This window comes from Alteromonas nitratireducens, assembly GCF_040812025.1.
In the GTDB taxonomy this organism is placed as follows: Bacteria; Pseudomonadota; Gammaproteobacteria; order Enterobacterales; family Alteromonadaceae; genus Alteromonas; species Alteromonas nitratireducens.
Map to the genome: position 1 here is coordinate 461374 of NZ_JBFNPK010000001.1, position 57671 is coordinate 519044.

At 50.1% G+C, this 57671-nt stretch carries 60 protein-coding genes and 5 tRNA genes (2 of these 65 only partly in view); 27 read left to right on the forward strand and 38 right to left on the reverse strand.

Translation table 11 applies throughout. The features are described 5' to 3' along the window. The 3 genes in view from AB1N33_RS02010 to AB1N33_RS02020 are tightly spaced (at most 38 nt apart) and all read left to right on the forward strand, a layout consistent with a single transcriptional unit that may run on beyond the window. Positions 1-764, forward strand: partial view of a circularly permuted type 2 ATP-grasp protein gene (locus AB1N33_RS02010; protein ID WP_411269853.1) — the 3' portion only. It extends 685 nt beyond the left edge of the window; 764 of the gene's 1449 nt are visible here — the last part of the coding sequence; its start codon lies off the left edge, out of view; the stop codon is at positions 762-764. 3 nt (positions 765-767) lie between these two features. Next, on the forward strand, positions 768-1688 hold the full coding sequence (locus tag AB1N33_RS02015) for an alpha-E domain-containing protein (RefSeq protein WP_411269854.1): 921 nt from the start codon (positions 768-770) through the stop codon (positions 1686-1688). 38 nt (positions 1689-1726) lie between these two features. Next, a complete protein-coding gene (locus tag AB1N33_RS02020; protein ID WP_411269855.1) occupies positions 1727-2404 on the forward strand; it encodes a hypothetical protein in 678 nt (225 codons plus the stop codon). On the opposite strand, the gene AB1N33_RS02025 is transcribed toward AB1N33_RS02020, so the two are convergent. The 4 genes from AB1N33_RS02025 to AB1N33_RS02040 form a co-directional block, all read right to left on the reverse strand. Next, positions 2379-3311 carry a transporter substrate-binding domain-containing protein gene (locus AB1N33_RS02025; RefSeq protein ID WP_411269856.1) on the reverse strand — a complete coding sequence of 311 codons (933 nt, stop codon included), beginning with the start codon at positions 3309-3311 and terminating at the stop codon, positions 2379-2381. The two genes, AB1N33_RS02020 and AB1N33_RS02025, sit on opposite strands and share 26 nt — an antisense overlap. Before the next feature lie 1104 nt (positions 3312-4415). After that, positions 4416-6098 carry a methyl-accepting chemotaxis protein gene (locus AB1N33_RS02030; RefSeq protein ID WP_411269857.1) on the reverse strand — a complete coding sequence of 561 codons (1683 nt, stop codon included), beginning with the start codon at positions 6096-6098 and terminating at the stop codon, positions 4416-4418. 362 nt (positions 6099-6460) lie between these two features. Then, positions 6461-6832 (reverse strand): diacylglycerol kinase, encoded by a 372-nt coding sequence (locus tag AB1N33_RS02035; protein ID WP_411269858.1) that lies wholly within the window; start codon positions 6830-6832, stop codon positions 6461-6463. Positions 6833-6943: 111 nt separating this feature from the next. Then, positions 6944-7366, reverse strand: a complete 423-nt coding sequence (locus AB1N33_RS02040; RefSeq protein WP_411269859.1) for a universal stress protein — start codon at positions 7364-7366, stop codon at positions 6944-6946. 135 nt (positions 7367-7501) lie between these two features. Between AB1N33_RS02040 and AB1N33_RS02045 the strand changes: the two genes are divergently transcribed. Continuing rightward, positions 7502-7987, forward strand: a complete 486-nt coding sequence (locus AB1N33_RS02045) for a cytochrome C (protein ID WP_411269860.1) — start codon at positions 7502-7504, stop codon at positions 7985-7987. A 3-nt stretch (positions 7988-7990) separates the two neighbouring features. Here the strand turns inward: AB1N33_RS02045 and AB1N33_RS02050 are convergent, their stop codons facing one another. After that, positions 7991-9622, reverse strand: a complete 1632-nt coding sequence (locus AB1N33_RS02050; protein WP_411269861.1) for an FMN-binding glutamate synthase family protein — start codon at positions 9620-9622, stop codon at positions 7991-7993. A gap of 245 nt (positions 9623-9867) precedes the next feature. On the opposite strand from AB1N33_RS02050, the gene AB1N33_RS02055 reads away from it, so the two are divergent. From AB1N33_RS02055 to bfr (AB1N33_RS02065), 3 genes are all read left to right on the forward strand, one after another. Continuing rightward, positions 9868-11445, forward strand: coding sequence for a cation:proton antiporter domain-containing protein (locus tag AB1N33_RS02055; RefSeq protein WP_411269862.1), 1578 nt, complete (start codon positions 9868-9870; stop codon positions 11443-11445). A 124-nt stretch (positions 11446-11569) separates the two neighbouring features. After that, entirely contained in the window at positions 11570-12046 is a 477-nt protein-coding gene (gene bfr / locus AB1N33_RS02060) for a bacterioferritin (protein WP_411269863.1), read from the forward strand. Further along, entirely contained in the window at positions 12046-12513 is a 468-nt protein-coding gene (gene bfr, locus AB1N33_RS02065; RefSeq protein ID WP_411269978.1) for a bacterioferritin, read from the forward strand. Before bfr (AB1N33_RS02060) ends, bfr (AB1N33_RS02065) begins: the two co-directional genes overlap by 1 nt. Positions 12514-12516: 3 nt before the next feature. Here the strand turns inward: bfr (AB1N33_RS02065) and AB1N33_RS02070 are convergent, their stop codons facing one another. Beyond that, a complete protein-coding gene (locus AB1N33_RS02070) occupies positions 12517-12975 on the reverse strand; it encodes a hypothetical protein (protein WP_411269864.1) in 459 nt (152 codons plus the stop codon). A gap of 239 nt (positions 12976-13214) precedes the next feature. Here AB1N33_RS02070 and ccoN point away from each other — a divergent pair, with 239 nt between their 5' ends. The 12 genes from ccoN to rssA all read left to right on the forward strand — a co-directional run bounded on the left by ccoN (position 13215) and on the right by rssA (position 23963). Beyond that, positions 13215-14648 carry a cytochrome-c oxidase, cbb3-type subunit I gene (gene ccoN, locus AB1N33_RS02075; protein WP_411269865.1) on the forward strand — a complete coding sequence of 478 codons (1434 nt, stop codon included), beginning with the start codon at positions 13215-13217 and terminating at the stop codon, positions 14646-14648. Between the two features lie 11 nt (positions 14649-14659). Beyond that, positions 14660-15265 carry a cytochrome-c oxidase, cbb3-type subunit II gene (gene ccoO / locus AB1N33_RS02080; protein ID WP_411269866.1) on the forward strand — a complete coding sequence of 202 codons (606 nt, stop codon included), beginning with the start codon at positions 14660-14662 and terminating at the stop codon, positions 15263-15265. 1 nt (position 15266) lies between these two features. Further along, positions 15267-15440 carry a cbb3-type cytochrome oxidase subunit 3 gene (locus tag AB1N33_RS02085; RefSeq protein WP_411269867.1) on the forward strand — a complete coding sequence of 58 codons (174 nt, stop codon included), beginning with the start codon at positions 15267-15269 and terminating at the stop codon, positions 15438-15440. Positions 15441-15444: 4 nt separating this feature from the next. After that, positions 15445-16401 carry a cytochrome-c oxidase, cbb3-type subunit III gene (gene ccoP, locus AB1N33_RS02090; RefSeq protein WP_411269868.1) on the forward strand — a complete coding sequence of 319 codons (957 nt, stop codon included), beginning with the start codon at positions 15445-15447 and terminating at the stop codon, positions 16399-16401. Positions 16402-16498: 97 nt separating this feature from the next. Beyond that, complete coding sequence (locus AB1N33_RS02095; RefSeq protein WP_411269869.1) at positions 16499-16978, forward strand: FixH family protein; 480 nt, start codon at positions 16499-16501, stop codon at positions 16976-16978. Next, complete coding sequence (locus AB1N33_RS02100; RefSeq protein WP_411269870.1) at positions 16978-19350, forward strand: heavy metal translocating P-type ATPase; 2373 nt, start codon at positions 16978-16980, stop codon at positions 19348-19350. The genes AB1N33_RS02095 and AB1N33_RS02100 overlap by 1 nt, the downstream gene beginning before the upstream one ends. Positions 19351-19359: 9 nt before the next feature. Further along, the gene (gene ccoS, locus AB1N33_RS02105; RefSeq protein WP_411269871.1) at positions 19360-19563 is read left to right on the forward strand and encodes a cbb3-type cytochrome oxidase assembly protein CcoS; all 204 of its coding nucleotides are present in this window, start codon (positions 19360-19362) and stop codon (positions 19561-19563) included. Further along, positions 19556-20230: a sulfite exporter TauE/SafE family protein gene (locus AB1N33_RS02110; RefSeq protein WP_411269872.1), complete on the forward strand. Its 675-nt coding sequence runs from the start codon at positions 19556-19558 to the stop codon at positions 20228-20230. Before ccoS ends, AB1N33_RS02110 begins: the two co-directional genes overlap by 8 nt. 32 nt (positions 20231-20262) lie before the next feature. Then, entirely contained in the window at positions 20263-20982 is a 720-nt protein-coding gene (fnr, locus tag AB1N33_RS02115) for a fumarate/nitrate reduction transcriptional regulator Fnr (RefSeq protein WP_411269873.1), read from the forward strand. Positions 20983-21070: 88 nt separating this feature from the next. After that, the gene (gene uspE, locus AB1N33_RS02120) at positions 21071-21991 is read left to right on the forward strand and encodes a universal stress protein UspE (RefSeq protein WP_411269874.1); all 921 of its coding nucleotides are present in this window, start codon (positions 21071-21073) and stop codon (positions 21989-21991) included. An 86-nt stretch (positions 21992-22077) separates the two neighbouring features. Next, entirely contained in the window at positions 22078-23025 is a 948-nt protein-coding gene (gene ttcA / locus AB1N33_RS02125; RefSeq protein ID WP_411269875.1) for a tRNA 2-thiocytidine(32) synthetase TtcA, read from the forward strand. After that, entirely contained in the window at positions 23022-23963 is a 942-nt protein-coding gene (rssA, locus tag AB1N33_RS02130) for a patatin-like phospholipase RssA (protein ID WP_411269876.1), read from the forward strand. The genes ttcA and rssA overlap by 4 nt, the downstream gene beginning before the upstream one ends. Here rssA and AB1N33_RS02135 read toward each other — a convergent pair. The 7 genes from AB1N33_RS02135 to AB1N33_RS02165 form a co-directional block, all read right to left on the reverse strand. Then, entirely contained in the window at positions 23952-24590 is a 639-nt protein-coding gene (locus tag AB1N33_RS02135; protein ID WP_411269877.1) for a DUF2987 domain-containing protein, read from the reverse strand. The genes rssA and AB1N33_RS02135 overlap by 12 nt on opposite strands. Then, complete coding sequence (locus AB1N33_RS02140) at positions 24587-25378, reverse strand: glucosaminidase domain-containing protein (protein WP_411269979.1); 792 nt, start codon at positions 25376-25378, stop codon at positions 24587-24589. The genes AB1N33_RS02135 and AB1N33_RS02140 overlap by 4 nt, the downstream gene beginning before the upstream one ends. Further along, the gene (locus AB1N33_RS02145) at positions 25371-26108 is read right to left on the reverse strand and encodes a stress protein (RefSeq protein WP_411269878.1); all 738 of its coding nucleotides are present in this window, start codon (positions 26106-26108) and stop codon (positions 25371-25373) included. The genes AB1N33_RS02140 and AB1N33_RS02145 overlap by 8 nt, the downstream gene beginning before the upstream one ends. 61 nt (positions 26109-26169) lie before the next feature. After that, positions 26170-26796, reverse strand: a complete 627-nt coding sequence (locus AB1N33_RS02150) for a LysE family translocator (RefSeq protein ID WP_411269879.1) — start codon at positions 26794-26796, stop codon at positions 26170-26172. Position 26797: 1 nt separating this feature from the next. Then, positions 26798-27529, reverse strand: coding sequence for a Sir2 family NAD+-dependent deacetylase (cobB, locus tag AB1N33_RS02155; protein ID WP_411269880.1), 732 nt, complete (start codon positions 27527-27529; stop codon positions 26798-26800). After that, positions 27522-28358, reverse strand: a complete 837-nt coding sequence (locus AB1N33_RS02160) for a sulfurtransferase (protein ID WP_411269881.1) — start codon at positions 28356-28358, stop codon at positions 27522-27524. The genes cobB and AB1N33_RS02160 overlap by 8 nt, the downstream gene beginning before the upstream one ends. A 63-nt stretch (positions 28359-28421) precedes the next feature. Further along, entirely contained in the window at positions 28422-29066 is a 645-nt protein-coding gene (locus tag AB1N33_RS02165) for a MarC family protein (RefSeq protein ID WP_411269882.1), read from the reverse strand. 163 nt (positions 29067-29229) lie between these two features. Between AB1N33_RS02165 and AB1N33_RS02170 the strand changes: the two genes are divergently transcribed. Beyond that, a complete protein-coding gene (locus tag AB1N33_RS02170; RefSeq protein ID WP_411269883.1) occupies positions 29230-29760 on the forward strand; it encodes a DsrE family protein in 531 nt (176 codons plus the stop codon). Positions 29761-29788: 28 nt separating this feature from the next. After that, positions 29789-30238, forward strand: a complete 450-nt coding sequence (locus tag AB1N33_RS02175; RefSeq protein ID WP_411269884.1) for an acyl-CoA thioesterase — start codon at positions 29789-29791, stop codon at positions 30236-30238. Between the two features lie 4 nt (positions 30239-30242). On the opposite strand, the gene AB1N33_RS02180 is transcribed toward AB1N33_RS02175, so the two are convergent. The 9 genes from AB1N33_RS02180 to AB1N33_RS02220 form a co-directional block, all read right to left on the reverse strand. After that, positions 30243-30329, reverse strand: a tRNA-Leu gene (locus tag AB1N33_RS02180). A 63-nt stretch (positions 30330-30392) separates the two neighbouring features. Further along, positions 30393-30466, reverse strand: a tRNA-Cys gene (locus AB1N33_RS02185). 73 nt (positions 30467-30539) lie between these two features. Beyond that, positions 30540-30615 (reverse strand) — tRNA-Gly (locus AB1N33_RS02190). A gap of 243 nt (positions 30616-30858) precedes the next feature. Beyond that, on the reverse strand, positions 30859-31437 hold the full coding sequence (pgsA, locus tag AB1N33_RS02195; protein WP_411269885.1) for a CDP-diacylglycerol--glycerol-3-phosphate 3-phosphatidyltransferase: 579 nt from the start codon (positions 31435-31437) through the stop codon (positions 30859-30861). A 72-nt stretch (positions 31438-31509) separates the two neighbouring features. Then, positions 31510-33327 carry an excinuclease ABC subunit UvrC gene (gene uvrC / locus AB1N33_RS02200; RefSeq protein WP_411269886.1) on the reverse strand — a complete coding sequence of 606 codons (1818 nt, stop codon included), beginning with the start codon at positions 33325-33327 and terminating at the stop codon, positions 31510-31512. Between the two features lie 9 nt (positions 33328-33336). Next, positions 33337-33981: a UvrY/SirA/GacA family response regulator transcription factor gene (uvrY, locus tag AB1N33_RS02205; RefSeq protein WP_411269887.1), complete on the reverse strand. Its 645-nt coding sequence runs from the start codon at positions 33979-33981 to the stop codon at positions 33337-33339. Between the two features lie 155 nt (positions 33982-34136). Continuing rightward, positions 34137-34844 carry a pirin family protein gene (locus tag AB1N33_RS02210; RefSeq protein ID WP_411269888.1) on the reverse strand — a complete coding sequence of 236 codons (708 nt, stop codon included), beginning with the start codon at positions 34842-34844 and terminating at the stop codon, positions 34137-34139. Positions 34845-35207: 363 nt separating this feature from the next. Continuing rightward, a tRNA-Ser gene (locus AB1N33_RS02215) sits at positions 35208-35299 on the reverse strand. A 359-nt stretch (positions 35300-35658) separates the two neighbouring features. Further along, positions 35659-35750, reverse strand: a tRNA-Ser gene (locus tag AB1N33_RS02220). Positions 35751-35988: 238 nt separating this feature from the next. Between AB1N33_RS02220 and AB1N33_RS02225 the strand changes: the two genes are divergently transcribed. Genes AB1N33_RS02225 through AB1N33_RS02245 form a run of 5 tightly spaced genes read left to right on the forward strand, consistent with a single transcriptional unit; the run spans position 35989 to position 38061 of the window. Next, complete coding sequence (locus tag AB1N33_RS02225) at positions 35989-36654, forward strand: Bax inhibitor-1/YccA family protein (RefSeq protein WP_411269889.1); 666 nt, start codon at positions 35989-35991, stop codon at positions 36652-36654. 57 nt (positions 36655-36711) lie between these two features. Further along, positions 36712-37101: a sulfurtransferase complex subunit TusD gene (gene tusD / locus AB1N33_RS02230; protein WP_411269890.1), complete on the forward strand. Its 390-nt coding sequence runs from the start codon at positions 36712-36714 to the stop codon at positions 37099-37101. Next, positions 37101-37451 (forward strand): DsrE family protein, encoded by a 351-nt coding sequence (locus AB1N33_RS02235; protein ID WP_411269891.1) that lies wholly within the window; start codon positions 37101-37103, stop codon positions 37449-37451. The genes tusD and AB1N33_RS02235 overlap by 1 nt, the downstream gene beginning before the upstream one ends. Continuing rightward, on the forward strand, positions 37451-37717 hold the full coding sequence (locus AB1N33_RS02240) for a hypothetical protein (protein WP_411269892.1): 267 nt from the start codon (positions 37451-37453) through the stop codon (positions 37715-37717). The genes AB1N33_RS02235 and AB1N33_RS02240 overlap by 1 nt, the downstream gene beginning before the upstream one ends. Next, positions 37714-38061: a TusE/DsrC/DsvC family sulfur relay protein gene (locus AB1N33_RS02245; protein ID WP_411269893.1), complete on the forward strand. Its 348-nt coding sequence runs from the start codon at positions 37714-37716 to the stop codon at positions 38059-38061. The genes AB1N33_RS02240 and AB1N33_RS02245 overlap by 4 nt, the downstream gene beginning before the upstream one ends. Before the next feature lie 4 nt (positions 38062-38065). On the opposite strand, the gene serS is transcribed toward AB1N33_RS02245, so the two are convergent. From serS to lrp, 6 genes are all read right to left on the reverse strand, one after another. Further along, positions 38066-39358 (reverse strand): serine--tRNA ligase, encoded by a 1293-nt coding sequence (serS, locus tag AB1N33_RS02250; RefSeq protein WP_411269894.1) that lies wholly within the window; start codon positions 39356-39358, stop codon positions 38066-38068. A gap of 10 nt (positions 39359-39368) precedes the next feature. Further along, positions 39369-39752 carry a fluoride efflux transporter CrcB gene (gene crcB / locus AB1N33_RS02255; RefSeq protein WP_411269895.1) on the reverse strand — a complete coding sequence of 128 codons (384 nt, stop codon included), beginning with the start codon at positions 39750-39752 and terminating at the stop codon, positions 39369-39371. Beyond that, complete coding sequence (locus AB1N33_RS02260; protein ID WP_411269896.1) at positions 39749-41080, reverse strand: replication-associated recombination protein A; 1332 nt, start codon at positions 41078-41080, stop codon at positions 39749-39751. The genes crcB and AB1N33_RS02260 overlap by 4 nt, the downstream gene beginning before the upstream one ends. Continuing rightward, the gene (gene lolA / locus AB1N33_RS02265; RefSeq protein WP_411269897.1) at positions 41067-41687 is read right to left on the reverse strand and encodes an outer membrane lipoprotein periplasmic chaperone LolA; all 621 of its coding nucleotides are present in this window, start codon (positions 41685-41687) and stop codon (positions 41067-41069) included. Before lolA ends, AB1N33_RS02260 begins: the two co-directional genes overlap by 14 nt. 2 nt (positions 41688-41689) lie before the next feature. Next, entirely contained in the window at positions 41690-44134 is a 2445-nt protein-coding gene (locus tag AB1N33_RS02270) for a DNA translocase FtsK (RefSeq protein WP_411269980.1), read from the reverse strand. A 186-nt stretch (positions 44135-44320) separates the two neighbouring features. Continuing rightward, positions 44321-44806, reverse strand: a complete 486-nt coding sequence (gene lrp / locus AB1N33_RS02275; protein ID WP_411269981.1) for a leucine-responsive transcriptional regulator Lrp — start codon at positions 44804-44806, stop codon at positions 44321-44323. Positions 44807-44941: 135 nt separating this feature from the next. Here lrp and ald point away from each other — a divergent pair, with 135 nt between their 5' ends. Then, the gene (ald, locus tag AB1N33_RS02280) at positions 44942-46072 is read left to right on the forward strand and encodes an alanine dehydrogenase (protein WP_411269898.1); all 1131 of its coding nucleotides are present in this window, start codon (positions 44942-44944) and stop codon (positions 46070-46072) included. 59 nt (positions 46073-46131) lie between these two features. On the opposite strand, the gene pyrF is transcribed toward ald, so the two are convergent. The 10 genes from pyrF to gyrA form a co-directional block, all read right to left on the reverse strand. Then, complete coding sequence (gene pyrF / locus AB1N33_RS02285) at positions 46132-46845, reverse strand: orotidine-5'-phosphate decarboxylase (RefSeq protein ID WP_411269899.1); 714 nt, start codon at positions 46843-46845, stop codon at positions 46132-46134. A 5-nt stretch (positions 46846-46850) separates the two neighbouring features. Continuing rightward, positions 46851-48020: a lipopolysaccharide assembly protein LapB gene (gene lapB, locus AB1N33_RS02290; protein WP_411269900.1), complete on the reverse strand. Its 1170-nt coding sequence runs from the start codon at positions 48018-48020 to the stop codon at positions 46851-46853. Position 48021: 1 nt separating this feature from the next. After that, positions 48022-48279 carry a LapA family protein gene (locus AB1N33_RS02295; protein WP_411269901.1) on the reverse strand — a complete coding sequence of 86 codons (258 nt, stop codon included), beginning with the start codon at positions 48277-48279 and terminating at the stop codon, positions 48022-48024. 77 nt (positions 48280-48356) lie between these two features. Next, entirely contained in the window at positions 48357-50687 is a 2331-nt protein-coding gene (locus AB1N33_RS02300; RefSeq protein ID WP_411269902.1) for a PilZ domain-containing protein, read from the reverse strand. Between the two features lie 220 nt (positions 50688-50907). Continuing rightward, positions 50908-51198, reverse strand: a complete 291-nt coding sequence (ihfB, locus tag AB1N33_RS02305; RefSeq protein ID WP_411269903.1) for an integration host factor subunit beta — start codon at positions 51196-51198, stop codon at positions 50908-50910. A 72-nt stretch (positions 51199-51270) separates the two neighbouring features. Beyond that, a complete protein-coding gene (gene rpsA, locus AB1N33_RS02310; protein WP_411269904.1) occupies positions 51271-52941 on the reverse strand; it encodes a 30S ribosomal protein S1 in 1671 nt (556 codons plus the stop codon). A gap of 115 nt (positions 52942-53056) precedes the next feature. After that, positions 53057-53731: a (d)CMP kinase gene (gene cmk / locus AB1N33_RS02315; RefSeq protein ID WP_411269905.1), complete on the reverse strand. Its 675-nt coding sequence runs from the start codon at positions 53729-53731 to the stop codon at positions 53057-53059. 120 nt (positions 53732-53851) lie between these two features. Then, entirely contained in the window at positions 53852-55141 is a 1290-nt protein-coding gene (aroA, locus tag AB1N33_RS02320; protein WP_411269906.1) for a 3-phosphoshikimate 1-carboxyvinyltransferase, read from the reverse strand. Next, on the reverse strand, positions 55141-56226 hold the full coding sequence (gene serC, locus AB1N33_RS02325) for a 3-phosphoserine/phosphohydroxythreonine transaminase (protein WP_411269907.1): 1086 nt from the start codon (positions 56224-56226) through the stop codon (positions 55141-55143). Before serC ends, aroA begins: the two co-directional genes overlap by 1 nt. A 96-nt stretch (positions 56227-56322) precedes the next feature. Next, positions 56323-57671, reverse strand: the 3' portion of a protein-coding gene (gene gyrA / locus AB1N33_RS02330) for a DNA topoisomerase (ATP-hydrolyzing) subunit A (RefSeq protein ID WP_411269908.1). The gene runs 1333 nt beyond the window's last position; 1349 of the gene's 2682 nt are visible here — the last part of the coding sequence; its start codon lies beyond the right edge, outside the window; it ends in the stop codon at positions 56323-56325.

The window sequence follows — 57671 nt, forward strand, 5'->3', positions numbered from 1 at the left end:
TGACGCCAGGTATTTTTAATTCAGCTTATTTTGAACACGCATACCTTGCGCAGCAAATGGGCGCAGAACTGGTGGTTGGCAGTGACCTTGTCGTAGAGGACGACATTGTTTATATGCGAACGGTAGAGGGCTTGTCCCGGGTCGATGTGATATATCGTCGCATTGATGATGCCTTCCTGGATCCGGAAGCCTTCCGCGAGGACTCCATGCTGGGAGTTCCCGGCATTATGCGCGCCTGGAAAGCCGGTAATGTCGGGCTGGCTAATGCACCGGGATCGGGGGTTGCTGATGACAAAGTGGTGTATGCCTATGTGCCTGACCTGATCCGCTATTATCTTAACGAAGAACCGCTGATTCAGAATGTCCCAACCTATAAATGTGTTAATAAAGACGAGCGTGACTATGTCATTGAACATATCGAAGACATGGTCGTAAAACCTGCAAATGAGTCCGGCGGGTATGGCATGCTTATCGGGCCGCATTCTACCAAGGCGGAACGTGAAAAGTTCATCCGCCTTATTCGCCGCGATCCACGTAATTATGTTGCCCAGCCAATGTTGCTGCTATCTACGGCGCCAACGCTGATCAACACCAGTGCGGAACCCCGTCACCTGGATCTTCGTCCATTTATCCTGTCAGGCAAGAGCACGTGTGTGACTACCGGTGGCCTGACCCGTGTCGCAATGCGAAAAGGGTCGACCGTGGTGAATTCGTCGCAGGGTGGGGGGAGTAAAGACACCTGGATCGTGGACATGGAGGGTTAGAGCATGCTGTCACGTGTAGCAAATCATATGTATTGGATGGCGCGTTATCTGGAGCGTGCAGAAAACACCGCCCGACTCATCCAGGTCAACACCCACCTGTTGCTGGATCTCCCAAAGAGCGTGACGCTGGGCTGGGAGCCTATCGTCGATATGCTGTCATTTCGGGAAACGTTTTATGACAAATATGACGTTGCCGATGAGAAAAGCGTTATCCGGTTTATGGTGACCGACACCACCAATCCCGGGTCGATTATCAATTCGCTGGCCGCCGCTCGCGAAAATGCCCGTATAGTCAGGGAAATTATTCCGTCTGAAGCATGGGAGCTGATTAATAACCTGCATCTTAACGCCAAAGCCGACGGCCAGAGCGTACTTACCCGACGCCACCGTTTTGACTGTCTGAACCGCGTTATAACGGGTAACCAGACCATTACAGGTTTATTAGACGGCACCATGAACCGGGATGAAGGCTATGCATTTTTGTGTCTTGGCAGGCATCTTGAACGTGCAGACATGACGACCCGTATCATTGATGTGCGCTCCGCGTCGCTGTTACCTGAATTGTCAGCTGAGCAGTCGCCGTTTGAAAATATTCAGTGGATGAGTGTGCTTAAATCACTGACGGCGTATCAGATGTACCGACAGGAAATGCGTTTGCGGATAAGACGCCCCGACATTTTGAATTTTCTAATGAAAAAAGACCTGTTCCCACGTTCAGTCAGTCATTGCATCGGGCAGCTCAGGCACTGGATCCATCAGTTACCACATGCCGACGCCGTCTCCAGACCGGTTGAAAAATTGCAGCAGGAACTGGAAAGCATGGATACCCAGCATCTTAAACAGGATACCCTGCACGATGTCATTGATGATATACAGCTTGGTTTACTGATGGTACATGATGTCATAGACAAACATTACTTCTGACGATACGCTCACGCTTTGCTGTAAGGATACGTTTGCCTGTGAAATGCACATACACAATTATTTTTGCCGGACTGCTGGTCACAGGCGTAGCAGGGTGCGATAACACCAATACGAAAACCGCATCGATGGTGCGCCGCGACAACGCGATTGCTGAAGCCTCTGCGCTACTTGAAAAAGCCACAACAATGACCACTCCGTCGGTATTGAGTGCGCCCGCTGAACACCTGGACGACTTGATTGTCATTCAGGACCTGCTGATGGCGTCCCGCGACGTCTTTATTGATGCACGAATACAAAACTGGGATACGACACGACAGGAACAACTTGAAGCAACCTTACGTCGGCTAAATCCCGCGCTTGCCTCAGCCAGTCTCGACGCATATGAAAAGGCCATAGAAAAGTCACTGGCGTTTAAGCTAAAGAAAGAAAAGGTCGAGTCACTGCCGGTTTATGATACCCGGATAGCCAGACAAGCTCTGTATGACGAACTGAATCAATTCAACAGTGAACTGACACTCTGCTGTGTTCATCCCATTCGGTTTATGCAACGCTTTCTTGCTAGCGAGCCAGATAAATATCAGGCCTACATGCTGCTGACCCGGGCTGTTCTTGACGACATGGGGCGATTAATCCGCAACGAAATCAGCGCGCGCGACCTGCATGACCAGGTGCGGGGATTACGCCGTGCGCTTAATGAGAAACCGGACAGTCAGTGAGCGAGTCAGCAGCAACCGGGTCGGCTTCAGCCGTAGCCGCCGACGAGATCTGTTGATAAAACGGCATATCCAGTAGTGCGCCCGTTTGTTCGCTTAACGACACGACCAGTTCAATACGTGTTTTGTGACGTATCAGTGAGGACAGGGTTTTAAAGAACGGTTGTCGGGTGAGTAGCGTAATCAGTTCACCTGACGCTGTCGCTTTTTGCAGTCCCGACTGAATACGCTGTGCTAACTCAGGCTTTTGTTTATTGACGAAAAACAGCATGATATTCGGGTACCACAACACGTGTTGCGGGTCGATAGCAAAACCGTCACGTGTCTGCATCTCACCGCAGATTTCAAACGCCGCACGCGGAAAATAATCAACAAAGCCACCTTTGAGCAGTTTAAACGCAATCTGGTAATCTGCCTGTTCAACGGTAAATCCGTTGTCTTTCATAATGGTATAATCTGGCCAGTCTTCGCCCTGAACTGCTGTCAGCGTGCGCAACGCATCTTTGGATATCGGCGAGCTGAAGCGTGTATCGCCATCCCTTATCAGTAGCAACCGATAACTGAACAAGCCCCCTAATAGCGGAAAATAGACGGGGTCGTAACGTGACTCCCGTTCCGGCGTGGTAATACTCCAGATAACATCAGCCTGATCAACACGTAATGAGGTTAACTGCCTGGCCTGAACCGACGGCAACGTGTCTATTTCAAGGACAAACGGGCCATACTCGGGCTCAGTCAATGTCAGTGAGAGTGCAAGCGCATCATACAAATACTGATAGAGCGGGGTGGTGCCTTCAACCGCTTTAGGAATACGAACACGCGTTGGATCATCAACAGACTCAGCCTTACTGGTTATTGAAACCAGAAAGAGCAGGGCGGACAGAGCGCTAACCATACGGACAATGGGCATCGGCTTTCTCGTTAAAAAAGGCGTCACGAGACAAATTGCATGTGTCTAATCGTAAGAGCCAAGACAGTAAAATTCCAGTAAAAACGGTAATTTGCGTGTAAATTCTAGCCTGTAAGGTAATTTTTGTTGTCGTTGTGTGGTCAGATATCAGACAGCAGGTCGGGTAACACAGCGTTTTCCTCATATAAGAATAAAGGAAACACGTGATGCAGACATTCGGGCGTGAGGCTTATAGCGTTTACTTTCGTCATTATGTTGCCTGATGATTTGTGCGATACCGCATCTCAAAAATTCAATCACTCATAAGACTATGCCAGGCAAGCAACGTACAGGACAACGACGACTGTATTCATGGCGCGCCGTGCTCGTAATTAATGAGTGCGATGGTTGCTGCTAACACAGAGATTGTCTGAAAGGCTCAGTTTTACGACGACATTACCTGCACGTATTCACTGGTCAATGTTTCTGTACTCACTATTTATTCGCATCCCGAATCGCCGATGTGTTTATCAATTTCCGTAAGGAGCCTGCGGCCGGTTTGCGATAACTGGCCTCTGATATAAACAAGCCGTTGGTGGTTAGCGGTCAGATCTAAACTTAAAAGCTGTTCTTGTCTCTTAATAATCTGTCTGTCTGGCCACTAACGCGACACAAACTCACCGTGCGTGTACGTGAATGAAAACCAAAAATCAGGGGCTGAGTACGTCAGATTTCACGTAGACGCACCGTCTTTAACTACACGTTTTCACAAATGTCAGTAAGTCGTAACGTACGACAAAGTAAGCTAAGAGTCTTGGCTCACCATCCATTCTGGCCTAAACTTAAATTGCGCATAATGTATATTATGTTAAATAAGGTGTTTTAATAGATAGTAGATAAGCACTGACACAGCCCTCTCATCAGACGGTCTTTACTCACCTGGTTTACCGGGTAAACAAAATAGGTTTTATGTACTTCCGGTCATGCAAGAAACAGCAGTCGGTAATGCAATAAAGAAATACAGCACGGAATACTGACTGCTAAAGAAAGCGGTCAGACGACATGTTATGCAGACAAGAAAAAAGCGACGCTACGGTCGCTTTTTAAAAATGAACAATCTCAGACTCAGACCTGGTATCTGGCAATCTGTTTGTCCAGGGCGGCTGTCATAGTAAGCAATCCGTTTGCAGCCTGTTTAACTTCTTTTGTACCTTTTGCGGTTTCTTCACTGATATCCACAATATCGTGAATACTGGTGTTAATTGCCTCAGAGACTGATGTTTGCTCTTCAGCGGCGCTGGCAATCTGAATATTCATTTCGGTAATGGTCGCAACGGCACTGGCGGTCTTGCCCAGTGTAACGCCGACATCTTTTGCCTTCTCAGTAACCGCATTATTCTGATCACTCACACCCTGAATCACACTGACCGCACGATTAACGCCCAGTTGCACCTGCTCAATCATTGACTGGATTTCTTCTGTGCTGGTCTGCGTTTTACTGGCTAGCGTACGTACCTCATCAGCAACAACAGAAAATCCGCGACCTGCTTCCCCTGCCCTTGCTGCCTCAATTGCCGCGTTAAGGGCGAGGAGATTGGTTTGCTCGGCAATGCCACGAATCACATCAAGTACACTGCCGATTTTTTCTGACCCTTCGCCAAGTGTGACCATAACGGTCACACCTTCCTGTACTTTGCCTGACAGGTCTTCGATTGAGCGAATGGTTTGCTGGACACCGCGGTTTGCCGATGACACAAGATCATCGGCGGAACGAGCAGAATCAGATGCACTGCTGGCATTATTCGCGACTTCCTGCGCTGCGGCTGCCATCTCATTCATGGCGGTTGCAACGGAGTCAGTTTCTGTCAGTTGTCGGCCAACACCGGCTTCGATATTTGTGACAACCCGGCTCAGGTCATCATTGGCTTGTTTAAGCGTTGCGACTGATTCTTTGACTTTTAACACAATGTCGCGGGCCTGATCGGCAAACGCATTAAATGCAGCGGCCAGTTTGTCGGTTTCAGTGTTACCTTTTACCGGCAGACGTTTAGTCAGGTCGCCGTCACCATTGGCTATATCATCCATTGCCTCGATAATGGTATTAACCGGCGCATTGATTGATTTTACTACCATCAGGCCAATCGCTAGTACCACAAGGGCTGCAATAGTGGCACCGATGGCCTGCGTACCAATCATTTCGCTGAAGGACGAGGATATTTCATCCTCAACCGCTGACACCGTTTTTTCTATCCCATCAATCCAGAAACCAGATCCGATCATCATTTTTCCGCCCGGCATCATTTCGGCATAGCCGAGTTTTGGTGCTGTATCACTGTCATCGGCGTTCTTCCAGCGATAGGTTACAAAATCTCCGCCTTTTTTTGCGGCGCTGACCAGTTCCTGTATTAGCAATTTGCCGGCCGGATCTTTAAAGTCCCACAGGTTACGTCCTTCTAAGGCCTGGTTTGCACCATGCATCAGATTGACACCCTCTAAGTCATAAATAAAAACGTAACCACGGCTTCCACTGTCATCAAATGACAGACTTCGCAGTACCGCAAAAGCGTCCTGTTTTTCCTGCTTCGTATCTATCGTGCCATCACCAATGGTACTGACTGCGCTTTTCGCCAGCGCGATGTAGTTTTTCAGTTCTTCCTTTTTCTGTGCCATTAATGCCGCCTCAAACTGAGACGCCATGACGTCTGTACTTTTGTTTGTCTGTATCAGGCTGAAAAGCAATAACGACAGGGTGACAAGGACAACCGGCACAATGGCCAGTAACTGGACTTTTTTACTGATAGACAGCATGGATATTCCTCCACTGGTGATGTCTTCGTAATCTGAACAAGCGTTGGGTTAATACGGCGAAAGCGCGTTACTCTTCTGGTCGCGCTACCAGTTACCTGACATATCGGCAGACACTATCCTAGTATTAATGCCTGCACAGTCGCGGAATTACGCTTGTCAAAATATAGACGGGTACTCAGGAAAAGCTATTTGTAGTGGCGTTATTCTTACGCCTGCGAAAATGGACAGATGAATGCACTTCTGTGGGGGCACGTTGTAGAGGCTGTCCCATGGGTCTGTCAACCGGAGTCAGCCCCCGTGGTGAAGAAATGAGCAAATTGATGCGTCGATTGCCGGGATAGTAATCAGCCGGCATAAAAGGGTTATCGTGTTATCACATTGTAGAGAATGACGCCCCACACTACCCCGGCCTGTATCAGCGCGATAAATACCGCAGCCGATCCGATGTCCTTTGCTTTACCAAGCAGTGCATGCATGTCTGTACTAATGTGATCGGCGAGCGCTTCGACAGCTGAATTCAGCAACTCGGTAATCAGAACCAGTCCAAGAACCAGTATCATCAACAACGTTTCAGTAATGGTGGTGTCAAGCACACAGGCGAGTGGAATGAGAATGACACAAACTGCCAGTTCCTGCCTGATGGCCGGCTCACTTTTAAATGCCGCCGCCAGTCCCTGTAATGAATATTTTGTCGCAAACGCAATACGTTTAATACCACGGGTCTTTTTAATCATATTTTTATAACGTAAATAAACAGCAAACGCCGCTTAGTATACGCATAAAAAATTAACCAAACCTTATGAAACCGTTCAATAAACTAACAAGGCTGTTGCCGGTACAGGTTTTTACAGCTTTATTGCCAGTACATCCGTCTTAACACCATGTAATACAGCATTAGCCGTAGAGCCTAGCAACAGGCGCATTCCGCTTTGTCCATGGGTACCGATGACAATCAAATCAGCTTTCAGTTTCTCGGATTTATGATGAATTTCGTCCGCCGGTGAACCAAACTCAACGTACAGCTGATTTTCAGGAATACCGAAACGGCGCGCCGCTTCATGCAGGCTCTTCTCAGCCTGTTGTCGCACCTCATCGGTAAAGTCCCGCTCCAGATATAACCCATATGGTTCAATGGTCGATTGTGGATAGGCAACATATAACAGATGACAGGCGTTAGCATGACCTGCCACCTGTATTGCACGCTCAATCAGTACGTCATAATCAGCATAAACATCGACAGCCACGAGTAGGGTTTTATAGCCTTCCATTTTTCTTTACCTTGGATAATGTTGTCACTAAAGTGTAGAGGATGGTTTTGATAACGCATTGACCTTAATCAAGATATTTCCATCGGAGTCGTCTATGCTGTTGGTAATTGGTAAAACGCAATAAGGAGAAACGCTATGTTGAGGTTAGGTTTGGGGCTGGGGATCGCACTTGCTCTGTCGGGATGCCAGTGGGGCGCCGATTCGCCGAGAGGATTCAGCCTTCCGGAAGGTAACGCCGACGCGGGTAAAGCGGCGTTTATGCGTTACGGGTGCGTCGACTGCCATCAGGTTGACGGGCTCGACAACAGCGGCGTCGCAAGCTCGGTGTTACCCAAACCCATTGTGTTGGGGGGCAGCAGCGCCCGGGTGAAAACCTATGGTGAACTGGTCACAGCGATTATTAACCCTTCACATAAGTTAAGTCCACGCTATCCGGTGAGCATGACCACGTCAGGCGGTGAGTCTAAAATGCCTAACCTCAATGACGCGCTATCTGTGACCGATTTGATTAATCTTGTGGCGTTTTTACAGCCAAAATACAAAGTAGTGCCGTACCGCACATCAGAATACCGGCTATATCAGTTAAGAACGCCTGACCAGGAGACTGGCTCAGATAACTGATCCTCAGGAGACCACCTTGGTCTCCTTATCCACATCGGCAAGCAGGCTGGCAGGCATAAAGCTCTCTGCGCTTGCCTCCTGCACGTGGATACGAAACGCCTCCGGCACGTCATCACCAAGCAACGCCCCCTTTTTAACCAGCGGAAAGATTTCGTCGTAACGGCGCACGCTTGATTGATCAACACGCCGGAAAATATGGGTGCGGTTAAGGTCACTGATAGATTTATGGCCAGTTGAAGACAAAATATCCATCAGCGCATGCACCGTTTTTTTATGAAACCGGTACACCCGCTCAGACTTGTCAGACACAACCAGCCCGCGTGATAAGGTTTCATCCTGTGTCGCAACGCCCGTGGGGCAACGGTTTGTGTTGCATGACAATGACTGCACGCAGCCCAGTGCCAGCATCATGCCCCTTGCACTGTTGCACAGATCTGCCCCCAGACTCAGCGTTTTGACAAGCTGGAACGCCGTAATAATTTTACCGGAGGCAATCAGACGGATACGGTCGCGCAGACCAAAGCCAATCAGACAGTCATCAACAAAGGCCAGCGCTTCACGCAAAGGAAAGCCAATTGAGTTAGTATATTCCAGCGGCGCCGCGCCGGTGCCACCTTCTCCGCCATCTACCGTAATAAAGTCGGGCGTGATACCCGTTTGATGCATGGCTTTGCATATCGCGATGAATTCACTCTTGCGTCCCAGCGCCAGCTTGATACCAATCGGCTTACCACCACTTAATTCGCGAAGCCTGACGATAAAATCCAGCATCTCAAGAGGCGTAGAAAATGCCTTGTGGCGTGGCGGTGAATCTACCTGGGTTCCGGGTTCCACACCACGGATTTTAGCAATTTCCGGCGTGTTCTTGTACGCGGGCAAAATCCCACCGTGGCCCGGCTTTGCGCCCTGAGAAAGCTTTATTTCGACCATTTTTACGGCAGGCAGCTGGCTTTTTTCCTTAAACTGTTCAGCGTCAAAGCCTCCCTCTTCACTGCGGCAACCGAAATAGCCGGTTCCAATCTGCCAGACGATGTCACCGCCGTGCTCAAGATGATACGGCGTCAGGCCACCCTCCCCGGTATTATGATAGAAACCACCCAGACTCGCGCCCTTATTCAGCGCCAGGATGGCATTTTTCGACAGACTACCAAAACTCATTGCTGAAATATTCAGCACACTGGCGTCGTAGGGTTGTTTACAATCAGGTCCGCCAATCCGTATACGGGGATCAGACTCCATATCTTCAACCTGCATCGCGGACAAAGAGTGACCAATCCACTCATAGCCGTCCGAATAGGTGTCAATCTGCGTGCCAAAGGGCACGGTTTCCCGACTGTTTTTGGCGCGCTGATAAACAATAGAGCGAAACATCCGCGAAATGGGTGCGCCACCTGTATCAGATTCAATCACATATTGTTGAATATAGGGACGGAGCCCTTCAATAATCCAGCGCCCGCGGCCTACCAGCGGATAATTTCGTAGGATCGCATGATCTTTCTGAACACAGTCGTAAATGGCTAAAAATAGTAAAGGGAGAGTGATAAAGAAAAGCCATGCAGCCGGAGCCCATGCATAGACCAGCAATGAATTGATGGCCAGGGCGACAACGAGCCAGATAAAAATGGTAGTGCGCACAATGATTTCCTTATTGATTTGCTTCTAACACATATACACTGCATTGGTGTGAAGATCACGTAAGCGATCAGAATAACAGGTAAAACATCACCCTCAGGTTACGCGTAACTTTGCAGAATGCTTACCAGGCCTACGATGAACACCGTGTGTTTACTTACAAGTCGTTGTATCGCATGCTAGTTAGGTACGAACCTCGGATAGATTATAAACCGGGCTACACTAAAACAGCTTCAGGACATTTTTTCATGGAATATGCCTTTCTTCTTTTCGCTTTTGTCTGTGGACTGACCGTCAAGCTTGCGGGTATTCCGCCCTTGGTTGGTTATCTCATTGCGGGCTTTTTGCTGAATTTCGCAGGCTATCGTATTACCGATGAACTTACTGCCCTGTCTGACCTGGGTATTACAATCATGCTGTTCACCATAGGCCTTAAACTGAATATCCGGGATTTACAGCGTCGTGAGGTATGGGGAGCGAGTACCGTTCACATGCTGCTGTGGATTGGTGTGATTAGCGTTGCTGCGTACGGCTTGACCACCCTGCTTAGCATCACGGTGCTGCAGCTTGATATGCAAAGTGCACTGTTAATTGCATTCGCGCTTAGTTTCAGCAGCACCGTGTGTGTCGTGAAAGTACTGGAAGAAAGTGGTGAAATGAAAACCCGCCATGGCCGTCTTTCTATTGGCATTCTGGTTATGCAGGACGTCTTCGCGGTCATATTTCTGGTTGCCGCCACCGGTAAACTACCGTCTGTATGGGCACTCGGCCTGCTGGCAATCATTCCCTTACTTCCACTGATACACCGTGTTATTAATCAGTCCGGGCACGGTGAGCTGTTGCCCCTCACCGGTTTTATCCTTGCACTTGGTGGGTATCAGTTATTTGAAGCCGTTAATATTAAAGGCGATCTTGGCGCTCTGATTTTTGGCATACTGCTCGCGCGTCATCCTAAAGCCAGTGAGCTTGCCAAGTCGCTGCTCAGCTTTAAAGATTTGCTGCTTATTGGTTTTTTCCTGTCGATAGGCTTAACCGCTCTCCCCGACCTGACAATGATCGTGGCCGCTGTGATCATTGCGTTACTTCTGCCGTTAAAAGCACTGCTGTTTTTCGGCTTATTTACCAGCCTGAAGCTTCGCGGTCGTACGGCGTTTCTTTCTGCCATGGTGCTAAGTAACTACAGCGAATTTGGTCTGATTGTTGGCGCACTCGCCGTATCACTTGGCCTGCTGGCTGAAACCTGGCTGGTTGTGCTGGCCCTGGCAGTGTCGTTTTCGTTTGTGGTTACCAGCATTATCTACCGCAATTCGCATAGTCAGTATCACCGCTTCAAAACGCCGATTAAGCGGTTTGAGCGTCCTGTTCGTTTAAAAGAAGACATTTATCCGGTTATCACCCAGGCTGAATTTTTAGTGGTAGGTATGGGGCGCGTTGGTTCGGGCGCATTTCAGTCATTAGCCAAAATAGCCGGAAACCGGGTGTGGGGTATGGATGCAGACCGCGTGAAAATTAAGCAGATGCAAAATGACGGCATGAATGTCATTTGTGGTGACGGTGAAGACGTCGATCTCTGGGATAATCTGGACATCCAGAACGTTAAACTGGTGCTGCTTGCACTGCCTTCAATTGAAGATGCCATCAATATTACAAAACAGTTGAGTAATGCGGGCTATACTGGACGGGTGGCAGCAATTGCACGCTATGAGGACGAGGTACAACATCTGCTTAGCAACGGCGTTGATAAGGTCTTCAATTTCTTTACCGAAGCCGGTCTGGGTTTTGCCGAAGAAAGCCTCGCCTATGTCGAAGAGAAAAACGTAGCATGACAAATACAAACAAAGGATGTAGTAAGAACCATTAGCGTTTGTATCATGCTGTTTTAAAAGGATATTTTGACTACACTGCGTGAAATAACTATACTGCACACAGCATTTAACAAGGTATATCGCGATGAAAGGTAACAAACAGGTCGTTGCTAAACTCAATGACGTGCTCACCAGCGAGCTGACATCAATTAACCAGTACTTCTTACACGCCCGTATGTTCAAGAACTGGGGGCTGTCGGTGCTGAATGAAAAGAACTATAAAAAGTCGATTAAAGACATGAAACAGGCGGACGATCTGATTGAACGCATTCTGTTTCTTGAAGGACTCCCCAACCTGCAGGCTCTGGGCAAACTGTATATCGGTGAAGACGTCAGGGAAATGCTTGGCTGTGATATGCGGTTTCAGAATGAACAGCTGCCGCTGCTGAGAGATGCCATTGCGCTGGCGGAAGCAGAACAGGACTATGTCAGCCGCGATTTACTGGAATCTATCCTCGAATATGAAGAAGAGCATCTGGACTGGCTGGAAACCCAGGAATACCAGATAGATGCAATGGGGATAGAAAATTATCTTCAGGCACAGGTAACAGGAGACGAATGATGAAAGGCAATAAAAAAGTGATTGATGGTCTCAATGCCCTGCTCGCGTACGAGCTGGCGGCAATGGACCAGTATTTTATCCATTCACAAATGTACCTGGACTGGGGCCTGAATAAGCTTTACGAACGTATCGATCACGAATTCGATGATGAGCGCGGTCATGCGCAAAAGCTGATTGAGCGTATGCTGTTTCTTGAGGGCACACCCGACATGACGCAGCGTACCGGCTTTAAGGTAGGTAAAGATGTTCCCGAAATGCTGGAAAGTGATTTGCGGGTGGAATATGAAGTAGATGCCAAGCTGCGTGAAGTCATTGCGCTGTGTGAGGAAGAAAAAGACTACGTCACACGGGACATGCTGATCGTATTGCTGGATGACACTGAAATGGACCATGCCCACTGGCTGGAACAGCAGCTTGGGCTTATCAAACGTCTGGGACTACCCAACTACCTGCAATCACAGATGTAACTGTTACCCATTATCGGTTGTAAAATACAGCATGGCCGGGGTCTCCCGGCCTTCCAGATTAAGCAGCATTCGCCAACGCATGGTGGGTTCCGAGCAGCTCCCGAGCATGAACCAGCCCTCCCATTGTCCCTCGGTGTTTTGATCGACCAGCACCGGGATCTTCCCCATATACATATTTACACCTTCAATCCATGCGCTGGACACCGCGATTCCGTCGGGTAGCGAGATCTGAAGCGTGACGGACTCTTCCGGTGATGGGTGACGGGTAAATTCCGCCGTCGCCTGTTGTCTATTAATGGTGAAACTACACATAAGATTAATGAAATTACACTGGAGACTCTGTAATTGGCTGTTAGACTTTGCAGGAACAGACGTTGTCAGCGTCTGGGCAACATAGATGCTTATTGCAACAGCAAAAATGGCGACCGGACCCAATATTTTACGTAAATTTTTTGTGAACATTGTGTTTGGTTTTTTTTGCATCCCGTGAATTAAAAATGCCGTCTGTTGACGCAGATCAAGTAACGGGAGTTTATGGTATCTTTTTGTTGTTAAAAACTTTATTATCCGCGTACCAACTGGCCTGGAGAGTACAATTATTATTCGTTTCAGGCCCGGTGTGAAGCACGCATACTGAATTAAACCGCGTTACGCGAAAGTTGGAAACCCATTTATTTCTTTGAAGTGGAAGATTCATAAAAATGAGTGAAATAAGCCAAGCACAGCCTGACTATAATTATAAGGTCGTCAGGCAATTTACTATTATGACCATTATATGGGGCATTATCGGTATGGGCCTCGGTGTGTACATTGCTGCACAGCTTTTCGCACCGGTCCTTAACTTCGACCTGCCCTGGCTGACGTTCTCGCGTCTTCGTCCGCTGCACACCAATGCGGTAATCTTCGCATTTGGCGGATGTGCCCTGTTTGCTACCTCGTACTACATTGTTCAGCGTACCTGTCAGGTCCGGTTGTTCAGTGACAAGCTGGCAAGCTTTACTTTCTGGGGCTGGCAGGCCGTGATCGTGTTAGCGGTATTGTCTCTTCCACTTGGCCTCACCAGCAGTAAAGAGTATGCCGAGCTTGAATGGCCAATTGACATTCTGATTGCGCTGGTCTGGATTGCCTACATCATTAACTTTTTTGGCACTCTGGCGATCAGAAAGGTCTCGCACATTTATGTCGCAAACTGGTTCCTGGGTGCCTTTATGCTGACCGTTGCGGTGCTGCATATCGGTAACAGCATGGCGATTCCGGTTTCATTCACTAAGTCCTATTCACTCTACGCCGGTGCTGTAGACGCCATGATGCAGTGGTGGTACGGGCACAATGCAGTAGGTTTCTTCCTGACTGCAGGTTTCCTCGGCATGATGTACTACTTCGTACCGAAGCAGGCAGGTCGTCCGGTTTATTCTTATCGTTTGTCTATCGTGCACTTCTGGGCGCTGATTTCACTGTATATCTGGGCGGGTCCACACCACCTCCACTACACTGCGCTGCCTGACTGGACGCAGTCGCTGGGTATGGTGATGTCGGTCATTCTGTTTGTCCCGTCCTGGGGCGGCATGATCAACGGTATCATGACGCTGTCGGGCGCGTGGCACAAACTACGTACGGATCCTATTCTGCGCTTCCTGATTGTTTCACTGTCGTTCTATGGCATGTCTACCTTCGAAGGCCCGATGATGGCAATCAAGACGGTTAACGCACTGTCGCACTACACTGACTGGACCATCGGTCACGTTCACTCTGGTGCACTGGGCTGGGTAGCCATGGTATCTATCGGTTCTGTTTATCACCTGATCCCGGTACTGTTTGGTCAGCGTGAGATGTACAGTATCCGTCTGATTAACGTTCACTTCTGGCTGGCTACGATTGGCGTTGTGCTTTACATCGTTGCAATGTGGATGTCTGGTGTTCTGCAGGGTCTGATGTGGCGTGCAGTTAATGCAGACGGCACCCTGACCTACAGCTTTGTAGAGTCGCTGGAGGCCTCAAAGCCATTCTACGTGGTTCGCTTCATCGGTGGTTGTTTCGTGGTTGCCGGCATGCTGGTCATGGCCTACAACACGTACAAAACCATTCGTGCACCTAAAGGCAGTATCGCTGCTGATCCTGCAACACAGCCAGCGTAAGGAGACGTAGAATGAAAAATCCACATGAGATAATTGAAAAGAACGTTGGCCTGCTGACGATTCTTATCCTTATCGCCATCAGCTTCGGCGCGATGGTTCAGATTACGCCACTGATGTTCCAGCAGCAGACCATGGAACCGGTCGAAGGCCTGCGTCCGTACACTGCACTGGAGCTCGAGGGTCGTGACATTTATATCCGCGAGGGGTGTGTTGGCTGTCACAGTCAGATGATCCGCCCGTTCCGCGCAGAAACTGAGCGTTACGGTCACTACTCTGTTGCCGGTGAGTCTGTATGGGAGCACCCATTCCTGTGGGGTTCAAAACGTACCGGCCCTGATCTGGCGCGTGTAGGCGGCCGATACAGTGACGAGTGGCACCGTGTTCACCTGCGTAATCCGCGTGACGTTGTACCTGAGTCAAATATGCCTGGCTTCCCTTGGTTGGAAGAAAACACGCTGACCGGCGAGCTGACTGCTAAGAAGATGGAAGTATTCCGTGGTTTTGGCGTCCCTTATACCGATGAGGATATCGCTGGTGCGAAAGCGGCAGTACAGGGTAAAACTGAAATGGAAGCCCTGATCGCCTACCTGCAGTCTCTTGGAACCCATCTGAAATAATATGGACCAGGGCACTGTAGGCAGCATATTTACTGTTATCGTCTTCGTCTGCTTTATCGGCGTAGTGTGGTGGGCATTCAGCAGCCGCAATAAAACAAAGTTCGATGAAGCGGCTAACCTGCCGTTCGCAGACGAAGAAAAACAAAAATCAAGAGAAGATCAGCAGGAGTCTTGAACTCATGAGTACGTTTTGGACAATTTGGATTTCGGTGATAACGCTGGGACTTATCATCGCATGTTACTTTCTCCTTCGTTGGTGCCTTGCAAATAAGACAGGTGTGCCACAGGGCGAATCAATGGGACACGAGTTTGACGGTATCGAAGAGATTAACAATCAGTTACCCCGCTGGTGGACCATTCTGTTTTACATCACCATTGTATGGGGTTTTATTTACCTCGCACTCTACCCTGGTCTGGGTTCGTTCCAGGGGCTGTTAGGCTGGAAAAGTTCAAACCAGAATATTCAGTCGCTGGAAGAGTCACGTCAGGCTCGCGCTGAAGCTAAAGAAAACGGCATGCTGGTGCAATACGACCGTGAACTGGATATGGCAGAAGAGCGTTTCGACCCTATTTTCGAGGCCTACGCCAAAATCCCGGTGGAAGAACTTGCGAAAGATCCTGAAGCCATCAAAGTTGGTCAGCGACTGTTTTTGCAAAACTGTTCACAGTGTCATGGTTCGGATGCACGTGGTCAGAATGGCGGTTTCCCTAACCTGACGGACGATGACTGGCTGTACGGCGGTACTGGCGCAAAAATTAAAGAAACGCTGATCGGTGGTCGTCGCGGTAACATGCCAGCCTGGCTTGACGCGATGGGCGAACAGGGTATCGAAGAGGTTGTGGCTTATGTTCTGAGCCTGAGCGGCCGCGATGTTGACCCGGAACTGGTTGCGAAAGGTAAACCGCGTTTTGCGGCCTGTGCTGCCTGTCACGGAATGGACGGTAAAGGTAACCAGATGCTTGGTGCGCCTAATCTGACAGACAATATCTGGCTGTATGGCGGTAGCCATCGTGCGGTAACAGAAACCCTGACCTACGGCCGCAACGGGGTTATGCCTTCATTCAAGAAAACCTTGGGTGAAGACAAAATTCATGTTGTTGCTACGTATGTGTACAGCCTGTCGCACAACGACTAAGTAGCACAGAATATTCACTGTAAAGCCCCGTTATCACGGGGCTTTTTTTATGAGAAAATAGCGCCTCATCACGCGCTGTAAATGTTAGAGATAGTTCATGAACAAGCCTTGGTACAAACAGTTCTGGCCCTGGTTTTTGATTTCGGTTCCGGTCGCCTCCTTCATTATGAGTGGCGTTATGATAAACATCGCCACCACCACCGAAAATTCACTGGTCGTAGACGATTACTATAAAGAAGGTAAGGCCATTAACCTCAGCCTGGATAAAATTGCAGCGGCCAAGAGGAAAAACATCACCACGGATTTAACCATTGAAAATGGCGCTATCTCGCTGAAATTCCACTCAGGGATCCCGCAGGAAGGGACTGCGCTGAAACTCGCCTTTTACCACACGACACTGGAAGATAAAGACACATCGGTGCTGCTGAGTCGGGATGCGGCAGGGATTTACCGGGGCTTTAGTGAACAAGACCTGGGCGGTAAATGGCAAATAACCCTGACGCCCGTGGACGACAGCTGGAAAATCCAAAAAACCGTCAGCCTGCCCTATTCCGGTGTGATGAAGTTTAACCCCTGATGTCTGAACAAACCTGTTACCACTGTGGTCTGCCGAACGATCCGGACCATCAATATGACGCCATGGTACTGGGTGCCAGGCGACAGTTCTGTTGCCCCGGTTGCCAGGCGGTAACCGAGGCGATTGTTGCTAATGGCCTGGAAGATTACTATCGGTTCAGAACTGCCCCGGCAAAACAGGGCGATGTCTTACCCTCCGAAATTCAGGACAAACTTAACGTATATGACCAGCCTGAGCTTCAGGAGGAGTTTGTTTTTGATGAAGGAAAGCATAAACAGGTTCAGCTTACCATCGAAGGCATTACCTGCGCCGCGTGTGGCTGGCTGATTGAAAAGCAACTGGCAAAATTTCCCGGTATCCGGCAGATCGCGGTTAATGTTCAGGAACGCCGGGCGCTGATCAGCTGGGATCCGGAGCAAACGACTCTCAGTAAAATTCTCGGGGCACTGCAACAGATTGGATATCAGGGTGCGCCTTTTCAGCCAGATCAGCATGAAGCCGCGTATCGCCGGGAGCAAAAATCGTATTTAAAGCGATTGGGCCTGGCCGGCCTGATGACCATGCAGGTTATGATGCTGATGGCGGGGCTGTATTTTGACTGGTTTGGCAATATTGACGAGCAGACCCGCCGATACTTTTACTGGGTAGCGCTGGTGCTGACCACCCCTGTTGTACTGTATTCCGGCAGCACATTTTATCTTGGGGCGATGAAAGCCCTGTCGGCCCGCACTGTGAATATGGATGTACCGGTTACGCTGGCCGTATTTGGCACCTATATCGCAGGTATTAAGTCTACGCTGCTGGAGCGTGGCGACGTGTATTTTGAATCTATCTGCATGTTTATTTTTCTGCTGCTGCTCAGCCGTTTTCTGGAGCACAGGAGCCGTCACCGCGCTGCACAAATCTCCGCCAACATGACGCATTTTATTCCAGTCTCCGCTAACCGTCTGGATGACCATGGCACGGTCACAACCTGTCTGGCTAAACAGCTAAAAAAAGACGAACGCGTGCTGGTCAGGCCGGGCGACACCATCCCGATAGACGGTATCGTCAGTCATGGGCAATCGGCGGTTGATGAGTCGATGCTGACCGGTGAGTTTCTACCGGTTGAGAAGCAGCCTGGCAGTCAGGTATTTGGCGGGACGGTGAATCAGTCAGGCGCTTTGACGGTCACGGTTACACGTACCTTAAAACATGCCCTGGTTAACCAAATCGTACGACTGCAGGCGCAGGCGATGGCAAGTAAGCCCAAAATCGCCCAGATCGCCGATACGTTCTCACGTTATTTTGTTACCGGTGTGCTGCTTATTTCTGCCCTCACCTTTGCCTACTGGTCGTTTCAGGGCAGTGACGAGGCATTCTGGATAACGATTTCTGTACTGGTGGCGACCTGTCCCTGTGCGCTCGGTCTCGCAACGCCTTCGGCACTAACCTGCGCTGTCGCGCGCCTGAATAAGCAGGGCATTTTATTAAAACGGGCCGATGTCCTTGAGCAACTTACCGGTATTTCCACGATTGCACTGGATAAAACCGGCACACTGACCAACGGCGAATTCAGCATTGTTGACCAGTGGACTGGTAACACCCTCTCTGCAGACGATGTGAGCCGAATTACCGCCACGCTCGAGTCGCGCTCTGAGCATCCGATAGCCCGTGCATTCCCTGACGCGCCGCTACACGCACTGTCCGATTTTTCGGTAACACCCGGTGGTGGCGTAGAAGGCACCATCAACGGCAGTAACTACAAACTGGGATCACCTTCCTTTGCCGGTGTTACACTGCCCTCACTCCCCTTCACCCCCAATGTAGTACTGACATGTGGTGAAACCGTGTTAGCGGCCTATCGGTTGAGTGATACACTACGCCATGATGCCGAGGCCGCCGTAAAACAGCTGAGTCAGAAAAAGCTCATTTTGCTTAGTGGCGACAGTCAGCAAAACGTGGACAATATCGCCGCCGTGTTGCCGATCAGCTATGCCAAAGGCACGCTGTCGCCCAGGCAGAAATATGACGAAGTCCATCAGTTGCAACAAGCCGGTGAGCGGGTCATGATGCTGGGCGACGGAATTAATGATGCACCGGTGCTTGCCAGTGCCGATGTCTCTGTCGCCGTGGGTAACGCGACAGATGTGGCGAAAACGGCCGCGGATGTTATTTTGCTTGGTGACAGCCTGCTTTGTATTGCCGATCTGCTCACTATTGCACAAAAAACTAAACGGACAATTCGCCAGAACATGCTGTGGGCACTGGGCTACAACGCGCTGATTCTGCCGTTCGCCGTGTCTGGCCTGCTAAGTCCGTGGATGGCTGTTGTAGGTATGTCCCTGAGCAGTATCATTGTGGTAACCAATTCAACGCGACTGCTACGCTGAGGACCTGCCGTGAGTATTATTTATGTGCTTATTCCCATCGCCATCATCATTGTTGCCGTTGCGGTAGTCATCTTCTTCTGGGCAGTACGATCAAATCAGTTCGACGATCTCGATCGTCAGGGGTACAGTATTCTGTTTGATGACGACTTGTCACCGGAAGATAAGAAACTGGCAGAAGAGCGCAAAGCTGCGCAGGAAAAACGGCGTGACTGAGCTGACAGGCTTATCTGCATTGTTAATCGGACTCGCCGGCGGTGTGCATTGCATCGGTATGTGTGGTGGCATTGTTACTGCGTTACAACAGGCCGTCCCGGCGCGGCGTCGTCCATTTCCTTATATGCTGGCCTATAATCTCGGCCGTATCATTAGCTACACACTGGCTGGTGCCCTCGCAGGCGGCGTGGGACAAATGTCGGCCGCAGTATTGCCGGCACTTGGACAGGTGCTGGCCTGGTTAAGTGCGCTTATGCTGGTGGCGCTTGCGCTGTATCTGGGGCAATGGTGGCGAGGGCTGGCATATCTGGAAAAAGCAGGCAATGCCGTCTGGCGGCTGATTCAGCCCCTGTCTAAACGCTTTTTACCCTTCAGGTCGCCGCTTGCCGCCCTGCCGTACGGACTGATTTGGGGATGGCTGCCCTGTGGTCTTGTTTATTCGACGCTGACGTGGTCGCTGACCAGTCAGCAGGCCGGACAAGGCGCCTTTATCATGTTTTGTTTTGGACTGGGCACATTACCTACCCTGCTTGCAGTTGGCAGCGGGGCTGACTATCTTTTTAAACAGTTCAGGAAGCCGCGTGTCAGGCAATTCATCGCAAGCGGGCTGTTAATATATTCGTTTTTCTTGATCTACCGGTTAATACATAGTATCACCATAAACTAACGACTCACCGAGCGGGATAACAGGCAATAATCATGAGCAATGGAAGCAACTTTTCAATTCACTGTCAGAACTGCAGTTTCAGTCATCTTTGTTTACCGGTTGCGTTAAACAAAACTGAAATTGAATCACTGGATGACATTATCGAAAGAAAGCGTCCACTGCATAAACATGACACGCTGGTTCACACCGGCGCACCATTTAAGTCACTGTATGCCGTTCGCTCAGGCTCCTTCAAGTCGTTCGTGACGAACAAAGACGGTGAAGAACAGATTACCGGTTTTCATTTCCCCGGCGACATTATTGGCTTTGATGCGCTGCGGGAAAATAAGCATCAGAGTTATACCCAGGCGCTGGAAACTGCAATGGTCTGTGAGCTTCCTTACGAAACCCTTGACCAGATTTCGATGCAGCTCCCTAAGCTGAGACATCAGATCATGAGCTTTATGAGCGCAGAAATTAAACAGGATCACGATATGATGATGCTGTTGAATAAGCGCTCGGCGGAAGAACGCCTGATGTATTTCATTGCACAGTTGTCAGAACGTTTTGAGGCGCGGGGCTTTTCAGGAAAACAGTTTCACCTGAGCATGACCCGCAATGAAATTGGCAACTATCTGGGCCTGACCATCGAAACCATCAGCCGTTTACTCACCCGGTTCCAGAAAGAAGGCGTCATTAAAGTAGAAGGCAAGCTCATTACCATCCTCGATACTGAAAAAATGGATGAAAAACTTAGTTACGTGGCCGTGTAAGTACGCCGCTTGTTGATCCAGAACAACAGGCAAAGTCTGCGTAACGTATTACACTAAAATGGAATACTGTGATTAAGGGAGTACGGGGATGATACGTTATAAGCACCTTCTGGCTGTTATTGAAGCCGACCGTGAGACACAACCGGCGCTCTCCCGGGCGTTGGAGATTGCCAGAAAAACCCAGGCAACCGTCACAGCCATGCTTGTCGTTTACGACTTCTCTTATGATATGACCACGATGCTGAGTCAGTCTGAACGCGATGCTATGCGCAAAGCCGTCATCGACGACAGAGCGGCCTGGTTACGACAGCAACTCGACAATCAGGGGCATCAGGACATCAATATTGTGGTTGAATGGAATAATCGCGCGTATGAAGCCGTTATCACCTATGCAGCCCGGCACAACGCTGATTTAGTGATTAAAGCCACCAAGCCCCATAATGATCTGAGCTCGGTTATTTTCACCCCTACCGACTGGCATTTGTTAAGAAAGTGCCCTTCTCCGGTACTGCTGGTAAAAGAGCACGACTGGCCAGCAGATGGAAATATTATCGCTGCGGTGAATGTGGGGACCGAGGATGATGAACATCGCCAGCTGAATGATCGCATTACCCAGACGGCGACAGACTATGCCACGTTACTTAGCGGGCATGTGAATCTGGTCAATTGCTTTCCTGCCACACCACTGAATATTGCCATTGAGGTACCAGAATTTGATCCTGATACCTATAACAATGCGGTGAAAACGCACCATGAAGAAGAAATGGCCAGACACGCCGGTAAGTACAGTATTGATTCCGACCGCTGTTACGTAAAAGAAGGCTTACCTGAGCGCGTTATTCCAATGCTGGCCAGAGAACTTGACGCCGAACTGGTTATTATCGGTACCGTTGGCCGGGTGGGCTTATCCGCTGCACTGATTGGAAATACGGCGGAGCACGTCATTGACGGACTGAAGTGCGATGTGCTGGCGCTCAAACCGGAAGGTTTTAAAAGCCCCATAAGCTGAGCGGTTAATTTTTCTGGCGTGGATAGCAGCGCTGGCTACGCTTCGTTATAATGTCGGCTATTTTGTAGTAACAGGTAAGCCCCGATATGACCGCAGATGCACAGCCTAAAGACACCGCCGCAGACGCCCGCTCACAATCGAAACAACAATACAGCTTTAACAAGCTGCAAAAGCGTCTTCGCCGCAACGTAGGCAAAGCGATTGACGACTTTGGCATGATTGAAGATCAGGATAAAGTCATGGTGTGTCTGTCTGGCGGAAAAGACAGTTATACCATGCTGGATATTCTGCTTTTTCTTCGCAAGATTGCCCCGATACATTTTGATATCGTAGCGGTCAACCTTGACCAGAAGCAGCCGGGCTTCCCGGAGCATGTATTACCTGAATATCTGGAATCACTGGGCGTTGAGTATCTGATTGTCGAAGAAGACACCTACTCCATCGTGAAAGAGAAAATTCCGGAGGGTAAGACAACCTGCTCGCTGTGCTCGCGTTTACGCCGTGGCATTTTATACCGGACAGCAAAAGAAATCGGGGCCACCAAGATTGCTCTGGGCCATCATCGCGATGACATGCTGGAAACCTTTTTCCTGAATATGTTTCATGGTGGGAAACTGAAATCTATGCCACCGAAGCTGGTAAGTGATGACGGTCACCACATTGTTATCCGGCCACTCGCATATTGCAGTGAGCGCGATATTCAGCGTTATTCAGAGGCAGCCGGTTTCCCGATTATTCCCTGTAACCTGTGTGGTTCACAGGAAAACCTGCAGCGCCAGAACATAAAAATGATGCTTCAGGACTGGAATCGTCGTTTCCCGGGTCGCATTGAGTCGATGTTCAGAGCATTGCAGAATGTCGCCCCCTCACATTTGGTTGACAGTAAGTTATATGACTTCAAAGGCATTAAAGCTACCGGTAGCCCGGTCGACGACGGCGATATCGGGTTTGATCCTGTTACCTTTTCTGATCCCTCCCCGGCAAGTGACGATACAGAAATACAGGTTGTGAATATTATGGAGCCCGGCAAATGAAAATAGGATTGGCGCTCGGCGCGGGAGCCGCGCGTGGATGGACGCATATCGGTATTATTCAGGCACTCGAAAAGATGGGTGTACAGATTGATGTAGTGGCAGGCAGCTCAATCGGCGCCTATGTCGGCGCAGCGTATGCCAGCGGAAAGCTTGACGAATTGCGTACCTGGGCGTGCTCACTGACTGAATGGCAGGTGCTGTCGCTCATGGGCGTGGGTATTCGCCGTGGCGGAATAGCCAGTGGACAGAAGGTCTTCAACAAGCTGGCAAACGATTTGTGTGCCCCCACCTTCGAAGAAATGGAAAAGCCATTTGCAGTCGTTGCTACTGATTTATATTCAGGACGCGAGGTCATTTTTAATTCGGGGCCCGTAGGTGACTGTATCCAGGCATCCTGTGCGATACCGGCACTGTTCAGCCCGGTCGCCAATGAAGACCGCTGGCTGGTAGATGGCGCTGTGGTAAACCCGGTACCGGTAAATTTGTGTCGTCAGTTAGGCGCTGACTTTGTGATTGCAGTAAATCTTAACGCAGATTTTCGTCCGCAACGCCTGGAGAAACTGCGTATGGAGCATGAAGAAATCCAGCGCAAAACCGATGACTTTTTTACCAAGAGCCAGAATGTGGTTCGCCAGTGGTTTTCACCGGATACAAAGCCAAACAAGGTATCACCGCCGGGGATCCTGAGCGTCATGAGCAGCTCGCTGGAAATTTTGCAGGCTCGGGTTACACGCTCACGACTGGCTGGCGATCCGCCGGATGTACTGATCGAACCGCAACTCACCGATGTCGGCCTGATGGAATTTCACCGGGCTGAAGAGTTGTGTCTGAAAGGTGAGCAAACGGTTGAACGTCTGGCAGCGCAAATACGCTACCAGCTAGTGCTTAATCCGCCTGATGAAGAGGCCGATACGCTGCCCGAGGCATCAGTTCCTTGATGCCTTGGCAGTAATGCGAAGTGGTGTAGCCGGTAACGACAGACCGCGGTTTGTTTCAATCCATTCTTCATCAAGAACCAGCATACCATTGGTGATCGCCGGCCCCCCCTGAAGTGTTGCGTCCAGTTCTTTATCGCTGAAATGTATCATGAGCCCCTGTACTGAAGGCATCATGAAAGACAGAAAACTGCCCATTTCATTAAAAAATGCCCGGTACTGATCGAGCAGGAATACCAGTTCATCCTGAGTGTAACGGGTTTTCAGGTAATCAGGCCGGGTTTCCAGTTGCACTGACATGTCACACTGATTAGCAGCGTCATCCAGCTCCACTTCCACCATCGCGTTAGCCATTTTCAATGCCTTTTCATCCGGCACCGTAAAGCGCTGTTCGGGTGTTACATTCAGCGGGATCACCTTCTTATCAGTAATAATGTCGGCACGCGCAATGTTGCACAGCCGTCCTTCATTGACATGGATAAAGCCAAACGCAAACTGGAGCGCGTTAGTGTCCTCATCATCAAGCTTTTTGACATGACTGTAGAATCGGCTGTATTCAACATGGATCACGTCAGCAGATGCCAGCCCGGACAACCCAAGAAAGACTAACCCCAGTAAACCGTTTTTCATTCGCTCAGATACTCCTCATTAAATCTGATCATATTCTGTAACTCCTCAACGTAGGCAGCGCCACGCTCGGAGTAATTAATCAGCCCTTCGGCAAGCGCAACGCCACTGATTGGAATTTGATTGGCGCGTAACCGACTGCGTATTTTACGTAGTTCTTTATACGCGTCGTGGCGATTCAGATTACGCATGTACGTGTAAGTGGCTCGTGACAAACTGTCGAATTTCGCCACTTCATGGTTAGCGTCTTCATTACGCCGCGCAGGAACAAAACCACAGCCTTTCTTAAAGCACCACAGGCCAAAAAAATTGTAACCCTCGCGTGCAAACCGACTGGTGCCCCATGCAGACTCATTCGCAGCCTGAGCAAGCACAAGTTCTGCCGGCAGTACGTCGACTTTTTCTAGCAACGACAGAATACGGGCTTTGGTCTCCTGCTCCGGATCAATCCGGTACTCTTCAATCAGCCAGTCAATACGCGCTTTGTCTTCCTCATCGAGCGCTTCGTCGGCCAGCACTTTTCTCAGTAGCGTCTGAATATAATGACGAAGTGACAACAGATACGCGTTTTGTCTGTCTACTTCCGGTTTCAGGTAGGAAAAAAAAGCCACTTTCTTTTCTTTTACGTTACTGTACGCCGTAAAGTCGGGTACCGGTTGGCGCGCCACTTCCGTTTCCGGCACATCAAGAATATCGGGCTCTCGGGTAGTCAGGATCCACGCATTAATCACAATAACGGCGAGTACGCCCAGTGTAATTAAGACTATTTTGATGGTTTCCCGTTTATGCATCGAATTTCGACTCATCTGTTACTGCGGTTTCGCTGGGTACGTCCTGCGTACTGAACAGATCGTTGTACAACATGCCCAGTGTGCAGAAATACAGCGGCACAACCCAAATCAATGTGACACCAAAGCTTAACAGGCCAGTACCAAATAAAACAAAAAACAGCACCGCCAGTAACAGCATTTTCCCCAGGTATACGTTGACCATTCTGGCTGACAGTAAAATGGCCTGAAAAGGCGTCAGACGCTTATCCGCGACCAGCATCAGCGCAAACAGTGTGGCTGTCCACACATAGACCCCGGGGAAAATGAAAAGTGCCAGTCCAAGCTGGGTGGTAATAGAAATAATAAGCTGTGTAACAGAAATAACCAGCACGCTGCCAAGATAATGAAATATATCGAAGGTTGTTACCGGCTGTCCCCGGGCTGCATTGACCCCCATCATATATAACCCGGCCTGAAGCGGCGAAATTACCAGAATACTGAGTACTTCCATCATCGTGCGCTGTCCCGGCGTGATGGCATCCGGTGAGGTAATATCAAAACCAAAAACCAGCAATACGCTCAACACAATGACCGCGACAAACAGGACCACACAGGCCTGAAATAGCGCGCCGAAATGCTGTTTCACAACGCTGTTCGCCCGCTTTAAAAGGGCAAATACATCGAACGGGTATTCACCGTTGAGCGCACGCGTCATACGCGTGTCGTGGTGTTCATTTTCGTTGTTATTCACACATACCCCTGGTGAGTAAACGGTTTGGCGGGAGTATACCGAAAAGTCGTACCGGCTTCAGCTATGATGACAACACCAGCTTGGCGGCGAGTCCGATAAGCAACACGCCCATCAGCCTGTCAAGCCAGTATCCCTTGCTGCCGATAAGATCTGCCACCTTACTGGTACTGAGCAGGTACGACAGAAAACAAAACCATAAGCCAGTGGCTGCGGAAAGATAAATGCCATAACCAAGTTTGACGGTAAACGGCGTGTTTACGTCGATAATGGCAGTAAACAATGACAGGAAAAACAGCGTGGCCTTTGGGTTTAGTCCATTAGTCAGAAACCCTACGCCAAACGCCTTACTGGCCGTCATGAAACTGCTTACCTGCTTTAGCCCCGTGATTTTACCCGCACCGGGGCCGCTTCTTAATGCGCCCCAGGCGAGGTAAATAAGGTAAGCGGCAGCGGCATAACTGAATAATGCATACAGCCACGGCGTGGTTGCAATCAGCATACTAAGACCAACCAGGGAATAACCAACATGGAGCAATATCGCAACGCCAATACCAAGGCTGGTATACATTGCAATCCGGCGCCCATACGCAATACTGTTTCTGACAACAATCGCGAAGTCCGGTCCCGGACTGGCTACCGCCACCAGATGGACCAGTGCTATGGTAATGAATTCCTCTAAATAGGGCATGTTAAACCGACTCCGTCAGCGCATACTGCTGGATAAATTCATCAACAAACGCCGGTACCAGCGTTGACGCCTTACCGGTGCGTACCACATCAAACAATGTGTTTCGCGCAGTCGTTTCCAGATTCAGCTCGAAAGTGGCGGCGCCGGCGTCTTTAGCAAGTTGTACAAAACCGGCTGCGGGGTAGACCTGTCCGGATGTGCCGACAGACACAAAAACATCCGCGCGGGACAAGGTAACAATGATCTCGTCCATGTGCATAGGAACCTCGCCAAACCAGACAATGTCGGGTCGAACAGGGGCTGGAGGCTGACAGCACGGGCAGCGTGAATCACTATCAAAAGACGTAGTGCAACGCTGTGTTTGTCCGGACCGGGTGCAGCGAGATGACAGCAGTTCGCCGTGCATGTGCAACACACGTTTGCTGCCTGCACGCTCATGCAGGTCGTCGACATTTTGTGTAACCAGTAAGAAATTTTCACCGAGCACCTGTTCCAGTCTGGCTAGTGCGACGTGGGCGGGATTTGGCCTGACCTCGTCAGAAAGCAACTGCGCCCGCCTCGCATTGTAAAACCGGTAAACGAGATCCGGATCGCGTTCAAACCCTTCCGGTGTGGCAACCTCTTCGACACGGTGGTTTTCCCACAGACCATTACTGTCACGGAACGTTTTTATTCCTGATTCCGCCGAAATACCTGCCCCGGTCAGTACAACAACACGTGGAAATTTACTCACCGCCAGTCTCCACCGGGAAGCGTTTATCGGCTCCCCACTCTGACCATGAACCGTCATAAACCGCCACCGTGTTTGCGCCTGCAATCAGCGCAGCGACGCCAATGATGCAGGCCGTGATGCCTGAACCGCAGGTGAAAATCAATGGTTCAGCAAGGTCCACACTAGCCGCATCAAATACCGCGGAGATGGCGTCAGACGATTTAAATCTGCCGTTGGTGAGCACATCCTGATAATAAACATTTTTGGAACCGGGAATATGACCAGGGCGAACACCCGGGCGAGGTTCCTGCGCGCTCCCCTTAAAACGCTCCGGACTGCGGGCATCCACTATCTGACGTCCTTGTTCCATTGCCACCAGAACATCGTCAGCGTCAACAAACCATGACTCACCTAATGACGGGTTATACTGACGGTTAGGCTGCGAGGTGCGCTCAGCATTGACAGGTAAACCGGATGCAGCAGCGGCAGGATACCCTCCATCCAGCAGCCAGGCGTTCTGATGACCAAGTGACTTAAGCAGCCACCAAACCCGCGGTGCACAGTACATACCGCGCGTATCATAGACAATCACCTCGGTTTGTTCACTTATGCCTGAATTCCCCAGATACCCTGCAAGCGCGTCAGGCGACGGCCGCGTATGAGGATAGCGACCGGCGTGATCACTGCCCTGCCCGTCAATATCAAAGTCAACAGTGCGGGGGAGCCATGCATCATCACGAGCATCAGCCTGACCTGAAACCGGATCATCCATCAGCGCGCGTAGCAAAACGACAGGTGTTGTCATTAGCCTGTCGCCTAGCGTGGCAATATCAATCAGTGGATTGGGCATAACTGCACCTCGGGTTACAACAAACCACCAGAATACGTTGTTGCACGCGGGTATTTCAAGCGGTTACGCGGGAATTGCCGCAACAATATCCAGAACGATAGGTTTCACACCCGCGACGATAAATTCGATGGCGATGACCATAATAATCAGCCCCATTAGTCGCATCATCACCTTAATGCCTGTGTCGCCCAGCAGGCGCATCAGCACGGCGGCAAAATATAAAATCAGGTATGTGAGCAACAATACGGCAATAAGTGCACCAAACAGCGCAAGCTCATAATTAAACGAACTGGCATCGTCCATCAGAACAATTGCATTTGTCAGCGCACCGGGGCCGCAGATCATAGGGATAGCCAGCGGCGTCACGGAAATGTCTTCGACATAGGTTTTGACGTCATCCTCGGCAACTTTGATACGCGACAGTCTTGCCTGCAGCATGTCCATACCCATTAGCAGGAAGATAATGCCGCCGACGATTCTGAAACTGTTCACCGAAATATGGAAAAACGAGAACAGCACCTGACCGGCCAGCGCGAAGGTGGTAATGATGATAAAAGAAACCAGCAACGCTTTCTGTGCTGTTTTTATCCGTTGTCGCGGGCTCAAATCTGCCGTTAATGTCATAAATACCGGCATCACACCCAGCGGGTTAATCAACGTAAAAAATGACGTGAAGCATAACAAGGCGAAGGCCAGAAGATCCTGCATAACAACCTGACTACGTTATCGGGTGAATAAAAACCTGAACCTTACGTTAGATTGTGATTATATAAAAGCGTAGACAAGCGTGTGACCTGGCTCTGTCGGCACGTCAGCCTTACAGGCTGTCTTTTTTTACTTACAGCCTCAACGGTTTTCACTGGAGAACAACATGAAAATTCGCTTAATGACGGTGTTTTTAACCGGATTTTGCCTGCATGCACAGGCTGATACCTTTAATAAAGGTCCTGTATTTACCGACTACGGACAGCATGTGGCCGTGTCGCATCCCCATGCTTTTTCAGATACGACAACATTTCACGTTGCCTTTGACACCACTGATCAGGCGACTCCGGGTGATGTTAATCGCAAAATAAACAGCCTTGCCCGCTTTATTAACATGCATGTGGCTAATGGGGTGAAAAAAGAAAATATTCATTTGGCGCTGGTTGTACATGGCAAAGGCATTTTTGACCTGCTGAACAAAGCGGCTTATCAGGAAAATTTCGACGTTGATAACGCAAATGCGCCCCTTATCAATGCCCTGCTTGATAATCAGGTTACTATCACGGTGTGCGGACAGTCAGCTGCATATTTTGGTATTGAGGCTGACCAATTTATTGATGGCGTAACGGTATCGTTGTCTGCGATGACAGCACACGCTGAACTGCAACAGCAGGGCTATACGCTTAACCCCTTCTGATTGACAGGTACATGAACCGGATAAAGAGATGAGTGAAACCAGACCTTTTACCTATTTACTGCGTGTTCGTTACAGTGAGTGCGACCCGCAGAATGTCGTTTTTAATGCACGATATGGCGATTATGCAGACATTTCAGCGACCGAATTTATGCGCGCTGTATGGGGCAATTATGCCGACGTCGTAGCGCGCGGTCTCGACAACCAGGTGGTAAAGCTGACAATGACCTGGCAGTCATCCGCGCGGTTCGATGATGTGCTGGCAATTCGTGTGCATGCATCGCATATTGGCACTACCTCTTTCACACTATCGATGGTAATGCATCATCATGAAACGCAGCGGGAAATTGCCCGGGCTGAGGTCATTTACGTTATGGTTGACAACACCACATTCAAAAAATGCTCCATCCCGGACGATATGAAAGCGAGTTTATCAAAGGGAGCCCACAACCGGGTGGTTGATCATGCAGGAGTATTGTAGAAAATGGTGCCCGGGGCCGGACTTGAACCGGCACGCTGTTACCAGCGAGGGATTTTAAATCCCTTGTGTCTACCAATTTCACCACCCGGGCCGGGTACCTTTACGGTTATTGGTGTCAGGATGGTGCCTGATTGACTGCGATTGCAGTAAGAAGTGGAGGCGGAACCCGGAGTCGAACCGAGATCCACGGATTTGCAATCCGCTGCATAGCCATTCTGCCATTCCGCCGAAACTTTCGAGTGATAACGTATCGCTAATTCACACTCTAAGCGCTAATAACGTATCAACGCTTTTCGTAATTTGGAGCGGGAAACGAGATTCGAACTCGCGACCCCAACCTTGGCAAGGTTGTGCTCTACCAGCTGAGCTATTCCCGCGTAAAACAATGCGTTAATGCCGCTGGTATTATCCACACCGCAAACCTTGCCAACTTGGCAATCTCTTCGCGACGAGGTGTGCTCAACCAGCTGAGCTATTCCCGCAAAACGAAACCGACGTACGTCCGTTTCAATGTGGGGAGCATTCTACCGCCACCTTCCCCACTGTCAATATTAAAAGTCGCGAAATCCTGTATTTGCAGACTGTTTGCTAATTTTTTAAGCATCCTGGCGATGCATTCATCAGTTGCGCTGACGCGACGCTGCGGTCAGGTAAGGCACTGCCGCCAGGGTGTAACTGATCATGGACCACATTGACAAGACAGCCGCAATGTATAGCAGGATGTAACCCAGGCTGACCCAGTAAATCGGAAAGCCCATAAATGTCTCAAGGCCAGACAACAAACCAATCAGTGCCAGCATCTGGGCGGTGGTTTTCGCCTTCCCCACAAATGACACTTTGACAGAATCGCTGCTGCCATACTGCCCCATCCATTCCCTTAAGGCCGAAATATAAATCTCACGCACCAGCAAAATAATCGCCGGTATGGTGATCCACAACGTGGCATAGTGATGAGTAATCATCAGTAGCGCCGCACCCACGATAAGCTTATCGGCGACCGGATCCAGAAACGCGCCAAACGGCGTTGTCTGTTTCAGTTTTCTGGCCAGGTATCCATCAAACCAGTCGGTTATCGCCGCCAGCCAAAAAATAAAAGCGCCCGCCTCATGAGCCCATTTCCAGTCAAGAAAATATACCACTACAAACACAGGAATAAGTACCACCCTGAACAGGGTGACAACATTAGGTATCGTCCACATAATTACTTCTCTGACTGGATGCGCGTTAACACGGCGAACTGCAATATGTCGTTAACGTTACACGCAACACGGTTACTGATGCAAATGATCATAAATAGTTTCTGCCAGATCATGACTGATCCCCGGCACTTTAGCGATTTCATCCTTACTGGCTTTTTTAAGGCCCTGCAGTCCGCCCATGTACTTGAGCAATGACTGCCGTCTTTTCGCCCCAACACCGGGGATAGATTCCAGCGTTGACGTGGTTTTCACCTTCTGGCGGCGGTTGCGGTGTCCGGCAATGGCAAACCGGTGAGATTCGTCACGAATATGCTGAATAAGGTGCAGTGCCGGCGCATGACGTTCGAGACTTAACGTTTCATGTGAGCCGGCCAGGATCAGCGTTTCCAGACCGGGCTTACGGGTTGTACCTTTTGCCACGCCAATCAGTAACGGCTTCACATCATCAGGCCAGTCCTCAAAAAACTGTTCCGCCTGGGCTAGTTGCCCTTTCCCGCCGTCAATAAACAGAATATCAGGCACCTTTTGCACCTCTTTGACACTCTTGTAGCGGCGTTTCAGCGCCTGCGCCATGGCGGCATAGTCATCCCCCGGTGTGATCCCTTCTATATTGTAACGCCGGTAGTCACTACTTAACGGACCCTCGCGGTTAAAGACCACACAGGAGGCGACGGTCTGCTGCCCGGATGTGTGACTGATATCGAAACACTCCATGCGTTGAATAGGCTGGTCGCGCTCAAGCACAGACTCCAAATCAACAAAGCGGGCAAATACCGATTTTTGCTGCCCATACTGTGCGTCCAGCGCATTTTGGGCATTTTGCTGGGCCAGTTTCAAATAACGCCGCTTCTCTTCCCGTGCCCCTTTAAAAAAGCTGACTTTGTAACCGGCCTCCCCTGAAAGCAGATCCGCGATGGCCATTTCATCACTTAACGGCTGATCGAGCACTATTTGCTTAGGAATGACCTTATTCCCTGCCAGATAAAATTGCAGAAAAAATGATTCAAAAATTTCCTGTTCATCTGCCGTATCCGGCACTTTCGGGAAAAAGGCCTTGCTACCTAGCAGCTGACTGTCGCGAATAAACATAACCTGTATGCACGCCATATTGCCGCGGAAAGCAAAACCAAACACGTCCATTTCGTCCTGCGTACCCGCTACCCACTGACGCTCCTGCACCGTTCTTAGTGCAGTGATCTGGTCCCTATACCTGGCGGCCGCCTCAAAGTTAAGGTTTTCACTGGCACGTTCCATCTTTTCGACTAACGAACCAATGACCTGCTGATTTTTTCCCTTCAGGAACAGACGCGCCAGACTGACCTGGTCAGCATATTCCTCGTCACTGACGAACCCTTCCACACACGGCGCACTGCAACGCTTCATCTGATACTGCAAACAGGGACGACTGCGTGCACGGTAGTAACTGTCTTCACACTGTCGAACCGGGAACAGCTTCTGCATTGTTCTCAGGCTTTCCCGAACTGCCCAGGCACTGGGGTAAGGACCAAAATATTCCCCTTTTTTCTTTTGCGGGCCGCGGTGAAACGACAATCGAGGATGCTCATGAGCAGACAGAAAAATAAACGGATAGGACTTATCGTCCCGCATCAGCACGTTGTAACGTGGGCGGTACTTTTTTATGAAATTGTTTTCAAGCAGAAACGCTTCTGTTTCACTATTCACCACCGTCACATTCATGTCAGCAATCTGACTGACCAATGAGCGGGTTTTAGCGTTATCAACCTGCACTCTGAAGTAGCTGGACACCCGTTTTTTCAGGTTTTTAGCCTTGCCAACATAGATCACATCGCCGGCAGCGTTATACATGCGGTAAACACCGGGTTTGTTCGTCAGGCTTTTCAGAAATGCTGCGGAATCAAAAGAAGACATCAGCACAGATTAAAGCAGATTCGGGTCAATCAGTTTATGACGTAACGCGAGGTGAGTAAGCTCGACATCCGTGGTTACCCCCAGTTTTTCAAACATGCGATACCGATAGGTGTTTACTGTCTTCGCATTGATACTCAGTTCGCTGGCGATTTCAGGCACCTTCTGTCCACGGGTCAGGCGCATAGCAATATTGAGTTCGCGATCTGACAGTACGTCAAACGGATTATCGGTTGTCGGTGTAAGCTTACTAAGCGCAATACTGCTGGCAATATCTGCCGACAGGTACTTTTGTCCTGCAGCAACCTTGTGAATGGCAGTGATCATCTCCTGTGGCTCGGCATCTTTTGTCAGAAAGCCAAACGCGCCTGCAGACATGACTTGTGCAGGGATGGGATTTTCTTTGTGCATAGACAGGCAAATAACGCGGATATTTTCTGACAGGCGCAGAATCTTCTTGGTGGCCTCAAGCCCGCCAATTCCCGGCATATTTACGTCCATCAACACCACATCAGGCGCATTTTTACGGCAGTACTGCACCGCCTCTTCACCATTTGACGCTTCGGCGACAACAGTAAAGTCTTTCTCGTCTTCCAGAATTCGCTTTATGCCTGTGCGGACCAGATCATGATCATCGGCAAGTATTATTTTTATCAAAATGGTGGCTCACTGTTTTTTACTGCGTAACTTAGACAACGATGACGCTCACACTAGCCTGCTAATAATATCACGATGATGACAGGAAAAAAGCTCTCATATTTAACCAAAAAAAACCGCACAGCCAAGAGGTTGTGCGGTCACTTTGACACCATTCAGGCGACGGGAGGAAGATCAAACCACAACGCTTCCACGTCTGTGTCCGCGGTAATCAGGATCGTTTGCCCGGTAATTGCACCGAAGGCATCGCCCTGGCCGAAGGAGACAGTGCTGTCGTTACTCACAGCAGTGAACTGTCCTTTCACCGTGTGCAAATAGCCAAACCGTTCACCGGTGGTCAGTTCGAGCGACTCTCCTGGTACCAGTTTAACCCGGTACATTGATGCATCCTGATTAATCGAAAGGCTGTTACCTTCGCCATTTGGTGTTACCAGTGGCGTCAGCTTGCCCTTATCCTGAATTGTTTTTTGTTCATAGCCTGGTTCGGCTTCCTGGACATTTGGCGTTATCCATATCTGCAGAAAGTTTACTTCCTCATTGTCAGAAGGATTAAATTCAGAGTGCATTATCCCCTTTCCTGCGCTCATTCTCTGAACGTCACCGGCGGGGATGACGTAATCATTGCCAGTACTATCTTTATGTTTGAGCGCACCTTCGACAACATAGGAAATAATTTCCATGTCTTTATGACCGTGCGTACCAAAACCTTTACCAGGCTTTACCCAGTCGTCATTAATAACCCGAAGCACCGAAAATCCCATATGATTCGGGTCAAAATAGCTACCAAAAGAAAAGCTGTGCTGAGACTGCAGCCAGCCAAAATCCACACCGCCTCGTTCATGACTTTTTCTGATATATTGCATCGCATTGGTCTCCGTCATAGTTGCAGGTACCGTTACACTGCAACGTTTGATGGAGTGATTATAATCCGGCAATAACGAACAAAAATTTCAAATATGCGGTGATTAAATTCTAATTGTTAGAATACGAGGCGTTAGGAATATTACCTGATGCTAGCCAGGCACAAAAACCGGCATAGGACCGGTTTTCCTTGAATATGGCACAGAGAGGGATTACTCCGGGCATCCTGCCCTTCGACCTTCGGGTCGCGCTGGCGCGCGTTCAAAATCGCTCCCGGCGATTTTGTCGAACATGGGGTTCTCATCATGTCCCCGTCTTCCCAGCACATACAAAAAAACCGGCACAAGGCCGGTTCTTTTTGAATGTGGCGGAGAGAGAGGGATTCGAACCCCCGGAAGGTTTGACCCTTCGCCTGATTTCAAGTCAGGTGCATTCAACCGGACTCTGCCATCTCTCCATTTGCCGTGTATGGTAATGAATAATTCTGTGCTGTAAAGCAGAAAACGTTGATAAAACGTTTGATTGAACAAAAGCTGGCCAGGTCGGTGATAAGTTACTCAACATCGTCTGCATGTTGGTCTGCATCATTTCCCCGTCTTTCCATCACATACAAAAAAACCGTCACAGGGCCGTTTTTTTTTGAATATGGCGGAGAGAGAGGGATTACTCCGGGCATCCTGCCCTTCGCCCTTCGGGCCGCGCTGGCGCGCGTTCAAAATCGCTCCCGGCGATTTTGTCGAACATGGGGTTCTCATCATGTCCCCGTCTTCCCAGCACATACAAAAAAACCGGCACAGGGCCGGTTCTTTTTGAATATGGCGGAGAGAGAGGGATTCGAACCCCCGGAAGGTTTGACCCTTCGCCTGATTTCAAGTCAGGTGCATTCAACCGGACTCTGCCATCTCTCCTGAAGTGCTGCGTATCTTAATGAAATTTTTTACCCTGTAAAGCACTAATTTAAGAAAAGTGCGCTGAATGTCGGGTTTTTAACCACGCTAAGCCTCTGATGTATAACCTGTGTTCAGTTTGATGCATGACACAACTATTTACGTCAAAAAGCTTGAAAAACGGAACCAAAAGCCATACAACACCTCTAAGAAGTACGCTACCATACCGGTAGTTATCTATGTCCTGTTGGAGGAAACAATGGAACAACGTTCGGTTTATTCTGGTGCATCTCAGTCGTCAGTATTACAAACCAATAAAGTGCTGCGTAATACGTACATGCTGCTGGCAATGACGCTGGCATTCAGTGCCGTGTGCGCGGGTATCGCAATGGCCGTAGGTATTTCACCTATGATGTCACTGGTGATGACAATCGGCGCATTCATTATGCTGTTTGTGATCAACAAAAAGGCAGAGTCAGCAAGCGGTATCTACTGGGTGTTTGGTTTTACCGGACTCATGGGTGCATCGTTAGGCTATACCCTTAACTTTTATCTGGGCGTTGCCGGTCCGGGCCTGATTATGGAAGCGCTGGGCGCAACGGCATTGGTCTTCTTTGCCCTGTCTGGCTATGCACTGACCACCAAGAAAGATTTCTCATTTATGGGTGGCTTCCTGGTTGTAGGCCTGGTCGTTGTACTTGTCGCCGCCATCGCAAATATTTTCTTTGCGGTACCGGCTGTCAGCCTGGCCATCAGCGCAGCGATTGTGTTTATCATGTCAGGATTCATCCTGTTTGATACCAGCCGTATTATCCACGGTGGTGAAACCAACTACGTTCGTGCAACCGTTGCGATGTATCTGAACCTGTACAACCTCTTCACGTCTATCCTGCATCTGCTCGGTGCGTTTGGTGGCGATGATTAATCAAAGCCGGCCGCTGAAGATGGAGAAAACACCCCGGTAACGGGGTGTTTTTGTTTTATGACTTGCTACTCACTACTTGTCACCACCGCCCCCTTTGACAGCGATGCGGCAAAGCGCGCGCATGATTTTGTCGTACAATCACACCATGCCGGACATAAGGTCGATCATATCTTTTTCTATGGTGAAGGCATTTATCATGCTAATGCGCTGTCATCTCCTCCCACAGATGAATACCACCCGCGCGAAGCCTGGCAGGCATTACATGAAACACTTGGCGTTCGCCTGATAGTGTGTGTCACCGCAGCCACAAAGCGCGGGGTCATATCACCGCAGGAAGCTTCTGAGGCAGGCATTGTAATGAGTAATCTGTCTGCACCGTTTGAACAGGCTGGGCTTGGTGAGTTTTTTACTGCCCTGCATCATTGTGATCACCTGGTACAATTCTGATGGCGTCTTTACTGGTAATCCTTTCCTCTCCGCCTTATGGCAACAGCGCTGCAGCAGAAGGTATCGATTTCGCCCTTGCCGCGACCAATTATGGACATGAGGTGGCGGTTCTTATTGAAGGCGACGGTGTATGGCAGTTGCAGCATAATCAGCACACCGAAAAAGGGGTGAAAAATATCGAAAAGCGACTGAAATCACTCGCTTTATTTGATGTTGAACCATGCTACGTTTGTAGCGAGAGTCTGGCCGCGAACAGGGTTACGCATAACCCTGATAGTGAGTTTAAGCTCATCTCCACATCAGATAAACTGGCGCTGTTTGCACGTACCGACCATGTTGTGAGGTTCTGATGTTATTTTATATGACCGATTCACACCTCAGTGACTGTTCAGAAGCCCTGCTGGCTGAATTACCCGATAACGTGCCGGTATTACTGACTCAGAATGCCGTCTATTTGTATTCGCGTCTGCGCGCAGCTTATCCGTCTTTGCGCTTACATCAGCTTGTAGAGGACACCCAATCTCGCGGGCTGGACGTTGATGAAAATACCGCGTGGACACTGTCTGACTGGACAAGCATGAGCACCACGCATCACCCATGGATCTTACTTAAATGAGCGAAAATTCACACTTCATCATTTTTGACGGTCGCCATATCGAAACTGATAAAGCCGGCTATCTGAAGGATTTTGAACAATGGAGTGAAGAGATGGTGCCCGTACTGGCTGATGCAGAAGGCATCACACTGACCGATGCACACTGGGAGGTCGTTCGTTTCGTCCGACAATTTTACCTGGAATTTGATACCAGTCCGGCAATACGCGCACTGGTCAAGGCCATGGCCAATGCTTATGGCCCCGAAAAAGGAAACAGCCGCTATCTTCAGCGACTGTTTCCTAAAGGTCCTGCAAAACAGGCAACCAAACTGGCGGGGCTTCCAAAGCCTGCCAAGTGCCTGTGAATGCTCAGGCGCGCAGTTCGGTGATACCACCCATATAACTAACCAGCGCGTCTGGCACTTTGATGCTGCCATCGGCCTGCTGATAGTTTTCCAGTACGGCAACCAGTGTGCGGCCAATCGCCAGTCCGGAACCGTTCAGTGTATGTAACAGCTCCGGCTTGTTCGTTTCCGGATTACGATAGCGAGCCTGCATACGACGGGCCTGGAAATCCAGCATATTCGAACAGGACGAAATCTCGCGGTAGGTGTTTTGCGCTGGCAGCCATACCTCAAGATCGTAGGTCTTACATGAACCAAAGCCCATATCGCCAGTGCACAGCAGAACCTTACGGTAAGCCAGTCCCAGCTTTTTAAGGATGTTTTCAGCGTGCTCTGTCAGAGACTCCAGCGCGGCAAAACTGTCTTCCGGCTTCACCAGTTGCACCAGCTCGACTTTCTCAAACTGATGCTGACGAATGAGTCCGCGGGTATCTCTGCCATAGGAACCGGCTTCAGAGCGGAAACACGGGGTGTGGGCCGTCATTTTTACTGGCAGCGTTTTGGCATCAAGGATCTCGTCACGGGCAATGTTTGTCAGTGGCACTTCCGCTGTTGGGATAAGTGACAGCCCCTGCCCCTCTTCGGTCGCAGGCTTGGTATGAAATAAATCTTCACCAAATTTTGGCAACTGACCGGTACCGTAGAGACTGTCGGCGTTGACCAGATACGGGACATAGGTTTCTTCATAACCGTGTTCACGGGTGTGCACGTCCAGCATAAACTGAGCCAGCGCGCGATGCAGTCTGGCAACTTGTCCGCGCATCACCACAAAGCGGCTACCGGTAATTTTTGCAGACGTTTCAAAGTCCAGTCCATTGGCCAGTCCGAGCCCAAGATCAACATGATCTTTGACGTCAAAATCGAACGTCGGTGGCGTGCCCCAGGTATAGATTTCTTTGTTTTCAGATTCGTCTTTGCCCACAGGTACACTGTCATCAGGCAGGTTAGGAATCCCCTGTGTAAAGGCATCAATCTCTGCCAGCACGGCATCTAATTCTGCCTTTGCGGCATCGAGCTTATCGCCCAAATCACTGACTTGTGCCAGCAACGGCGCAATGTCCTGACCTTCTCTTTTTGCCTGGCCAATTGCTTTACTGCGTGTATTGCGCTCGTTTTGCAGTTCCTGCGTGGTCTTCTGCAACGCCTTCCGCTTTTCTTCCATGGCATTGAATGCGTCCACATCCAGAATAAATCCACGGTTTTTGAGACGCGCGGCAGTCGTCTCAATATCATTTCTCAGCCACTTGGGATCTAACATGTGTTTCTTCTTATCCTTTCATCAATTCAACTGCCGCCCAGCCAGCGAGCAGGCAGGCAAATACGTTCATAAGCACATTAAGCAGTGCTTTATACCACAGGCCATTTTCAAGTAAGGTCAGGGTTTCGATAGAAAATGTTGAGAACGTTGTAAATGCGCCAAACAGACCCACGCCTATCAGCATACGATAAGGAGAATCTGCCAGGTCGTGACGTTCAATAAAACCATAAAGCAGTGCCAGACCGAACGACCCCAGCACGTTGACCGCTAGTGTACCAAAGGGCAGATGTTTTCCAAACCAGGAATCCACCACCGACGTGCACAAATAACGCAAACAAGCACCGGCGGCACCACCTGTTGCGATGTAAATGTAAATCATTAAGCCCTGATTCATGGCGTGCGTTTCCTTGAACTTTGCCGGTTAAGGTTATCCAGATACGCCCGTTTGGCTTTCAGTTGCTTTTCCAGTCCTCGCTCCTCGGGCTCATACAACCGGGTTCCAGCTATCACATCAGGTAAATACACCTCTCCGGCGGCAAAGGCATTAGGCTCGTCATGGGCATAACGGTATTCCTTGCCATGCCCCATAGATTTTAACAACTCAGTAGGGGCATTTCGTAAATGCACCGGTACTGGCGCGTCGGCGGTCTGACGGGCCAGTTGTTTGGCGGCACTGAACGCGCGGTAAACCGCATTACTTTTGGCCGCCAGTGCACAATACACGGCAGCCTGGGCAATGGCCCGTTCCCCTTCGGCCGGACCGACCCGGTGAAACGTATCCCAGGCATTAACGCACAACTGCATTGCTCTGGGGTCAGCATTACCAATGTCTTCAGACGCAATCGCCAGCAATCGTCGTGCTACATAAAGCGCATCGCCACCGCCATCAAGGATGCGGGCATACCAATAAAGGGCGGCATCCGGATCGGAGCCACGTACTGATTTGTGAAAGGCCGAAATAAGGTCATAAAAGGTATCGCCTTTGTTATCGTAGCTGGCCACTTTTTCACCCACAGCCTCTTCGATATCGCGAAGCGTGATGGTACTGTCACTGGCAAAATCAGACGCCAGTTCCAGATAGGTCAGCAATCGCCGGCCATCACCACCACACAACCCAATCAGCGCACGACGGGCATCATCCGCTAACTTAAGCTGTTTTTCACCTAATCCCCGCTGGCTATCTGTCAGTGCATGATCGAGCAGCGAAGACAGTGCGTCGTGATCCAGCGCTTTTAGCACATAGACCCTGACACGCGACAACAACGCATTATTAAGTTCAAACGAGGGATTTTCCGTCGTGGCGCCGACAAATGTCACCGTGCCTGACTCGACAAAGGGCAAAAACGCGTCCTGCTGACTTTTATTGAAGCGGTGTACCTCGTCGATGAACAGCAAGGTTCGCTGTTGATAGCGGGCATCCTGCTCGGCTTTGTCCATTGCCGCCCGGACGTCCTTTACGCCGGACGTAACCGCGGATAACCGGATAACATTGGCGTTGGTGTAACGCGCAATCAGTTCGGCCAGGGTGGTTTTGCCTGTCCCCGGCGGTCCCCAGAGCACCATTGAATGGCACTGGCCGCTTTCCAGCATTTTAGCCAGCGGCTTACCGTCACCTAAAAGGTGTGACTGGCCAACATACTCCTCCACGCTGCGTGGACGCATCCGGGCTGCAAGTGGCGCAAACGGATCAGGTTCATTCATGGTCAGACTATCGCTGATCATCAACAATGTAGGTGTCCGGGATCTCTGGCGAGAAATAACCGGTACTGATATCAAACGTCGTTGCTATGTCACTGAAGGACAGCGCGCTTAACTGAGACTGGCTATCCACCATGGACAAGGCCACCAGTGTGTTGCTGTCGAAGGTAAGCGACAGCGACTGGATCTGGCCGCCCTGCGCCAGCGGCACAACAGAGAACGATGACTGATCCTCGCCATAACTGATCGTAAACGTATCCCAGACTGCGGGATCTGACGTAGTTAACAGAATAATCGGGTTATCACTGACCGCCTTATCCTGTGCAATTACCGTTACCTGCTCCACGAACGGGTCGATATTCCATACCGACTGCCCATCCGCAATCAGCAACGATGCATCCGGTGTCACAGTTTCCCAGCGTAATTTATCGGGACGGGCAAGGGTAAGCGTACCTGTCGCTTCATGCACGACATTACCATCGGCATCGCTTACCCGTTGTGAAAACGCTGCGCGATATTGCTGCATCGTAGACAGATGCTGTTTGAGCGCGTCTTGTGCGCTTACACTGTTATCTGACGCTGTAGCGACTGCAGACAAACTTACTGCAATACAGGCGACTAATGCTTTCATTGTTACTCCTTGGGTGCGGGTGGTGCCAGCACTTCACGGCTGCCATTATGTCCTGGTGGACTTACGACGCCACTGTGCTCCATTTGTTCAACCAGTCTGGCCGCACGATTGTAACCAATTCTGAATTTTCGCTGTACGCTCGATACGCTCGCCCGGCGGCTTTCCGTGACAAACGCAACGGCTTCGTCATAAAACGCATCGAGCTCCTGATCTTCACCCTCTGGCTGCTCCCCAGGCAGAAGAACTTCTGCGGTTGCCTCGCCATTAAGAATTTCATCAATGTATTCAGGCTCGCCACGTTTTTTCCAGTCGGCAACCACAGCATGTACCTCATGATCGTCGACAAACGCGCCGTGAACCCGGGTAGGTACCGGGCTGCCGGGAGGCAGATATAACATATCGCCCATGCCCAAGAGCGCCTCGGCCCCCTGCTGGTCAAGAATGGTTCGCGAGTCAATTTTACTGGATACCTGGAATGCAATCCGGGTCGGGATGTTGGCCTTAATCAGACCGGTAATTACGTCCACAGAAGGACGCTGGGTTGCCAGAATCAGGTGAATACCTGCAGCCCTTGCTTTTTGCGCTATACGGGCAATCAATTCTTCCACTTTCTTGCCAACAATCATCATCATGTCGGCGAATTCATCGACCACGACAACGATGCTTGGCAGTTTACCAAGCTCCGGCGCTTCGGTATCCATACTTTCCTCTGGCTTCCAGAGCGGGTCGCGGATCGGCTCGCCGTCAGCAATAGCCTGCATAACCTTGGCGTTATACCCTTTAAGGTTTCGCACACCCAGCGCACTCATCAGACGGTAACGCCGCTCCATCTCGCCGACACACCAGCGTAGCGCGTTGGCGGCTTCTTTCATGTCGGTAACTACTTCGGCAAGCAGATGCGGGATGCCCTCGTAAACTGACAATTCGAGCATTTTCGGGTCAATCATGATCATTCGGACGTCTTCGGGCGTGCTCTTATAAAGCAGACTGAGGATCATCACGTTGACGCCCACTGACTTACCCGAGCCCGTTGTACCGGCAACCAGCAAGTGTGGCATCTTAGCAAGGTCAACAACCACAGGCTTACCGGAAATGTCAGCTCCCAGCACCATGGTGAGCGGTGACGAATTAGACTGGAAGGTATCGCAGGTAATCACCTCGCTTAAGCGCACCATCTCACGCTTTTTATTCGGCAATTCAAGGCCAATCACGGATTTACCCGGTATCACCTCGACGACCCGCACCGATATTGCAGACATCGCGCGCGCCAAATCCTTAGACAGCCCGGTAATTTTGCTGACTTTGACACCAGGTGCGAGGTCAAGCTCGAAACGGGTAATGACCGGCCCGGGATACACACCAACCACCGATGCCTCGATATTGAAATCAGCCAGTTTGTCCTCTACCAGCCTGGAAACGATATCCAGTTCTTCCTGGGTAAGCGGATTTTCATGCTTGTCCGGTCTCTCCAGCAGGTCGACAGAAGGCATTGGACCAACATCAGGATCATCACTGCCCTGCCCTGCCTGGGCAGACGGTGACGGAACCGGTTTGCTGACGCGTCCCGGGCCGGCATTAACGAACGGCTTGACGTCTTTCTTTGAGTTGACCTGGACGGTCTGCTCAGCAACAGCCTCTGTCTTCTCTGTGTCATCCGCGTAAAACGGTGGAAGATCGTCATCCTCATCGAAGACATCGTCAGGAATCGACATCACCGGTTCACTGCGCTGCGCCGAAGAGGAAACGGCTGGCCCTGCATCAGCAACAGGCTCCGCCCGCATACTGGTGATGTCAATTTCATCATTCTCGTTATGATCCCCGGACGCTGGCTTTGACAGGCGTGGCAGGTTCACATCCATCACCTGCTGAGGCAGCCGCCCAAGACGACGGGCTCCGGCCAGCGTAATGCTGCCGATACCATCAATGATGGACAACCAGCTAATGCCTGTCAGTAACGTGAAACCCGTACAGAAAAAACACAGCAGCAATAATATCGTGCCTGCCGTATTAAAATACGGGATAAGTGCAAAGCTAATGACATCGCCAACAAAACCGCCGGCAGAAAAATTATAGATATCATTGAAATTGACACTGGCTATTCCGGTAGCGCCAAGCGCCATCAGTAAGCCGCCAATGATGCGCAGACCGATTGTCAGATAATCAAACTCTTCGAGTGTTTTAATGTGCTGAAAAAGAAACCAGCCAAGAAACGCGCAGACGAACGGCAGAACATAGGCCAGATAACCAAAGCTAAATAGCAGCAGATCGGCAACCCAGGCCCCGGTTGCCCCAACCCAGTTGTGTACATCGAGTTGCAACCCGGCCTGACTCCAGCCAGGATCGCCAGGATGAAAAGAAGCTAATGCCAGCAGCAGAAAAAAAGCAAAAACGCAGGCAATGATCATACCTGCCTCTAAAAGCCGCTGGGTCCCTGATAGTCGCGCCATAACCCTAAAATCACTAAGTTTGTTTTCGTTCATATCAGCTGCCTGTTTATTATTATGCCGGAACGCATTCCGGCTGCTTTTGCTTATTTCAGACTTACAAGATGTATGCCGAAACGCGGGCAGAGACTGATTTCGTTGTTATCACAAAAGACTACCACAACCGGCTTTCTAACGCCTATCAATTGTTTACTTCAGGTTGATTCTCAGCGAGGTCGTACTTTTGACTTCTTCCATCACCACGTAGGTGCGCGTTTCACTGACCCCAGGTAACCGCAATAATGTGTCACCAAGCAAACGCCGGTAACTCGACATGTCAGCTACGCGTGCTTTAAGCAGAAAATCAAAATCACCGGATACGAGATGACATTCCTGAATATCGTCATACTTTCTTACCGCAGCAGAAAATTCTGCAAAGATATCCACTGACGTTTTCGTCAGCGTTATCTCTACAAACACCAGCATCGCAGCACCAAGCTTCTGCGGATCCACAACCGCGTGATAGCCAAGAATATAGCCCTGACTTTCAAGGCGCTTAACCCGCTCCAGACAAGGACTGGGGCTGAGGCCGACCTGACGGGCAAGTTCAACATTGGAAATTCTTCCATCTTTCTGCAATACAGTAAGGATATTTCGGTCAATTCTGTCGAGGTGTTTCGGCGTTTTTACCAGCATCATTTATTCTGCATATTCTACTTTATGCAGAATATTACACTAGCTATGGCAAATTTTCAGCAGATACTTCGTTTTACTATCACGTATACTGCGCGCCTGTTCTATGCAATTCCGTTTTAATTAAGAGGGCTAATCATGCTTGTCGGTGTACCAAAAGAAATAAAAAATCATGAATACCGTGTAGGCCTAACGCCAGCGGCTGTAAAAGAATTTGTAAGTCATGGTCACGACGTCATGGTCGAAACCAATGCAGGTACTGCCATTGGTTTCACTGATGAGATGTACATTGAAGCGGGTGCAAGCATTGCACCGTCAGCACAGAATATCTTTGCTGAAGCAGAACTAATCATAAAAGTAAAAGAGCCTCAGCCAAATGAATGTAAGCAACTGCGCAAGGGTCAGACCCTTTATACTTACCTGCACCTTGCACCGGATCCTACTCAAACGGAGCTGCTGGTAGCATCTGGCGCAACCTGTATTGCGTATGAAACCGTCACCGACAACAGTGGTGGCCTGCCACTCCTGGCACCAATGAGTGAAGTGGCAGGAAGAATGTCAGTTCAGGCCGGTGCACACTACCTCGAGAAAGCGCATGGCGGAAGCGGTACCCTGCTCGGCGGTGTTCCCGGTGTTGCGCCAGGTAAAGTACTGGTAATCGGCGGCGGCGTGGTAGGTACCAACGCAGCCAAAATGGCCCTGGGTCTGGGTGCGGATGTCACCATTCTTGACCGCTCACTGCCACGTCTGCGCCAGCTTGATGATATCTTCCGTGGTCAGGTTAAGACCGTATATTCAAGCCTCGATGCGATCGAATATTACTCATCAAAAGCCGATTTGGTTGTGGGTGCCGTTCTGATCCCGGGTGCGGCAGCCCCGAAACTGCTCAACCGTGATCATATTAAAGCAATGAAGCCAGGTTCAGTGCTGGTTGATGTTGCCATTGACCAGGGCGGCTGCTTTGAAACGTCTAAAGCAACAACACACCAGGATCCGGTATATATCGTCGATGATGTTGTACATTATTGTGTCGCGAACATGCCAGGCGGTGTCGCTCGTACATCGACAATGGCGCTGAATAACGCGACTATGCCATTTGGTCTGGCGCTGGCCAATAAAGGGCCGAAGCAAGCCATGCTGGATGACAAGAACCTGCTCGCAGGTCTTAACGTTCACGAAGGTAAAGTGACGTATAAAGCGGTAGTTGATGCACTTGGCGAGAAGCTGGGTCTGACCTACACGCCAGCAGAAGAAGCCCTGAGAGGCTGATTCATATAATACAGAGTGTCGTTTAATGACGACACTCTGTTATTTTCTGTTATTCTTCATTAACTGCCTGTCAACACGCTGTAGACGTCGGCGTTAACACGTCGTAATACATCCAGTGGCTGTTCAGCCTGAGTGATTGGGCGTCCCATCACCAGATAATTTACACCATGTGCTATCGCGTCTACCGGTGTCATCACCCGCTTCTGGTCCCCGGCGCTGCTGCCTGCCGGACGAATACCAGGAGTGACTAACAAGAAATCACTGTCCAGCTCATCTCGAAGCAGGGTTGCTTCCTGCGCAGAACACACGATGCCGTCGAGACCGGCGCGTTGTGTCAGTTTCGCCAGTCGCATAACCTGCTGTGCCGGCGTAACGTCATCAATAATGTCACTGAGTCCGTCCTGATCCATGCTGGTCAGCACTGTCACGGCAATCAGCCTGGTTTCGGGATGCCGGCTCGAGGCTATCGCCTGTTTGGCTGCCGTCATCATTTCAAGCCCGCCACTGGCATGCACGTTAACCATCCAGACACCCAGCTCGGCGGCCGCTTTACAGGCTTTAGCCACGGTGTTAGGAATATCGTGAAATTTCAGGTCCAAAAAGACATCAAAGCCTTTCTCAATAAGCGCCTTCACAAACTCGGGACCAAATAAGGTGAACATCTCTTTGCCCACTTTGAGTTTACACAGCGTTGGATCCAGCTGTTCTACAAAGCGCATTGCTGTTGTTGCATCATCGTAATCCAGCGCAACAATAACGCGAGGTTCTTGCATGAATTCTATTCTCCGTCGAGACCTTTGATTGGCTTAACGATGCCCCACTTCTTGCAGGACGGACACAGCCAGTAGAGTTTTCTGCCCGAAAAGCCACAGCTCTGACACCGGTACTTGGGTCGTTGCTCCATTTGCTTTTCAACGAGGTTTTTCAACTGCCGAAGACTGTGCGCTGCGGCATCATCATGAATCTGGTCAATATAAAGCCCCATCAGCGTTTTGAACCCACGCATGGTCGGGCGCTTTTCTAGTTGGTCAAGCAGGTAACTGGCCGCTTGCTGGGTATCCCCTTTTTTCAGCAGTACATCGACCATCGCAAGGTAGGCCGTGGCACAGGCCTGCCAGTGCGCCTGCAGATGCGCGGCAAAGCCATCCCAGTCACCGGTTTCCTCTGCAATTTTTTCCAGATAAGGGACCGCTTCGCTGAACCAGCTGATGTCTCTTTCTGCTACCTGTCGGAAATACGCAATGGCGTCATTATAACGCTGCTGTTCAAGTGCAAGCTGACCCAGCAACAACCACGGACGGACCGCATGTTCATCGGCATTAACGGCTTTTTCCAGCAGCATCAGCGCCTGACCGGTTTCACCATTCTGAAGGTCTTTCTGTGCCTGTTCACAGTAAAAATGCGACAAGCGTTCACTGACATCATCGTTATCACCATGACACGCGACCATGCGCTCAGCCAGTTCAATCGCTCTGCCCCACTCTTTGGTTGTCTGATAAATACTGAATAGCTGCTGCTGCGCGATCATATAATGACGGTCGCTGTTCAGCAGTTGTAGAAAGGCATTCTCTGCACGCTCAAGGAAACCTGCCTGGGTATAATCAAGCCCAAGCTCCTTGAGCGCTATTTCACGCTGAGTGGGTTGGATCTCATCCCGCCCCACGAGATTCTGGTGTACCTTGATAGCGCGATCTATTTCGCCGCGATGGCGAAAAAAGCTGCCCATGGCAATATGTGTTTCAACCGTATCACTGTTGATATCGATCATCTTTATCAGTGTATCTACGGCTTTGTCGGGCTGATCAGACAAAAGGAAATTCAGCCCTTTATAATAATGCCGGGAGAGAATACTGGATTCTTTGCGCTGGGCCTGGCGAACACTGTTTCGCCCCATGATCCAGCCATATCCGGCGGCCACCGGTAACAAGAGAAACAGCAGTTCTAGCATGTTAGCTGTCTTTCGTCAGGCGGCGGACTTTGGCGCGCAAGGTGACAACTTTTACCCGCAGACTGAGCCAGCTTACCAGCATGATAAGAACACCAATGAGCACGCCGAGCGTCAGCGTAATGCCAATCAGTGTGGACAGGCGCATCTCGGCCTGCGCAATTAAATAATTAACCGACACCATGGCATCGTTCTGCGATCCCACCGCAAATGCCAGCGCCAGTAAAAAAACTATGACCAGTACTGAGATTATTCCTTTCAATCCGGCACCCTTCTCATAATGTATTCGCTAAGAATAGCAAATCAGCCAACAACATCCCACCGGTTAATGCTGCAATATTAAGGCGTTGGCGCTTTCCTGCGCGGTGTCCGCAAGTTTGCCCTGACAATGTCGTTTTCGAGTGCGGAGATATTGGTAATATAAATACAGTGCGTGTAGCCATCCTGCATCGTCGTTAACTTGTCATACATCGCCTTATCGAGCTTTGAAAGCTGAGCAAGTCGTTTTTTTGTCAGCGGGGTTGCAGTGTCATGACAACGCACGGCGATAATCTCTGAGGTGCACAACTGGATTTGCTCATCACTGAGTTTCTTCTGAATTTGTTGACGCAATGGACTCTGGAAATAATCCCGCTCGCGAATAAATACCAGTTTATCATCCGACTTTCTTAAACAGTGCACCACCATTGCGTGATCGCGCTTCCCACTGAAAAGCGCATCCAACAGCTGCGATTTTGGTTTTGCGGCATTTTTATCCGCAAAAAAACCATGAAGCGGTGTAATGTTCTGCGTTTTACTGAACGGATACAAATCGTCGGAGCTTTCGCTTTGGTATACGGTTTTCATTCGGTCACGCCAGTGGCGATTCATCACACACAGCACTGACAACGACGGCAGGTGCCGTACCGCCAGCTCCCATAAAAAGCGGTGGAGGAATCGCTGCTGGCGAGCGACGTCCCGCAGTTTGAAATAGGCTGAATTCTCTTCAACAACGGCATTGATCTGCGCACCGCTTTTCGCCTGTCTGACCTCATCCTGAACGCACAACCGCAATACGCCCGATTCAGGGTGGTAGTCGAGTACGCTGTATACACCATTCTTTAATTTAAACTCGGGGATCGTCACTTTCACTGTCGGGTTAAACTTGTGTATGCCGGGTGCAACGGTAAGTCTCATTCCTTTGCACGATACATCGCATAACCTGGCATTCAGTGAGGACAGCAGGCCCAGCTTTACCGACGCGGGCTTATCGACCAGATAGCGTGTTTCACTGCGCCTGTCGAGTGCCTCCTCCATAACGTACCCAATCGACTTCCCGGTCTCACTTACAACCCAGTGTTTTGGGATGGGCTTAAACTCCGACTTCTCCCCCAGCGTCAGTTTACTGAGCTGGCTTCTTACCTCACGGCAAAAAAGTACATGAGAAAGGGTATCCACATCCGGCAAAACTTTCGGCGAGATATCGTGAATAGCGTAGGCCTTATTTTTGTCATCGTTACTCACTTCGGCCAGCCTGCAGTGCAGGCAGGATAACGATGCCGTTTTATTCAACAGATAAATGTACGCTGCCAGTTGCCCTTCAGCGACCAGCTGGCGATGGGTAGTAAGAATGTTAACCGGCCCTTTGCGCGTTTCTACAACGCCACTGATCACAAAGGCCTCGCGGTAGGTTTGCAGTTCCTGGTACAGGTGACCAGACTGCATGCCTGCCGACAGCGTGTTGAGCACCTCATTCACCGTATTAAATTGCGCATTTGCTTTGGTGACCAGTGCCGTTACGGCTGAAAATATGTTTTTATTCTGACGTAAGTACACAGGCAGCCATGGACTGTTCTCGAGCAGCCGATCACGCTCAAGATCCTGCATTGCCCGCTCTACTTCAAGATCACGCTGTAATGGCTGCTGATAGATACTGGAAGTCACATAATTTTCAATCGCGTGTGCCAGTTTAGGATCAGTGTCCTCTGCCAGCACAAAGTGTGACTCATATTTCCCGCTGTGCTTGTTGTACTTAACGGCGTTAAGCACATAGGTAATGTCGGTTGGCTCCTGAGTAAAACCGTTGATTTCCGGAAATGTGAACGTCAGCGTCTGACCATTAGACACCGTGGGTGGACGACGGCTTTCGACCGTCATGTTGCGGAAACCAAGCGAACTGATCGCGCTGCTTTTTCCCTTTTCAAAATCGAGGCTGGATACGGTGAAATTAGGCGAAACTGCGACGTTGTCACCAAAATCGATATCAGAAAAAGACTGACTTTCAATGTTAAAGGCATCAACAATTTTTCGAAACTGCTCTTTTTTAACCTGAGTCTGGTAATACTCGGAATTCATTACCGACTCGAAAACACCCACTGTATAGCGGTTTTGATACAGCGCAGTCTCGTCCTTAAGAATTTGCGCCCCAACTTTATCAAGACGCATCTGTACTCCGAAATGTTTAAACTTCATTACCGGAAACAGGGCAAAGGCCGAATTATCAGCGGGGGCATCCGTCAGCGACGTCAGACGAATGACTTCATCTTTGACGATGCGGCGAATATTACTAGGCAAGCGCGTCGAAAATTTATTGATTCCCTCTAACAAGCGATTCTGCTGTTCATAGGGAACAAGGGCTCTTATCAGCGGCTGATATTGCTTTATTATTTGTTTTTCTTCTACAACAGCCATGGTTGTGACCACACAACACTTTATTTACAACTCGCAGTAATAATACGGCGGGTCTGACAGAGTGGTCAATAGATAATCGGTTTTGTAAAATACAGAAACTGTTAGTTATCAAGCAAAAAGCGACAATTCGCATAAATAAACAGGTAGACAAGTGACCACACACATGCGCGCCGCTTTGGTTTTTGCTACAGACAATAAAAAACCGCGCAATCGCGCGGTTTTAATGATTTACTGAAGCGTTAACCCGTTCACGAAGCTCCTTACCGGGCTTGAAGTGAGGGACATATTTGCCATCGAGCTCGACCGTTTCACCTGTCTTCGGATTTCTGCCGACACGTGGTGCACGGTAATGCAGTGAGAAACTGCCAAATCCCCGAATTTCTATCCTGTCACCCTTTTGCAGGGTCTGGGCCATCTGTTCGAGAATTTCTTTAATAGCGGCTTCAAGCTCCTTTGCAGGAATGTGACTGGCTTGATCCGCGAGCCGTTCTATTAATTCCGACTTGGTCATATCAACCTCATTGTCAAAAAAGAAAAACAGCTACTGCGAATCGGGTATGCCATGGGGCATACCCGGCTTCATTTACTCGCCTTTAGCGGCTTTGAATGCTTCTGCCATCGCGTTAGCGAAGCCAGCGTCATCCTGCTGGTTCACTTTGTCGATAGCTTCTTTCTCGTCAGCCTGATCTTTCGCTTTCACAGACAGGTTAACGGCGCGGTTCTTACGGTCAACGCCCATAAGTTTCGCTTCGATGCTATCACCAACAGAAACCACTTCAGAAGCGTCTTCTACACGGTCACGTGACAGGTCAGCAACACGGATGTAGCCGTCAACTTCTTCAGCCAGGTTAACTGTAACGCCTTTCGCGTCAACAGCAGTAACTGTACCAGTAACGATAGCACCTTTCTTGTTATCTGTCAGATACTTGTTGAAAGGATCTTCTTCAATCTGCTTCACGCCAAGTGAGATACGCTCGCGCTCAGGATCGACCTGCAGTACCACTGCAGAAATTTCGTCGCCTTTCTTATAATCGCGAACCGCTTCTTCACCCGCTTTGTTCCAGCTGATGTCAGACAGGTGAACCAGACCGTCGATGCCGCCGTCCAGACCGATGAAGATACCAAAGTCAGTGATTGACTTGATCTTACCAGTCACTTTGTCACCTTTTTCGTGTGACTTAGCGAACTCTTCCCATGGGTTAGCAATACACTGCTTCAGACCCAGAGAAATACGACGACGCTCTTCGTCAATTTCAAGAACCATCACTTCAACAGTGTCACCCAGGTTAACAACCTTAGATGGGTGGATGTTCTTGTTAGTCCAGTCCATTTCAGAAACGTGTACCAGACCTTCAACACCGTCTTCGATCTCAACGAAGCAACCGTAGTCTGTCAGGTTAGTGACCTGACCAGAGATCTTGGTGCCTTCTGGGTAGCGCTGAGAAATATCCTGCCAAGGATCGTTACCCATCTGCTTCATGCCCAGAGAAACACGCTGCTTGTCTTTGTCGAACTTCAGAACCTTAACATTGATTTCATCACCAACGTTGACGATTTCGCTTGGGTGCTTAACGCGCTTCCAGGCCATGTCAGTGATGTGCAGAAGGCCATCTACGCCACCCAGGTCAACGAACGCACCGTAATCAGTCAGGTTCTTAACGATACCCTTGATTTCGTGTCCTTCTTCCAGGTTAGCCAGCAGTGACTCGCGCTCAGCGCTGCTTTCTGCTTCGATAACAGCACGGCGTGAAACCACAACGTTGTTGCGCTTCGCGTCAAGCTTGATAACTTTGAATTCCAGCTCTTTGTTTTCCAGGTGCGTGGTATCACGAACCGGACGAACATCTACCAGAGAGCCTGGCAGGAACGCACGTACACTGTTAACTTCAACAGTGAAACCGCCTTTAACTTTACCGTTGATAATACCTTTGATAGTGGCTTTATCGTCGTAAGCTTTTTCAAGCTCAACCCACGCTTCGTGGCGCTTCGCTTTTTCGCGGGACAGGATGGTTTCGCCGAAACCGTCTTCTACTGCGTCCAGTGCTACGTCAACCTGGTCACCAATTTCGATTTCCAGTTCGCCGTCTGCATTTTTGAATTGATCAGCTGGGATAGCACTTTCTGATTTCAAGCCTGCGTCAACAAGAACGATGTCTTTGTCGATAGAAACAACAGTACCTTTAACAATTGAACCAGGGCGAGTTTCTAGTTCCTGGAGGCTTTCTTCAAAAAGTTGTGCAAAATTTTCAGTCATAAGGTTTAAATATTCAGTTTAATTAATCCACATTACATTCCGGCTAACGTGGGGTTGTTAACAATCATCGTAACGTCCTGTCACAATGGCGCTCCGGGTCGAAATCGGTTCTCGTCTAATCAAGACGGGAAGTGATAACTTCCATTGCTTTTTCAAAGACCTGGTCGATGTCCAGATCCGTTGAATCAATAATAATTGCGTCTTTTGCCGGTACCAGCGGCGCTACTGCCCGCTGCGAATCACGTTCATCACGTGCCTTGATATCGGTTAAAAGGCGCGCAATATTAACATCCATGCCCTTGGCTTTCAACTGGCCGTATCGGCGTTCAGCTCTGGCCTCTGCACTGGCTGTCAGGAAAATTTTTACCGCAGCGTCCGGAAACACAACCGTGCCCATGTCACGACCGTCTGCAACCAGCCCGGGGGCCTGCTGAAAGGCCCGTTGTCTGCGCAATAGCGCTTCTCTTACACGAGGCAACGCCGCTACTTTTGACGCTACGCTACCGACTTCTTCAGTTCGGATATCATCGGTAACATCTTCACCTTCAAGGATAATGCGGGTGCCGTCACTGACGGTTTCAAAGTTTACATCAAGCCCGGTTGCCAGTGGCACAATGGCTTCTTCGTCATCACAGGGTAAATCATGATGAAGTGTTGCAACGGCCAGTACTCTGTATATCGCGCCGCTGTCAAGAAAATGCCAGTTGAGGCGCTTGGCCAGTAAACAACTCAAGGTTCCTTTACCAGCACCGCTTGGGCCGTCAACCGTGACTACGGGTGTTGGATGCATACCTGCTCCGGTTATCGTATCTGCTAAAAATCGCGCGCAATTATACGCGTTCGTGCTGTTTTAGCAACGCTGCATGCCATTCAGGCATGCAGTTATCATTGCCAATAACGCGCGCAAGCACTATTCCGCGTGACACAGGGTTGCGAAACGGGTGAAGTAATCCGGAAAGGTTTTGGCAGTGCAGCCCGGATCGTTGATGGTGACCGGGCAACCGCTCAGGCAGAGCAGTGAAAAACACATGGCAATACGATGATCATTGTACGTATCAATAGGAACATGATTTGGCTTAGCCAACGGCCACACAGTAATGTAATCCCTTCCCTCTTCTACTCTGGCACCCACTTTTTTAAGTTCCGTCGCCATTGCATGCAAACGGTCTGTTTCTTTAACACGCCAGTTATAAATATTGCGAATTGACGTCGGTCCTTTGGCAAACAGCGCTGTCGTTGCAATCGTCATCGCAGCGTCGGGTATATGGTTCATGTCCATATCCACGCCGGTCAGCGGTGCGCCGGTCACTTCGATACCGTCATCGTGCCACACCACCGTGGCGCCCATCGCGTCGAGTACGTCAGCAAAACGGATATCGCCCTGAACGCTGTTACGTCCAACCCCGGTCACCTTCACCGTCCCGCCTTTAATGGCTGCAGCTGCGAGAAAATAAGAAGCCGACGAGGCGTCTCCCTCAACCAGAAATGTACCGGGCGTCTTATACTGTTGTCCGCCGCTGACAGTAAACCGCTGGTAATCCTGATTATCAACGGTCACGCCAAAACGTGCCATGGTATCCAGCGTAATATCAATGTAGGGCCTGGACACCAGGTCACCTTTAATTCTGATGATGACATCGCCATCAAACAGCGGTGCGGCCATCAGCAACGCGGTGAGGAACTGGCTGGACACACTGCCATCGACCTCCATGTCAGCCCCTGCCAGGCGCTTTCCTTTTATCGCTACCGGCGGATAGCCAGCGTTCTTCAGATAGTGAATGTCAGCCCCCGCCTCTTCCAGCGCTTCAACCAGATCGCCAATCGGGCGCTCTTCCATTCTGGGCTCACCGGTCAGGGTGACGTTAACGTCGCTGAGAGCCAGTGCTGCGCATAAAGGTCGCATCGCGGTTCCTGCATTGCCCAGAAACAGTTCCAGTGCCTTGTCACTGTGAAAACGATGACCCAGCCCCTCAACCACACAGGTGGTATTGTCGTCACTGAGGGTACAGGACACCCCCAGTGCAGAGAGCGCATTGAGCATGTGTCTGATATCATCGCTGTCGAGCAGGTTGGTCAGCGTTGTCTGTCCCTCAGCAAGCGCAGCCAGAAGTAACGCTCGGTTTGACAGGCTTTTGGAGCCAGGAACATTCACGGTTCCGTTAATGCGAGCGACGGGTCCAAGTGTAAGCTGCGCATCCATTAACCATATCTCCTTTCAAACTCACGCATAAACTCTACCAGGGCGACAACTCCCTCTACCGGCATCGCGTTATAGATACTCGCACGCATACCACCGACACTGCGGTGCCCTTTCAGCGCGAGCAGCCCGTTTGACTGAGCATCAGCAAGAAACTGCTTATCCAGCGCATCGTCGGCAAGCTGGAACGGCACATTCATTTTTGAACGGTTTTCCGGATGTACCTGGTTACGGTAAAACGATGACCGATCAATTTCGGCATACAGTAACGCTGCTTTTTCCTGATTGCGTTTGGCAATGGCTGACACGCCACCCTGTGCTTTGAGCCACTGAAACACCAGGCCTGCCAGGTACCACGAATAGGTTGGCGGCGTGTTATACATGGAGTCTGACTCCGCCAGCAGCTTGTAATCAAAAATGGAGGGGGTCTCGCGACGAGCCCTGCCAATAAGGTCGTCACGCACGATCACCACAGACAACCCTGAAGGCCCGATGTTTTTCTGCGCACCGGCATAAATCACACCGTAACGTGAGACATCCAGTGGCTGTGACAAAATCGTCGAAGACATATCGGCGACAAGCGGCACTGCACCGGTTTCCGGAAGCCAGTCAAACGCGATGCCGTCAACCGTTTCATTCGGACAGAAATGACAATACGCAGCGGACGGATCGATCGACGCCGGGTCTGGCCTTTCCATAAACCATAACCCGTCTTTTTTAACCGGCTCACCAATGACTTCAGGCTTGTTATATTTCGCCGCCTCATCAACGGCCCCCTTCGACCAGGAGCCTGACACCAGGTGGTAACTGACATCCTCAGCTGACGAAAGGTTAAGCGGCACAGCGGCAAACTGCCCGCGCCCGCCACCGTGCGTGAACAATACGTGATAATTTTTAGGAATCGCCAGCAGGTCTCGCAGATCCTGTTCTGCCTGAGCGGCAATTTCTACAAAGTCAGCCCCCCGATGGCTGACTTCCATTACTGAACAGCCCGTGTTACGCCAGTTGGTAAATTCAGCCTGAGCCTGCTGCATGACTTCTTTTGGAAGCATCGCCGGACCGGCACAAAAATTATAAACCTCACTCATCGCAGATTCTTTCACCTGTAAACACAACAAGCGGCGAATGCCGCTTGTTAATCAACGAATTGACAGGCGCGCGGCCCACAGGCAGCGCGCCGTGCCTTACTCTTCTGTCGTTGTCACATCGCCGTCTGGCGCGGCGTTTTGTTCTGTTTCTCCAGTATGTTCCAGCTCATCGTCAGGAATCACACCGTCATCTTCGACTTCCTCAATACGCTGAAGGCCAACCACAAATTCGCCTTCGGCGGTACGAATGAGGCGAACACCCTGGGTGTTTCGGCCTACCGTCGACACTTCGGTGACGCGCGTACGGACCAATGTACCCTGGTTGCTGATAAGCATGATCTCGTCGTTCTCATCTACCTGCACTGCGCCAACAACCTTACCGTTACGCTCCGAGACTTTGATGGAGACCACACCCTGCGTCGCACGGCTCTTAGCCGGATAATCAGCCAGCGGCGTACGTTTTCCGTAGCCATTTTCAGTAGCAGTCAGGATAGCGCCGTCACCATGCGGTACAATCAGCGATACGACTTTCTGACCATCCTGCAGGCGAATACCACGCACACCGGTAGCGGTGCGGCCCATTGGGCGTAATGCCAGCAGTTCTTCGCCGGTTTCCGGATCACGCTTGACTTCACCGGTTTCAGAGTCGCGCAGTTTCTCGTTAAAGCGCACCACTTTACCGGCGTCAGAGAACAGCATGATGTCATCATCGCCGTGGGTGATCGCAACACCAATCAGCTCATCGCCGTCGTTCAGATTAACCGCAATGATCCCGCTCGAACGAGGACGCGAATACAGGCTAAGGTCAGTTTTCTTAACCACACCGTTTGCCGTCGCCATCAGGACAAACTTACCTTCTTCAAATTCTTTGATAGGCAGTATTGCGGTGATACGCTCACCTTCTTCAAGCGGCAGAATATTTACAATCGGCCGCCCACGGGCATTCCGGCTCGCCAGCGGTAATTGATAAACTTTCAGCCAGTACAGCCTTCCACGTGTTGAGAAGCACAGAATGTGGTCATGGGTATTGGCAACCAGCAGACGCTCAATGAAGTCTTCGTCCTTCATCTTCGTAGCTGACTTTCCTTTACCACCGCGACGCTGCGCTTCGTAATCATTGAGTTTCTGGTATTTAACGTAGCCCTCACGCGACAGGGTAACAACCACGTCTTCCTGTTCAATCAGATCTTCAATGTCGATATCGTGGCTGGCGGCCGTGATTTCAGTGCGACGCGCATCACCGAACTCTTCACGAATCGCTTCAAGTTCTTCGCGGATCACTTCCATCAGGCGCTCCGGGCTGTTCAGAATGTGCAGCAGTTCTGCAATTTGCTCCAGCAGCGCTTTATATTCATCAAGGATCTTTTCATGCTCGAGGCCTGTCAGTTTGTGCAGACGCAGATCCAAAATGGCCTGGGCCTGCTGCTCCGTCAGGTAATATTTAC

Bases quoted from the DNA above. Each gene is read 5' to 3' on its own strand.
- AB1N33_RS02015 (WP_411269854.1), top strand. From the start codon at position 768: ATGCTGTCACGTGTAGCAAATCATATGTATTGGATGGCGCGTTATCTG.
- AB1N33_RS02025 (WP_411269856.1), bottom strand. From the start codon at position 3,311: ATGCCCATTGTCCGTATGGTTAGCGCTCTGTCCGCCCTGCTCTTTCTG.
- AB1N33_RS02030 (WP_411269857.1), bottom strand. From the start codon at position 6,098: ATGCTGTCTATCAGTAAAAAAGTCCAGTTACTGGCCATTGTGCCGGTT.
- AB1N33_RS02035 (WP_411269858.1), bottom strand. From the start codon at position 6,832: ATGATTAAAAAGACCCGTGGTATTAAACGTATTGCGTTTGCGACAAAA.
- AB1N33_RS02040 (WP_411269859.1), bottom strand. From the start codon at position 7,366: ATGGAAGGCTATAAAACCCTACTCGTGGCTGTCGATGTTTATGCTGAT.
- AB1N33_RS02045 (WP_411269860.1), top strand. From the start codon at position 7,502: ATGTTGAGGTTAGGTTTGGGGCTGGGGATCGCACTTGCTCTGTCGGGA.
- AB1N33_RS02055 (WP_411269862.1), top strand. From the start codon at position 9,868: ATGGAATATGCCTTTCTTCTTTTCGCTTTTGTCTGTGGACTGACCGTC.
- bfr (WP_411269863.1), top strand. From the start codon at position 11,570: ATGAAAGGTAACAAACAGGTCGTTGCTAAACTCAATGACGTGCTCACC.
- bfr (WP_411269978.1), top strand. From the start codon at position 12,046: ATGAAAGGCAATAAAAAAGTGATTGATGGTCTCAATGCCCTGCTCGCG.
- AB1N33_RS02070 (WP_411269864.1), bottom strand. From the start codon at position 12,975: ATGTTCACAAAAAATTTACGTAAAATATTGGGTCCGGTCGCCATTTTT.
- ccoN (WP_411269865.1), top strand. From the start codon at position 13,215: ATGAGTGAAATAAGCCAAGCACAGCCTGACTATAATTATAAGGTCGTC.
- ccoO (WP_411269866.1), top strand. From the start codon at position 14,660: ATGAAAAATCCACATGAGATAATTGAAAAGAACGTTGGCCTGCTGACG.
- AB1N33_RS02085 (WP_411269867.1), top strand. From the start codon at position 15,267: ATGGACCAGGGCACTGTAGGCAGCATATTTACTGTTATCGTCTTCGTC.
- ccoP (WP_411269868.1), top strand. From the start codon at position 15,445: ATGAGTACGTTTTGGACAATTTGGATTTCGGTGATAACGCTGGGACTT.
- AB1N33_RS02095 (WP_411269869.1), top strand. From the start codon at position 16,499: ATGAACAAGCCTTGGTACAAACAGTTCTGGCCCTGGTTTTTGATTTCG.
- AB1N33_RS02100 (WP_411269870.1), top strand. From the start codon at position 16,978: ATGTCTGAACAAACCTGTTACCACTGTGGTCTGCCGAACGATCCGGAC.
- fnr (WP_411269873.1), top strand. From the start codon at position 20,263: ATGAGCAATGGAAGCAACTTTTCAATTCACTGTCAGAACTGCAGTTTC.
- uspE (WP_411269874.1), top strand. From the start codon at position 21,071: ATGATACGTTATAAGCACCTTCTGGCTGTTATTGAAGCCGACCGTGAG.
- ttcA (WP_411269875.1), top strand. From the start codon at position 22,078: ATGACCGCAGATGCACAGCCTAAAGACACCGCCGCAGACGCCCGCTCA.
- rssA (WP_411269876.1), top strand. From the start codon at position 23,022: ATGAAAATAGGATTGGCGCTCGGCGCGGGAGCCGCGCGTGGATGGACG.
- AB1N33_RS02135 (WP_411269877.1), bottom strand. From the start codon at position 24,590: ATGAAAAACGGTTTACTGGGGTTAGTCTTTCTTGGGTTGTCCGGGCTG.
- AB1N33_RS02140 (WP_411269979.1), bottom strand. From the start codon at position 25,378: ATGCATAAACGGGAAACCATCAAAATAGTCTTAATTACACTGGGCGTA.
- AB1N33_RS02150 (WP_411269879.1), bottom strand. From the start codon at position 26,796: ATGCCCTATTTAGAGGAATTCATTACCATAGCACTGGTCCATCTGGTG.
- AB1N33_RS02160 (WP_411269881.1), bottom strand. From the start codon at position 28,358: ATGCCCAATCCACTGATTGATATTGCCACGCTAGGCGACAGGCTAATG.
- AB1N33_RS02165 (WP_411269882.1), bottom strand. From the start codon at position 29,066: ATGCAGGATCTTCTGGCCTTCGCCTTGTTATGCTTCACGTCATTTTTT.
- AB1N33_RS02170 (WP_411269883.1), top strand. From the start codon at position 29,230: ATGAAAATTCGCTTAATGACGGTGTTTTTAACCGGATTTTGCCTGCAT.
- AB1N33_RS02175 (WP_411269884.1), top strand. From the start codon at position 29,789: ATGAGTGAAACCAGACCTTTTACCTATTTACTGCGTGTTCGTTACAGT.
- pgsA (WP_411269885.1), bottom strand. From the start codon at position 31,437: ATGTGGACGATACCTAATGTTGTCACCCTGTTCAGGGTGGTACTTATT.
- uvrC (WP_411269886.1), bottom strand. From the start codon at position 33,327: ATGTCTTCTTTTGATTCCGCAGCATTTCTGAAAAGCCTGACGAACAAA.
- AB1N33_RS02210 (WP_411269888.1), bottom strand. From the start codon at position 34,844: ATGCAATATATCAGAAAAAGTCATGAACGAGGCGGTGTGGATTTTGGC.
- AB1N33_RS02225 (WP_411269889.1), top strand. From the start codon at position 35,989: ATGGAACAACGTTCGGTTTATTCTGGTGCATCTCAGTCGTCAGTATTA.
- tusD (WP_411269890.1), top strand. From the start codon at position 36,712: ATGACTTGCTACTCACTACTTGTCACCACCGCCCCCTTTGACAGCGAT.
- AB1N33_RS02235 (WP_411269891.1), top strand. From the start codon at position 37,101: ATGGCGTCTTTACTGGTAATCCTTTCCTCTCCGCCTTATGGCAACAGC.
- AB1N33_RS02240 (WP_411269892.1), top strand. From the start codon at position 37,451: ATGTTATTTTATATGACCGATTCACACCTCAGTGACTGTTCAGAAGCC.
- AB1N33_RS02245 (WP_411269893.1), top strand. From the start codon at position 37,714: ATGAGCGAAAATTCACACTTCATCATTTTTGACGGTCGCCATATCGAA.
- serS (WP_411269894.1), bottom strand. From the start codon at position 39,358: ATGTTAGATCCCAAGTGGCTGAGAAATGATATTGAGACGACTGCCGCG.
- crcB (WP_411269895.1), bottom strand. From the start codon at position 39,752: ATGAATCAGGGCTTAATGATTTACATTTACATCGCAACAGGTGGTGCC.
- AB1N33_RS02260 (WP_411269896.1), bottom strand. From the start codon at position 41,080: ATGATCAGCGATAGTCTGACCATGAATGAACCTGATCCGTTTGCGCCA.
- lolA (WP_411269897.1), bottom strand. From the start codon at position 41,687: ATGAAAGCATTAGTCGCCTGTATTGCAGTAAGTTTGTCTGCAGTCGCT.
- AB1N33_RS02270 (WP_411269980.1), bottom strand. From the start codon at position 44,134: ATGGCGCGACTATCAGGGACCCAGCGGCTTTTAGAGGCAGGTATGATC.
- lrp (WP_411269981.1), bottom strand. From the start codon at position 44,806: ATGCTGGTAAAAACGCCGAAACACCTCGACAGAATTGACCGAAATATC.
- ald (WP_411269898.1), top strand. From the start codon at position 44,942: ATGCTTGTCGGTGTACCAAAAGAAATAAAAAATCATGAATACCGTGTA.
- pyrF (WP_411269899.1), bottom strand. From the start codon at position 46,845: ATGCAAGAACCTCGCGTTATTGTTGCGCTGGATTACGATGATGCAACA.
- lapB (WP_411269900.1), bottom strand. From the start codon at position 48,020: ATGCTAGAACTGCTGTTTCTCTTGTTACCGGTGGCCGCCGGATATGGC.
- AB1N33_RS02300 (WP_411269902.1), bottom strand. From the start codon at position 50,687: ATGGCTGTTGTAGAAGAAAAACAAATAATAAAGCAATATCAGCCGCTG.
- ihfB (WP_411269903.1), bottom strand. From the start codon at position 51,198: ATGACCAAGTCGGAATTAATAGAACGGCTCGCGGATCAAGCCAGTCAC.
- rpsA (WP_411269904.1), bottom strand. From the start codon at position 52,941: ATGACTGAAAATTTTGCACAACTTTTTGAAGAAAGCCTCCAGGAACTA.
- cmk (WP_411269905.1), bottom strand. From the start codon at position 53,731: ATGCATCCAACACCCGTAGTCACGGTTGACGGCCCAAGCGGTGCTGGT.
- aroA (WP_411269906.1), bottom strand. From the start codon at position 55,141: ATGGATGCGCAGCTTACACTTGGACCCGTCGCTCGCATTAACGGAACC.
- serC (WP_411269907.1), bottom strand. From the start codon at position 56,226: ATGAGTGAGGTTTATAATTTTTGTGCCGGTCCGGCGATGCTTCCAAAA.